Raw genomic sequence first — 57,075 nt, forward strand, 5'->3', positions numbered from 1 at the left:
GGTGGTGGTCGCTGCCATCTGCGATCTTCGCTTCGGGCGCTTCATTCGCCGGCCAGAACACGCCGCTGCCGATGTAACTGAACCCCACCGACGGCAGCACGTAATCCAGGCGCATGGTGCCGGACTTGGGGCCGAAATCGCCGGTGGCGTGGAACGGGGCGCCCTTCCGGACGATGCCCTTTTCGGCGTACGCCAGGCTGGTCTGTTCGGCACCGACGCTGCGCGGGGTGGGGTAACGCAGCACGCGCGGGTTTTCGATCAGTTCGACGATGCCTTCATGGCGACCATCGCCGTCTACGGGATCGTTGTTGAGGTCGCCGAGGATCACGAAGCGGGCGTCCTGGGCGAGGCCGCCGCACTGGCCGCGGTCATCGCAGAGCCACGGCTTGTCGCCGGCGGAGAGGTACTCCTGCCACAGGCGCAGTTCGTCGTGGTTGCGCGCGGCGTTGCGCTTTTCCGGGCCGTCGAACACGGGCGGCGTGGGGTGCGAGACCAGGGCGTGGACGACGCCGTTGGGGGTGTTCACCGGGACGTCCCAATGTGACTTGGAGGACAGGCGCAGCTGCGACCAGACGTGGTCGTTGTAGAACGATTTTCCGGTGCGCGGGTCGATCGGGCGCAGTGCGCCGGGCATCGTGCTCCACTTCAGCAGCTGGAAGCTGCGCACCTTGGCCTCGTCGATCGGGTAACGCGAGAGCACGAGCATGCCGTACTGCCCCGGGTGCAGGCCGTAGCCCCAGGCGTCGTTGCCGCGGGCGCGGCCGTCGCCGCCGATCTGGCCGTTGTTGTCCAGGTCCAGGCCGCTCTGCACGCCAGTGTTGACCGGGGCCAGGTAGCGGTACGCGAAGTGCAGGGGCTCGCCGCCGCCGGGCTGGGCCACTTCCAGGTAGCGCTGCTGGAACAGGTCGGCGGCGCGGTGGGCGTCGTCGAAGTCGAATTCGTTGAGCAGCACCAGATCGGGACGGACCTGCTGCAGCACGGCGGCAATCTTGCGCGCGTGCGCGCTGTCGCCTTCGAGTTCGGCGATCAGGCCGCCGGTCTCGTCGCTGTACAGCGAGGTGTTGTAGGTGGCGATCCGCAGCGGCGCGGGGGAGGCATCCGGCATGGCGGCGGTCTTGGTCGAGGTTTGCGCGCAGGCGCCGCAGAGCAGGGCCAGGGCGATTATCAGGGGATGGGCTTTCATGCGCCTATTCTGCACGGGCGCGCGTTGCAATGGCGGGTCAAATGCCGTCGCGGGCGTCGTCGAACGCGTGCCAGCGGCGGCCGTCGTAGGCCTCCAGCGGACGGAAGCGGCGCTTGTAGTCCATCTTGCGGTGGCCGCGGATCCAGTAGCCCAGGTACAGGTGCGACAGCTGCTCGCGCCGGGCCCAGGCGATCTGCTGCAGGATCGCGAAGGTGCCCAGGCCGCGATGGGCGTGGTCGGGGTCGAAGAAGGTGTAGACCGCCGAGAGGCCGTGCGTGGTGACGTCGGTGACCGCCACCGCCAGCAGGGGGCCGCGGTGGCCGTCCACGGCAGGCCCGCGGACCTCCAGGAAGCGGCCCTGCGACCACCGGCCGATCAGGAACTGGTCGAACTCGTGCGGGCCGTGTTCGTCCATGCCGCCCTGGGCATGGCGATGGGTCAGGTAGCGGTGGTAGAGCGCGAACTGCTCGTCGGTCTGCTCGGCGGCGACGATGCGTACTTCCAGGTCGTCGTTGCGCGCCAGGCAGCGGCGCTGGCTGCGGTCGGGGGCGAAGCGGGCCACCGGCACGCGGACCGAGACGCAGGCGTGGCAGTTGGCGCAGTGCGGGCGGTAGACCAGGTCGCCGGAGCGGCGGAAGCCCCAGCTCAGGGCCATCGGGTACAGGCTGCCCAGGCGCTGGTCGTGCGGATCCAGCACCAGGTCGCGCGCAGCCCGGTCCGGCCAGTAGCCACAGGGATGGTCCCCGGTCTGGAACAGGCGCAGCTCGTCGTCGCGGTCGGTGTGGATCGCCATGCCCACAGCATAGCGCCGGGGCGTCGCAGGCGCCGCGACTGTCTGGCGGATTAACGCGGCCGGGGCGGCTGTCAACGCGGGCGGCGTGCGGGCGTTTTCTCTCCCGTGGGTGCCGAGCACCGCACGACGCTTCCCCCCGAACAACCGGAGTACACCATGCGCAACCGCAAACCCCTCCTGCTGCTGGCCCTGCTGATGACCACCGGCGCTGCCGGCCTGGCGGTGGCGGCCGATACCCCGACCGCGCCAGCTGCGCCGGCCCGCGCGAAGCTGGATACCAACGGCGACGGGTTCGTCGACCGCACCGAAGCCGTCAAGGCACCGCGCCTGGCCGAAAAGTTCGACAGCCTGGACACCAACAAGGACGGCAAGCTCTCGCGCGAGGAAATGCCGCGCTGGCAGGGCAAGCGCCACGGGCGTGGCCCGGGTGGCGGCCATGAGCGGATGGAAAAGTTGGACGCGAACAAGGACGGCCGCATCAGCCGTGAAGAAGCCAAGGCCGACCCGCGCCTGGCCGAACGGTTCGACAAGATGGACGTCAACAAGGACGGCTACCTGGACAAGACCGATCGCGAGCTGGGCATGAAGCAGCACCGTGACGCGTGGTTCGCCGCCGCCGACACCAACAAGGACGGCCAGCTGAGCAAGGCCGAGTTCGACGCCGCGAAGTCGCCCTTCGCCGGCAAGCGCGGCGACAAGTCGCCCCGCTGAGGTAGTGCCGGGCCCTGCCCGGCAACCACGCAACGGTCTCATCATGCGAAAACAAAGCGCCGGTCACTGACCGGCGCTTTTCATGTTTCAGATCAACCGGGCATCCCACGCCATCGCCAGCACGATGCCGACCACCAACAGGTTGGTCACGATCAACGCAGGCCGACCATACATCGACTGATACACCCAGCTCGGCCCTTTGCGCCCGTGCCGCGCCGCATCGCGCGCGATCATCGGCGCCATGATCCGTTGCAGGGGCACCAGGCACTGGTAGTTCACCACGCCGGTGCCCAGCACCATGACGATCAGTGGCCAGTGCAGCGGCGCGTGCAGCGTCGTCAACGCGAGTACGGCCATGCAGACGAGCATGGCGGTGAAGGTGCTGTAATGCACGAAGCGAAAGACGGCAGCGCGCTCGGACGGTGTTTCGGTGTAGCACAGCAGGTAGCGTCCGCCGAGATAGCTGCCGATGATGCCGCCGAGCATGGCGGTGATCGCCACGCCCAAACCCATCCCGGGGCTCATCAGCGGGGTCTGGCTGACCGCTGCGCCCAGCGAGCCCATCGCGGCACCGCCGGTCAGGCTGGCGCCGCCCAGTCCCAACTTGCCGCTGCCCACCCCCACGCCGGTGCCCAGCAGGATCGCGGCACTGGCGGTGCCGGGCGCAGCAATGATCACCATCGACACGACCGTGGTGGCGAACGCAGCCCCGGGCGCGCTGCCACGTGCGAACTCCCCGAATCGACGCAGCATTTCCTCGCGCACGCTGGCACGTGCACGCGACAGGCGCTTGCGCACGGCGGCGTCGCTGAGGCCGAGCAGGTCGGCCACCTGCTGCGAGCGCTGTCCTTCGCGGTAATACAGCAACAGGGTTTCGCGGCTGTCTTCGGGCAGTGCCGAGATGATTTCCTCTGCAGCCAGTTCTTCCTCCACCCGCTGCAGGTAGTCCGGCGCGCTGGGGCTGGGGTCGGCGGCCATGCTGATCGCGATCTCGGCGGCTTCGCCGGACAACGGCCGGCCACGATTCGCGCGCAGCCAGTCGCGGGCGAGATTGCGGGTGATCTGGCGCAGCCAGGGCAGGAAGCTGGCGGTGTTGTGCAGCTGGTTGAGCTGCTGCCAGCCCTTGATGAAGGCTTCCTGCGCGATGTCTTCGCTGGCCTGCACGTCGCGGGTGATCGCCAGCGCGATGGCGGTGACGGTGTTCTGGCAGGCCAGCACGATACGGCCATAGGACTGCTGGCAGCCGCTGGCGGCGGCGGGCAGTTCGCGTTCCAGCGTGTCGGTCAGGGGCAGGGTGGTCATGGCGTCGATCCCGGCGGGTGGTGACATCATGACGGGGTGGGGCGGGGAATGTGACCGGGTTGGGATCCCGTGGGACACGCGTGGCGTGTCGCTACGGTTGTTTGGCCGGTTCGATGCGGACGCGGATTTCTTCCTCTTCCTGCGCCGGAGGGGCTGCCGTCGGCTGCTGCTGTGTCGGCGCGGGCGCTGGCACCGCGATGGGCGCGCTACGGTGGCGCATCATCACCACCATGGCCACGGCGGCGATGACCAGCAGCAGGCCGATGCGGATGCGCCAGGCCCAGTTGCGGCGCGGGCCGGTTTCGGCGACCTGGTCGCGGAAGGCGAATTCGGCGGTGGGGTGGTCGCGCCGGGTGGTTTCCAGCAGGCGTGCGTCGCGCAGGATTTCGCGGGCGCGCGGCTGGTCGTTGGCGTGCACCACCCACAGGGTCGGGTGGGTGCTGGCCTTGCTGGTGTCCAGGTAGCTGAACTGGCTGCCGCGCTTGCTGTGGTACGAACGGCCGTTGGTGATGCGCACCTCGATACCGGCATCGCGCAGCAGCTGGGCCACGCCTTCCACGGTTTCAACGCGCTGGCTGCTGAAGATCTGACGCATGGCGGATTATTCCTTGGCCGGTACGGCGGCGGCCGCGGCACTGTCGTCGACCACGCGGATCAAACCTTCCTGCGCGGTGCTGGCAACCAGGATGCCGTTACGGGTGTAGAACTGGCCACGTGCCAGCCCGCGCGAATCCTGCGCGCTGGGACTGTCCAGCGAGTACAGCAGCCAGTCGTCGGCGCGGAACGGGCGGTGGAACCAGATCGCGTGGTCCAGCGAGGCCATCTGCACGTGCGGCTGGTAGTAGCTGATCCCGTGCGGGAAGGTCGCGGTACCCAGCAGGTGGAAGTCCGAGGCGTACGCCAGCAGCGCCTGGTGCAGCTCCGGCGCATCGCCGACCTTTTCGTTCAGGCGCAGCCACACCTGGTGGTAGGGCGGGCGCTTGGGTGGGTGCAGTTCGTCGCGCGGGTACACGTGGCGGAACTCGAACGGACCGCCGCGCGAGAGCCAGCGCTGCACCTTGATCGGCAGGCGCTCCAGCACTTCCTGCGGCAGCGGGCGGTTCGGTTCGATGTCTTCCGGCTGCGGCACGTCCGGCATCTTGTGCTGGTGCTCGGCGCCGCTCTCGGCCTGCTGGAACGAGGCCGCGCAGAAGAAGATCACCTTGCCGTGCTGGATGGCAGTGACCCGGCGCACCGAGAAGCTGCCACCATCGCGGGTGCGGTCCACGTCGTAGACGATCGGGTGGTCGATGTTGCCGGCGCGCAGGAAGTAGGCGTGCAGCGAATGCACGTGGCGGCCGTTGTCCACGGTCGCCTGCGCGGCCGACAGCGCCTGGCCCAGCACCTGCCCGCCGAACACGTACTTGGTGCCGATATCGCGGCTCTGGCCACGGAACAGGTTGTCTTCCAGGCGCTCGAGCGTGAGCAGGTCGATCAGCTCGGAAACGACGGGTTCTTGCGGCTGGGACAAGGCGGCGGCCATGGGGTGGCAAAGGAATGAGGGATTATACGTGTCCGTTGGCGCGGGCCGCCGGCGTCAGGTATTCCGTACGTACAACGAGCACGTACGCCGTAGTGCCGGCCGCCGGCCGGCTCCAAGCGGTGTCAGGCAGCGTCGGGAGCCGGCCGGCGGCCGGCACTACCCAGGCGCTCTACGAGGGTCTGCAGGGCCTGCTGGGCGTCCGGCGCGTACCAGGCCTCCACGAAGCGGTCCAGCTGGATCAGGTCGGCGTGCAGGGCCTCGTGCAGGTCGGCGCGGGCGACGCTGCGGGTGTGCAGCATCGGCTGCCGGGGCAGCTTCAGCAGGCGACCCAGCCAGGCCACCGCACGCGGCACCACGTCGGCGGGGGCGACCAGTTCGTCCACCAGTCCGATTTCCAGCGCACGCTCGGCCGGCACCATCTCGCCGCCGATCAGCAGCTGCGAGGCCCGGTGGTGGCCGACCACGCGGCGCATCAGCCGCTGGATGCCTTCCGGCGCCACCAGCCCCACCTGCACTTCGTTCAGGCCGATCACGTTCGGCTGCGCCGGGTCGGTGCTGCGCGCCATGATCCGGTAGTCGCAGCACAGCGCCAGCACGCAGCCGCCGGCCGGAGCGTGCCCGGTCAGCGCGGCCACCACCGGGATCCGGCTTTCGGCCAGGGTACGCACCGCGCCGAAGAACGCCTGCCAGCTGTCCAGCAGCTTGTGCCTGTCCTCGCCATGGCTGAGCAGGTGCGGCACGTCCATGCCGGCGCTGAAGATGCGCTCGCTGCCCGACAGCACCAGGCCGTGCACGTCATCGGCCATGGCCTGGTTGATCGCGTGGATCAGGTGACGGCACAGCTCGGTGTCCAGCGCGTTGACCGGCGGGCGGGCCAGCCGCAGCTCACGGATGGGGCCATGGTTGATCACCTCGATAAGCGTCGTCATGCTGCGATCTCGTTGCGGGCAGGGAACTGAGGCGATGATAACCAAACCATTCGTGTGCGTATTGTTGGGCCTGTGTGCGGCCGCAGCATCGGCCGGTGCTGCGGAACCGGCGTGTGTCAGCCTCACTGGAGGCTGGGTGCGGTTGCCGCCGCCGGGGATGACGATGGCGGCTGGCTACGGAACCATCCGGAATGACTGCAAGGCTGCCGTGACCGTAGTCGGCGTGGGCAGCAAGGCTTTCGACGATGTGTCGCTGCACGAGACCACCCTGGCCGATGGCGTCAGCCGGATGCGCGCAGTGGAGACGTTGCCGATCGCGCCGGGGAAGGAGGTCACACTGAAACCGGGCGGGCTGCACCTGATGCTGATGGAGCCGGTGGTGAAAGTGACGGAAGGGGCAGAGCTGCCCGTGCGCCTGAGCCTGCAGGACGGGCGCAAGGTGGATGGAACGTTGAAGGTGCGCCGGTAGGGTCGCACCCCGGTCGACCGCACGTGGGGTGTCCACGTGCGGTAGGGCATGACCTCAAATCGAAAAAGGCTGTTGCAGGGCGTCAGCTCGACGCGCTGCGGATCGCGTCCGGCAGCGGGGCGCTCTTGCCGGTCTGGGTGTCCATCCAGACCACGACCACATTCCCGTCCGAATACAGCGTGCTGTCGTTCTTCTGGTCCACGATGCGGTGGCCGATGGTCACGCTGCTGTTGCCCAGGCGTTCGACGAACAGCTCCACCACGATGTCGTTGGGCCACACGATCGGCAGGCGGTAGTTCACGTTGGTGGCGGCCACCACCGGGGCGATGCGGTCGGTCATCGACACGCCTTCCACGCCCAGCATCCAGCGCACGCGCGCTTCTTCCAGGTAGGAAATGTACTTGGCGTTGTTGACGTGGCCCATGCTGTCCATGTCGCGCCAGCGCACGCTGATCGGTACGCGGGCCAGGATCTTGTGTTCGCTGATCATTACTTCTTCTTCGCCTTCGGGGTCTTGGCAGGGCTGGTCTTGCTGGGCGTGGTGGCGCGCTTGGCCGCGACCGCCTTCTTGGCGACCTTGGCCGGCTTTTCCGGCTTGGCCTTGCGCGGCGGGCGGGCGTCCGGCTTGTTGGCCGTCGCCGCCGGGCGCTCCGGGCGCGCGCTGGTGGAGGGCAGCATCTTGGCCAGGAACTGGCCGGTGTACGACGCCGGGTGCGCCGCCACGTCTTCCGGCGTGCCGGTAACCAGGATGGTGCCGCCACGGTGGCCGCCTTCCGGCCCCAGGTCGACGATCCAGTCCGCGGTCTTGATCACGTCCAGGTTGTGTTCGATCACCACCACCGTGTTGCCCTCGTCGCGCAGCTTGTGCAGCACGCCGAGCAGCGCCTCGATGTCGTGGAAGTGCAGGCCGGTGGTCGGCTCGTCCAGGATGTACAGGGTGCGCCCGGTATCGCGGCGCGACAGCTCCTTGGACAGCTTCACGCGCTGCGCTTCACCGCCGGACAGCGTGGTCGCGCTCTGGCCCAGCTTGATGTAGCTCAGGCCCACGTCGACCAGCGTTTCCAGCTTGCGCGCGATGCTCGGCACCGGCTCGAACAGCTTCAGCGCATCTTCGACGTTCATCTGCAGCACGTCGTTGATGTTGTAGCCCTTGTACAGGATCTCCAGCGTTTCGCGGTTGTAGCGCTTGCCATGGCACACGTCGCAGGGCACGTACACGTCCGGCAGGAAGTGCATCTCCACCTTGATCAGGCCATCGCCCTGGCACGCCTCGCAGCGGCCGCCGCGCACGTTGAAGCTGAAACGCCCCGGCGAATAACCGCGCGCACGCGCTTCCGGCACCTGCGCGTACAGCTCGCGCAGCGGCGTGAACAGGCCGGTGTAGGTGGCCGGGTTGGAACGCGGCGTGCGACCGATCGGCGACTGGTCGATGTCCACCACCTTGTCGAACAGGTCCAGGCCATCGACCGACGTGTACGGTGCGATCGGGTGCGAGGAACCGTTGATCTCGTTGGCGGCCAGCGAGAACAGCGTGTCGTTGATCAGGGTCGACTTGCCCGAACCGGACACGCCGGTGATGCAGGTCAGCAGGCCCGACGGAATGTCCAGGTCCACGCCCTTGAGGTTGTTGCCGCTGGCCCCGCGCAGGTGCAGGGTCATCTTCGGGTTCGGCTTGTGCCGGCGCGCCGGGATCTCGATGGCGCGCTTGCCCGAGAGGTACTGGCCGGTGAGCGAACGCGGCGCCTCCAGGATGTCCTGCAGGGTGCCTTGGCCGACGATCTCGCCGCCATGCACGCCCGCGCCCGGACCGATGTCCAGCACGTAGTCGGCCAGGCGGATCGCGTCTTCGTCATGCTCGACCACGATCACCGTGTTGCCCAGGTCGCGCAGGCGGGTCAGGGTGCCGAGCAGGCGCTCGTTGTCGCGCTGGTGCAGGCCGATGGATGGCTCGTCGAGCACGTACATCACCCCGACCAGGCCGGCGCCGATCTGGCTGGCCAGGCGGATGCGCTGCGCTTCGCCGCCGGACAGCGTGTCCGCCTTGCGCTCCAGCGTGAGGTAATCCAGGCCCACATCGACCAGGAAGCCCAGGCGCTCGCCGATCTCCTTGACGATCTTGCCGGCGATCTCGCCGCGCCAGCCGGGCAGGGTCATGCCGCTGAAGAACTTCAGCGCTTCGTCGATCGGCAGCACCACCAGTTCCGGCAGCGCACGGTCGGCCACGAACACGTTGCGCGCCGCGCGGTTCAGGCGCTGGCCGTTGCATTCCGGGCAGTTGCGTTCGCTGATGTACTTGGCCAGCTCTTCGCGCACCGCGGCCGACTCGGTTTCCTTGTAGCGGCGCTCGAGGTTGGGAATGATGCCCTCGAAGCGGTGCTTGCGCTGGGTGCGGCCGCCGTTTTCGGTGAAGTAGGTGAAGGTGATGGTTTCATCGCCGCTGCCGTACAGCACCGCCTGGCGCACGCTGTCGGACAAGCTCTGCCACGGCGCGTCCACGTCGAACTTGTAGTGCTTGGCCAGCGAGGCGATCAGCTGGAAGTAATAGGCGTTGCGGCGGTCCCAGCCGCGCACGGCACCGGCCGAGAGCGACAGCTCCGGGTGCACCACCACGCGCGAGGGATCGAAGAACTCGGCCATGCCCAGGCCGTCGCAGCCCGGGCAGGCGCCCACCGGCGAGTTGAACGAGAACAGGCGCGGTTCCAGCTCGGGCAGCGAGTAGTCGCAGACCGGGCAACTGTACTTGGACGAGAACAGGTGCGCCGGCGCGTCTTCCACGTCCAGCGACTGCACCGAGACCATGCCGTCGCCCAGCTTCAGCGCGGTTTCAAAGCTTTCGGCCAGGCGCTGCTTGATGTCCTCGCGCGGGCGGAAGCGGTCGATCACCGCCTCGATGGTGTGCTTCTGGCGCAGCGCCAGCGGCGGCACCGCGTCGATCTCATGCAGCGCGCCGTCCACGCGCACGCGCACGAAGCCCTGCGCGCGCAGCTGGTCGAACACCTGCGCATGCTCGCCCTTGCGCTCGCGGATCACCGGCGCCAGCAGCATGTAGCGCTGCTCCGGGTCCAGCGTGAGCACGTGGTCGACCATCTGGCTCACGGTCTGCGCTTCCAGCGGGTAGCCGTGGTCGGGGCAGCGCGGGCTGCCGACGCGGGCGTACAGCAGGCGAAGGTAGTCGTAGATCTCGGTGATCGTGCCGACCGTCGAACGCGGGTTGTGCGAGGTCGACTTCTGCTCGATCGAGATCGCCGGGGACAGGCCTTCGATATGGTCCAGGTCCGGCTTTTCCATCACGCTCAGGAACTGCCGCGCATACGCCGACAGCGACTCCACGTAGCGGCGCTGGCCTTCTGCATAGATGGTGTCGAACGCCAGCGACGACTTGCCCGAACCGGACAGGCCGGTGATCACGATCAGCTTGTCGCGGGGCAGGTCGAGATCGATGTTCTTGAGGTTGTGCGTCCGCGCGCCGCGGATGCGGATGAAATCCATCGCCATGGGGGATCCGTTGTGGGGCTCTGGCCGGCAATCGGTCAGCCTACCGAGCTTGGGATTTGGGGGCAATCGGCGACATTGCCAGCCCGCCGTCTCATCTATTGAGACCCGGCGGGCCTGAACCTGAACGGGGTTCAGGCCCTGGCCGCCCGGGGCAGGGGGTGGGTTGACCCGGACCCGGTGCAGTCATTAAAATCCCGCTTCTGTCCGCCCTCGATGGCGGCAGTCCATAGACCACAATAACTACAGAGGAAGTCTGGTCATGTACGCAGTACTGGTAACCGGCGGTAAGCAATACCGCGTGGCGCAGGGCGAAACGCTCCGCGTTGAAAAGCTCGAAGTCGAAGTCGGCAACGAGATCAAGTTCGACGAAATCCTGATGCTGGGCGACAGCGACGGCATCAAGCTGGGCGACGCGCTGAAGGGCGCCTCGGTCACCGCCAAGGTCGTGTCCCAGGGTCGTGCTGACAAGGTCCGGATCATCAAGTTCCGTCGCCGTAAGCACCACATGAAGCGCCAGGGTCACCGTCAGTACTACACCGAAATCGAGATCACCGGCATCGCCGGTGGCAGCAAGTAATCAGGAGAAGCAGTCATGGCACATAAAAAGGGCGTAGGCTCATCGCGCAACGGTCGCGACTCCAACCCGAAGTACCTCGGCGTCAAGATCTTCGGTGGCCAGGCCATCGATGCCGGCAACATCATCGTGCGTCAGCGCGGCACCCAGTTCCATCCGGGCGCCGGCGTCGGCCTCGGCCGTGACCACACCCTGTTCGCGCTGGTCGACGGCAAGGTGGAGTTCTCGGTGAAGGGCCCGAAGAAGCGTCGTACCGTCAGCGTCGTCGCCGAAGCCTGAGCTTCGCGACACCCGGGCGTCGCCCCCGCCTAGGCGTGGGGCCGCTTGCGAAAGCCCCGCCTCGGCGGGGCTTTTGTTTTTCACGTTAGACTCTGCGGTCGGGCGCGTTCCGTGCCTACCGCCTCCAGGTGGCATCCAGAATCATGAAACTTGTAGACGAAGCAGAAATCCAGGTTACCGCCGGCAATGGCGGCAACGGCTGCGTCGGTTTCCGTCGCGAGAAGTTCATTCCGCTGGGCGGCCCGGACGGCGGCGACGGCGGCAATGGCGGCAGCGTGTACATCCGCGCCGACGAAAACCTCAATACCCTGGTCGACTTCCGCCACGAGCGCATCTTCAAGGCGCAGCGCGGCGAGAACGGCATGGGCCGCCAGGCCTACGGCAAGGGCGGCGAAGATCTCATCATCACCGTGCCGGTCGGCACCGTGATCATCAACGTCGCCACCGACGAAGTCATCGGCGACCTGGTCCAGCATGACGACATCCTGCTGGTGGCCAAGGGCGGCAAGGGCGGCCTGGGCAACATGCACTTCAAGAGCTCCACCAACCGCTCGCCGCGCCAGTCGCTGCCGGGCGAGGAGGGCGAAGAGCGCCTGCTCAAGCTGGAGCTGAAGTTGCTGGCCGACGTGGGCCTGCTGGGCTTCCCCAATGCCGGCAAGAGCACCCTGATCCGCGCCGTGTCCGCTGCCACCCCCAAGGTGGCCGACTACCCGTTCACCACCCTCTACCCCAACCTGGGCGTGGTGCGCGTGGAGAACTACCGCAGCTTCGTGATCGCCGACATTCCCGGCCTGATCGAAGGTGCGGCCGACGGGGCCGGGCTGGGCGCGCAGTTCCTGCGCCACCTGCAGCGTACCCGCCTGCTGCTGCACCTGGTGGACATCTCCCCGATGGAAGGCGGCGTGGAAATCTCGCCGATCGAGCAGGTCCGTGCGATCGAGCGCGAGCTGGCCAAGCACGACCCGGAGCTGCTGGAAAAGCCGCGCTGGCTGGTGCTGAACAAGGCTGACCTGATGTTCGAGGACGAGGCCAAGGCCGCGGCCGAGAAGATCATCGCCGAGCTGGGCTGGACCCAGCCGTGGTACCTGGTCTCGGCGCTGGGCCGTGAAGGCACCTGGCCGATCATGACCAACATCATGGCGTTCTTCGACCGCCAGAAGGAAGACGAAGCGGATGCGCGCAACGCGCTCTGACGCTGCCGTCGCTTTCATGGAAAACCCGGCTTCGGCCGGGTTTTTCTGTGGCGCCCATCGCGTAGAGCCGGGCTCTGCCCGGCTGCGCATGAACCTCAACGCAAAAAACCCGGCCTGGGCCGGGTTCTTTCACCGCACGCCGCGCGTGGCGCGGCGTTGCGCCGGATCAGGCAGCCTTGAGGGCCTTGATGCGGGCGGTCAGGCGGCTCTTATGGCGAGCGGCCTTGTTCTTGTGGATCAGACCACGCGAGCTGAAACGGTCGAGGATCGGCTGGGCGACGGCAAAGGCTGCCTCGGCGCCGGCGGCATCGTTGGCATCCAGAGCCTTGATCACCTTCTTGACAGCGGTGCGCAGCATCGAACGCTGAGCCGTATTGCGCGCGTTGCGCACGACGGTCTGCTTGGCGCGCTTCTTGGCGGACTTGATATTGGCCACAGTGGTGGTTTCCTGAAAAATCGGTGTAATGGGAACAGCAAGCTGGAAAGTATGATGGCTCGAAAAATGTACGTCAAGTCAATTGTCAAGAGGAAACACGGGTGAGTTCACCAAGGATGTTGCGCGGGCTGCTGTCTTTCAGCAGCATGACCATGATTTCACGGGTGCTGGGGCTGGTCCGCGACCAGTTCATCACCACCACGTTCGGCACCAATGCGGTGACCGACGCCTTCTGGGTCGCCTTCCGGGTGCCCAACTTCCTGCGCCGCCTGTTCGCCGAAGGCTCATTCGCGACCGCGTTCGTGCCGGTGTTCACGGAAGTGAAGGAAACCCGCTCGCATGAAGAGCTGCGCGAGTTGATGTCGCGCGTGGCCGGCACCCTGGGTGCGGTGCTGCTGCTGGTGACCGCGCTGGCGCTGATCTTCGCGCCGCAGCTGGCCACCCTGTTCTCAAGCGGGGTAGAGACCGACCCGGCCAAGCACGGCCTGCTGGTCGACCTGTTCCGGCTGACCTTCCCGTTCCTGCTGTTCGTGTCGCTCACCGCGCTGGCGGGCGGGGCGCTGAACAGCTTCCAGCGCTTTGCCATGCCGGCGCTGACCCCGGTGATCCTCAACGTCTGCATGATCGCCGGTGCGCTGTGGCTGGCGCCGCGGCTGGGCGGCACCCCGGAAAAGCAGATCCTCGCGCTGGGCTGGGCGGTACTGGCGGCCGGCATGCTGCAGCTGCTGTTCCAGCTGCCTTCGCTGAAGGGCATCAACCTGCTGACCCTGCCGCGCTGGGGCTGGAACCACCCCGGCGTGCGCAAGGTGCTGACCCTGATGGTGCCGACCCTGTTCGGCTCGTCGGTGGCGCAGATCAACCTGCTGCTGGACACAGTGATCGCGGCCAAGCTGACCGACGGCTCGCAGTCGTGGCTGTCGCTGGCCGACCGCTTCCTGGAACTGCCGCTGGGCGTGTTCGGGGTGGCGCTGGGCACGGTGATCCTGCCGGCGCTGGCCCGCCACCATGTCAGCACCGACAAGGCGGGCTTCTCCAGCGCGCTGGATTGGGGCCTGCGCACCACGCTGCTGATCGCGGTGCCGGCCATGCTCGGCCTGTTGCTGCTGGCCGAGCCGCTGATCGCCACGCTGTTCCAGTACCGCCAGTTCACCGCCTTCGACACCCGCATGACCGCGCTGTCGGTGTACGGCCTGAGCCTGGCGCTGCCGGCCTTCGCCCTGCTCAAGGTGGTGCTGCCGGCGTTCTACGCCCGCCAGGACACCCGCACCCCGGTGCGTGCCGGCCTGGTCGCGCTGGTCGCCAACATGGTCTTCAACTTCATCCTGCTGGCAATCCTGTACCAGGTGATGGTGCCCGAAGCGCTCAAGGCGCAGGGCGTCTGGGTCGCGCTGGGCAAGCAGCCCGGCCTGCACCTCGCGCTGGGCATTGCCAGCGCGTTGTCCAGTTACCTGAACCTGGGCCTGCTCTGGTACTGGCTGGGCAAGACCGACGTCTATCAGCCGAAGGCAGGGTGGGGCGGTTACGTCGCCCGGCTGGTGCTGGCCTGCGGGGCCATGGTCGCGGTGCTGCTGGTGCTGCGCGGGCAGATGCCCGGCTTCACCGGCATGGACAAGTGGCACCGGATCGGCAACCTCACGCTGCTGGTCGGCGGCGGCGGCCTGACCTACCTGGTCGCCCTGGTCGCCATGGGCTTCCGCCCGCGCCACCTGCGCGAGCATTGATCGAAGACCCATTCGCCACCACCTCCGGTAGAGCCACGCCCTGCGTGGCTGCTTCCTCCCAACGCCCGGCTATACTTGAGGGTCATGCATTGCAATACGTTGGCCCGGGTGGGCCGGATCTCGATCAGATGAGCACCTTGTTCCGATCCATCGAAGGCAAGCCCCTGTTCCCGCAAGGGAGCGTAGTCTGCATCGGCGCATTCGACGGCCTGCACCTGGGCCATCGCGCGCTGGTGCGGCATGCGGTGGCGCGTGCCCGCGCGCTCGGCGTGCCCGCCGTGGCCGTGGCCTTCGAACCGTTGCCGCGCGAGTACTTCGCCCAAGGCGAACCGCCGCCGCGGCTGACCCTGGCCCGCGACAAGGTGGCGATCCTGCGCGAGTGCGGCGTGGACGCCATCGGCCTGCTGCGCTTCGACGCGCGCATGGCCGCCATGCCCGCCGAAGCCTTCGTCGAGCAGCTGCTGGCCCAGCGCCTGGGCGCGCGCGAAGTGTGGATCGGCCCGGAGTTCTGCTTCGGCAACCGCCGTCGCGGCGACTTGGCCCTGCTGCAGGCCATGGGCGAGACGCTCGGCTTCAGCGCCGGTGAGATCGAAGCGGTGGACCTGCACGGCGACCGCATTTCCAGCACCCGCATCCGCCAGCTGCTGCGCGAAGGCGATTTCAACCGTGCCGCAGACCTGCTCGGTCGCCCGTATACGATCAGCGGCCGTGTCGTGCGCGGGCGCCAGCTCGGCCGCACCCTGGGCTTCCCGACCGCAAACCTGCGCTTCCCGAAGACGCCCGCGCTGGCCGGCATCTATGCCACCTGGGTGCACGGCGTGTTCGACCAGCCGTGGCCGTCGGTGTCCAGCTTCGGCACCCGTCCCACCGTGGACGGCGTGGAGCCGCTGCTGGAAGCGCACCTGTTCGACTTCCAGGGCGACCTGTACGGCCGCCACATCGAAGTCGAATTCGTCGCCAAGCTGCGCAACGAAGAAAAGTTCCAAGACCTGGCGGCGTTGACCGTCCAGATGCACCGCGACGCCGATCAGGCGCGTCGCATCCTTTCCGAACACAGATTGCGAGCCACTGCGTGAGCCAGGACTACAAAGCCACCCTTCATCTGCCGGCAACCGAATTCCCGATGCGCGGCGACCTGCCCAAGCGCGAGCCGGGCATTCTGTCGCGCTGGGAAGACGAGGGCCTGTACGCCCGCCTGCGCGACAACGCGCAGGGTCGCCCGCTGTTCGTGCTGCACGACGGCCCGCCGTATGCCAATGGCCAGATCCACCTGGGCCATGCGGTCAACAAGATCCTCAAGGACATCATCGTCAAGTCGCGCTACCTGGCCGGCTTCGACGCGCCGTACGTGCCCGGCTGGGACTGCCATGGCCTGCCGATCGAAATCGCGGTCGAAAAGAAGTGGGGCAAGGTCGGCGTCAAGCTCGATGCCGAACAGTTCCGCCAGAAGTGCCGCGAGTATGCTGAAGAGCAGATCGAGCTGCAGCGCCGCGACTTCAAGCGCCTGGGCGTGATCGGCGATTGGGACAACCCGTACAAGACGCTCAGCTTCGACTTCGAAGCCAACGAGATCCGCGCGCTGTCGAAGATCTTCGCCAACGGCCACATCGTGCGCGGCGCCAAGCCGGTGCACTGGTGCTTCGACTGCGGCTCGGCGCTGGCCGAAGCGGAAATCGAATACCAGGACAAGACCTCGCCGGCCATCGACGTGGCCTACGTGGCGCGCGACAGCGCGCAGCTGGCTGCGCGCTTCGGCGTGACCCTGCCGGCCGATGTCGAAGTAGCCGTGCCGATCTGGACCACCACGCCGTGGACCCTGCCGGCCTCGCTGGCGGTGTCGCTCGGTGCGGACATCCAGTACGCGCTGGTCGAAGGCCCGGCACATGCCGGCAAGCGCCGCTGGCTGGTGATCGCCGCCAGCCTCGCCGAGCGCGCGCTGCGCCGCTACGGCGTGGAAGACGTGGTCGCGCACGGTCATGCCGCCGGTGCCGCGCTGGAAAACCTGCTGCTGGCCCATCCGTTCTACCCGCAGCGCGACATCCCGCTGCTCAACGGCGCGCACGTGTCCGATGAAGACGGTACCGGTGCGGTGCACACCGCGCCGGGCCACGGCCAGGAAGACTTCGTGGTCAGCCAGCAGTACGGGCTGATGGACAACTACAACGCCGGCCAGATCAACCCGGTCGACGGTCGCGGCGTGTACCTGCCGTCCACCCCGCCGGCGGGCGAGGTGGTGCTGGCCGGCGTGCACCTGTGGAAGGCGCAGCCGCTGATCGTGGACGTGCTGCGCGACTCCGGCGCGCTGCTCGCCTTCGTCGAGATCGTGCACAGCTACCCGCACTGCTGGCGTCACAAGACCCCGGTGGTGTTCCGCGCCACCCCGCAGTGGTTCATCTCGATGGACAAGGCCAACCTGCGCAGCGACGCGATGGCCGCCATCGACAGCGTGGGCTGGTTCCCGAGCTGGGGCAAGGCGCGTATCGGCAGCATGGTCGACGGCCGCCCGGACTGGTGCATCAGCCGCCAGCGCACGTGGGGCGTGCCGATCGCACTGTTCACCCACCGCGAAACCGGCGAGCCGCATCCACGCACCGTTGAACTGATGCAGCAGGTGGCCGATCGCGTGGAGCAGGGCGGCATCGACGTCTGGTACGCGCTGGACGCCGCCGAACTGCTCGGCGATGAAGCCGCGCATTACGAGAAGGTCACCGACATCCTCGATGTCTGGTTCGACTCCGGCGTCACCCATGAAGGCGTGCTCGCCGCGCGTGGCTTCGGCAAGCCGGCCGACCTGTACCTGGAAGGCTCCGACCAGCACCGCGGCTGGTTCCAGTCCTCGCTGCTCACCGGCGTGGCCATCGACCGCCATGCGCCGTACAAGCAGTGCCTCACCCACGGCTTCACCGTGGATGAGAAGGGCCGCAAGATGTCCAAGTCGCTGGGCAACGGCATCGAGCCGCAGGACATCATGAAGACCCTGGGCGCGGACATCCTGCGCCTGTGGATCGCCTCGGCCGACTACAGCAATGAAATGTCGTTGTCGCAGGAAATCCTCAAGCGCAACGCCGACGCCTACCGGCGCCTGCGCAACACCGCGCGTTTCCTGCTCGGCAACCTGGACGGCTTCGACCCGGCCGCGCACCTGGTGGCCCCGGCCGAGATGGTCGCGCTGGACCGCTGGATCGTGCATCGCGCCTGGGAAGTGCAGGAGAAGATCAAGGCGGCGTACACCGGCTACAACATGGCCGAGATCGTGCAGCTGCTGCTGAACTTCTGCAGCGTCGACCTCGGTTCGCTGTACCTGGACGTGACCAAGGACCGGCTGTACACCATGCCGACCGACTCGCGTGGCCGCCGTTCGGCGCAGACCGCGATGTACCACATCGCCGAAGCGTTCACCCGCTGGGTGGCGCCGATCCTGACGTTCACCGCCGACGAGCTGTGGGGCTACCTGCCGGGCGCGCGCAAGGACAACGTGCTGTTCGCCACCTGGTACGAAGGCCTGGCCCCGTTGCCGGCCGATGCCCCGTTGAACGCGGCCGACTTCGATCAGCTGCTGGCCCTGCGCGAGCAGGTCGCCAAGGTGCTTGAGCCGATGCGCGCCAACGGTGCCATCGGTGCTGCACTGGAAGCGGAGATCACGGTTGCCGCCAGCGAGGAAACCGCCGTGCGCTGGCAGCCGCTGGCCGATGAGCTGCGTTTCCTGTTCATCAGCGGCGACGTCAGCGTGCGTCCGGCGACCACCGACGAGGTGTTCGTCAGCGCCCAGCCGACCACCAAGCAGAAGTGCGTACGCTGCTGGCACTACCGCGCCGACATCGGCTCGGTGGCCGCCCACCCGGAACTGTGCGGCCGTTGCGCAAGCAACGTCGACGGTGCCGGCGAAGACCGGAAGTGGTTCTGATGGCCGCCCCGCGTCCGCGTCCCAGCGCGCTGGTGTGGCTGCTGCTTTCCGCAGCGGTCATCGTCCTGGACCAGTGGAGCAAGGCCTGGGTGCTGTCCAGCCTGCCCGAGTTCCAGCCGGTCACGGTCATCGACGGCTTCTGGAACTGGTACCGCACCTACAACACCGGTGCAGCGTTCAGTTTCCTGAGCGACGCCGGTGGCTGGCAGCTGTGGTTCTTCACCGCCCTGGCGGTGGGCATCAGCGGCCTGATGGCGTTCTGGCTCTCGCGCACCCCGCGCGCCCACTGGCGCAGCGCGGTGCCGTACGCGCTGGTGATCGGCGGCGCCATCGGCAACGTCATCGACCGCCAGGTGCACGGCCATGTGGTCGACTTCATCCAGTGGTACGTGGGCGAGCACTACTGGCCCGCGTTCAACATCGCCGATGCGGCGATCGTGGTCGGCGCGATCGGTATCGCCGTGTTCGGCCTGTTCGACGGCAAGACCGCCAAAAAGGCGGATAATGCCAACCCGTAACCCCTTGCCGGCCGCTGCCGGGAGACCTGTCTGATGGATGTGCTGCTCGCCAACCCGCGTGGATTCTGTGCCGGTGTCGATCGTGCGATCGAGATCGTCAAGCGCGCGATCGAAACACTGGGCGCGCCCATCTACGTGCGCCATGAAGTGGTGCATAACCGCTTCGTGGTCGACGACCTCAAGCAGCGCGGCGCGATCTTCGTCGAAGAGCTCGACGAAGTGCCGGACAACAACACCGTGATCTTCAGCGCGCACGGCGTGTCCCAGGCCGTGCGCCAGGAAGCCGAGCGCCGTGGCCTGAAGGTGTTCGACGCGACCTGCCCGCTGGTGACCAAGGTCCACTTCGAAGTCGCCCGTCACTGCCGTGCCGGCCGCGACGTGGTGCTGATCGGCCACGCCGGTCACCCGGAAGTGGAAGGCACCATGGGCCAGTGGAAGCAGGAAGCCGGCAGCGGCCACATCTACCTGGTCGAAGACGTGGAGCAGGTGGCCACGCTGGAACTGAACCAGCCGGAAAACTTCGCCTACACCACCCAGACCACGCTCTCGGTGGATGACACCCGCGGCATCATCGACGCCCTGCGCACCCGCTTCCCGGCGATGCAGGGGCCGAAGAACGACGACATCTGCTACGCCACCCAGAACCGCCAGGACGCCGTGCGCGACCTTGCCAAGCGCTGCGACCTGGTGCTGGTGGTCGGTTCGCCGAACAGCTCCAATTCCAACCGCCTCAGCGAACTGGCCCGCCGTGATGGCGTGGAGTCGTACCTGATCGACGGCGCGCATGAGATCGACCCGGCCTGGGTCGTAGGCAAGAAGCATATCGGCCTCACCGCCGGCGCCTCCGCGCCGCAGGTGCTGGTGGATGGCGTGATCGAGCGCTTGAAGGAACTGGGCGCCACCGGCGTCGGCGAACTCGACGGCGAGCCGGAATCGATGGTGTTCGCGCTGCCGAAGGAATTGCGGTTGCGGTTGATCAGCTGATCCCCAACCGTGACCTTTGGCCATGGGGCGGCACACCCCCGAGGTCTAGGATCGAACGTTTCGCCCCCGGAACCTTCGCCCGATGAAACTGCGTGCCGCCGTCCTCTCCGTGCTTCTCGCCGCCACCGCCACCGGTGCCCACGCGCAGACGCCACCGCCGCAGGACGTCGCCTTCCCGGGCCTGCTGCGCATCGACGTGGACGCACGCGACATCGGCCGCCGCATCTTCAAGGTCAAGGCCACCGTGCCGGCCCAACCCGGCCCGCTGACCCTGCTGTACCCCCAATGGCTGCCCGGCGCGCACTCGCCCAGCGGCCCGGTCGACAAGGTCGCCGGTCTGGTGGTCACCGCCAACGGCAAACCACTCACCTGGAAGCGCGACCCGTACAACGTGTACGCCTTCACCGTGGACGTACCGCAGGGCGCCAGCGAAGTCGTCGCCGAATTCAAATTCCTCTCCTCGCAGGGCGCAGGGCAGGGCCGGGTGGTGATGACCCCGGAAATGCTCAACCTGCAGTGGATCGCCAACTCGCTCTACCCGGCGGGCGTGAATACCCGCAACATCCAGGCCCAGGCCAGCGTCACCCTGCCGCCCGGCTGGGCTTACGCCACCGCGCTGGACACCGAGCGCCGCGACGGCGACACCGTGGTGTTCAAGCCGATCAGCTACGACCATCTGGTCGACTCCCCGCTGTACGCCGGCCGCCACTACCAGCAGTTCGACCTCGACCCCGGCGCCAAGGTCCCGGTGCACCTCAACGTGTTCGCCGACGACGCCAAATCGCTGGTCGCCAAGCCCGAGCAAGTGCAGGCCCATCGCGCGCTGGTGCAGCAGATCTACAAGCTCTACGGCGCCCGCCACTTCGACCGCTACGAATTCCTGCTGGCCCTGACCGACAAGCTCGGCGGCATCGGCCTCGAACACCAGCGTTCCAGCGAAAACAGCGGCGACACCGGCTACTTCACCGAGTGGGACAAGACCTGGCTCGGCCGCGACCTGCTGCCGCACGAGTTCAACCACTCCTGGAACGGCAAGTACCGCCGTGGCGCCGACCTCACCACCGCCAACTTCAACGTGCCCATGGGCGACAGCCTGCTCTGGCTGTACGAAGGCCAGACCCAGTTCTGGGGCCATGTGCTGTCCGCGCGCTCGGGCCTGTGGACCACCGACCAGACCCGAGACATGCTCGCCAACGTAGCGGCGACCTATGATCGCGGTCGCCCTGGTCTGTCGTGGCGCAACCTGCAGGACACCACCAACGACCCCACCATCGCCCAGCGCCGCGCGCTGGCGTACCGCAACTACCAGATGAGCGAGGACTACTACTCCGGCGGCCAGATGGTGTGGTTGGAGGTGGAAGGCAAGCTGCGCGCGCTCACCGGCAACAAGCGCAGCCTGGACGATTTCGCCAAGGCGTTCTTCGGCATGAAAGACGGCGACTGGAACGTGAACCCGTATACGTTCGAAGAAGTCGTCAGCACCTTGAACGGCATCGCTCCGTACGACTGGGCGAGCTTCCTGCGCGAGCGCCTGGACGGCCACGGCCCGCTCACCGGCGGGCTGGAAGCAGCGGGCTGGAAGCTGGTCTACACCGACACCCCGAACGACGCCTTCAAGGCGCAGGAAACCCGCGCCAAGAACACCAACCTGCTGTACTCGCTGGGCCTGGCCGTGAATGACGCCGGCGCCATCAGCGACGTGCTCTGGGACAGCCCCGCCTTCAACGCCGGCCTCTCCCCGGGCATGACCGTGCTCGCACTCAACGGCCGCGTGTTCAAGGGCGAAGACCTCAAAGACGCCGTGACCGCAGCCAAGACCGACAAGGCACCGCTCACCCTGCTGGTGAAGAACTTCGACCACATCGACACCGTCAAGCTCGACTACCACGGCGGCCTGCAGTATCCGAAGCTCGAGCGCATCGCCGGCAAGCCCGACCGCCTGGCCGAGCTGTGGAAGGCGCGGTGAACCTGCGCCGCGACGTGCCGATTTTGCTGGCGGCGACAGCCGCCATCATCGGCGCGTCGCTCGACGGCGACGGCCGCTGGCTGCATTGGGTAGCCAAGCCGCTCACCACGCTGTTGATAGCCGCAATAGTCTGGCAAACCCTGAAAAACAACGCACCGGAACCCCGTAGTGCCGGCCGCCGGCCGGCAACCTCGCACCCCATCACCGCCCGAACATACAGCCGCGCCATCCTGCTCGGCATGGGCTTCTCCTGCATCGGCGACATCGCTCTGATGCTTCCCTTCGACGCCTTCGTCCCCGGCCTGATCGCCTTCCTGCTCGCGCACATCTGCTACATCGTCGCCTTCCGTGCAGGCTTCACGGCAGGGAAAGGGTTGGTGCTGGCAGGCGCACTCCTCGCCCTGTTCGCCGGCATCAACTTGGCCGGCCTATGGCCGCTGTTGCCCGGCGATCTACGCATTCCGGTCGTCGTCTACGTAGTAGTGCTCGCATTGATGGCCACACTCGCCTTGGCCCGCGCGTGGTCACCCAACTCCACCGATACAGCCGCCGGCACGAACTGGGCCGCCTTCGGCGCCGTGCTCTTCGTGATCAGCGACTGCACCCTAGCCTGGGACCGCTTCGGCGGCGGCCTGCCCCTGGCATCCCTGTGCATACTCGCCACCTACTACGCAGCGCAGTACTGCATAGCGCGCTCGGCAAGCGATTGAGTGATCACTCCCCAACATCCCCCGCACTCTCACACCGCTTCCCCTCCGCACACAACCGATCCAACAACGCCAACGTAACCCCATTACTCCACCCAAACCCATCCTGCAGCGGATACTCCCCGCCACCCCCACCGCCCGCAGACCCGTCCACCACATACTTCTCCACCAACTTCCCCTCGCGGTCATAAACCGTCTGCACCGTCCGCAGGAATCGCACCCCGATCTGCCGCGCCAACGCGTCCTGCCGATACCGCTGCAACCCATCCACCGCCACCCACTGCAACGGCGCCCACCCGTTCGGCGCATCCCACTGCTGCCCCGTGTTCTCCGTGGTGGTCAACAACCCACCCGCGCGCACCAGTTGCGCCTGCACCGCATCCGCCGTACGTCGCGCCTGCGTCGAATCGGCCACCTGCAACCACAACGGAAACAACGCCGCCGCCGTCAACGCAGGCCGGGGCGTACCGCGTTCCATATCCCGATCCGCATACCACCCCTGCCGCTCATCCCACAGCAGCGTATTGATTGCCCGCTTGCGCTGCTCCGCCTGCCGCTGGAAATCACGTGCCTCGGCACGCTCGCCAGAAACGCGACTTGCCCGCGCCAACGTCACCTCCAGATGGAACAGCAGACTGTTCAAATCCACCGGCACGATCTCGGTGGTATGAATGCTCCCCAGCTCCGCCGGATGCATCAGCCAGCGCGAACTGAAATCCCATCCAGACTCCGCCCCGGCACGCAGGTCCCGATACACCTGCGAAGGCGCCCGATCCGGCACCGTCGCCGCCGTGGCCAGGTCATCCGTCCACGACTCCGTACGCGGCACCGCCCGCGCATCCCAATAGCGGTTGAGCAGGCTGCCATCATTCATCCGCACCACGCGCTCACTGGCTGCACCCGGCGTCAAACCCTCCGCCCCACGCATCCAGAACGCATGCTCCGTGCGCAGCTGCGGCAGATAGCGGCGATACGCCTCATCGCCCTCATGCGTCGCCAGCAGGTCCACCATCAGGCTGAAGAACGGCGGCTGCGACCGGCTCAGGTAATAACTGCGGTTGCCGTTCGGAATACGCCCGTACTGGTCCAGCTGCCACGCGAAGTTGTCCACCATGTCGCGCACCTGCTGCCAGCGCCCGCTGGAAGCCAGGCCCAGCAGGGTGAAATAGCTGTCCCAGTAGTACACCTCGCGGAAGCGCCCACCCGGCACTACGTACGGCTTGGGCAACGGCAGCAGCGACCCGCGCGGATCCACCGTCTCCGTGCTCCGGGTCAGCACCGGCCACAACCCCTCGATATGCGCGCGCAGGGTTTCACCGGCAGGCGGCACAAATGGCGTGCCCTCGGCGGGCACCGTGAAATGGTCGGCCACGAAGGCGGGCAGGGCATACCCCGGCTGCACCTGGGCCCGCGTCCACTCCGCCAGCAGCGCATCCGGATCCTGATGCGGCACCGCGTCGGCAAAGGTCTTCTGGTCCTTGAACAGGTGAGTCCGCTGGACCTGCTGGAACAAGGGTTGCCACTGAAGGTCCGGCGGCTGCGGGGCCTGGGCAGGCGCCTGCGCGGCGGCAACCGCGGAATACAGCAGCGACGCCAGCAACAGGCCGGCCAAGCGGGGACGTGAGTTCATGGGCGGTGTCCGAAGGGCATCAGCCCGACTGTAAGGGCGTATGCGTCAACGCACGGTGCGGCGCGCGATCTTCACGCCGTCTGCAGGACCCGCTACCATCCCGATCGGGCACGCCGCTGGGGAGTGGCGTGCCTCCAAGGATGTCGCTCATTTCAGGGTTGTTTGAGCCTGCCGGTCGGTGTGACCGGAATTCAGGGAGAGATCGTATGCGCAGCCTGCTGTTCGTAGTGGCCCTGCTGTTGGCAGTGCCGGGTATCGCCGTGAGTGCCCCCCAGGATCCTGCCAAGCTGGTAGCGACTCACGGGTATGCCTATGCGTCGTTCTCCAAGGGAGGACGCGATGTCGTTGTCGTCAGCCCCGTGGGTAGCAAGCGCGAATTCCGCATCGACATGACAGCTGCCGTTCCGCCAGTTGCGGGCATGCAGGCGTCGGGCGTGTGGTTGCCGGCGGGCAGTTACCGCATTGCCGGTTGGGGCCTTCTGAAGTGGAAGGACGGGCCGACGTTCGAGGTCAAGCCAGGACGGGTCACCGACCTCGGCGATTATGTCGCCGTCAATGTCGGTGGTTACAAAACCATGGTGATGCCCATCACCCAGGCCGAGCATTCGGGCGGCGTGCTCGCCGCAACGCAGTCATTCGCCTCTCTGCTGGTGGACCCCGCACCGCTACGGCCCGCAACGCCCTCCCTGTCGCCCGCCATGGAAGACGGCGCCGCAATTACCGGCCTGGGCCTGGTCGCCGATCTACTGATGATGTACGACCGCAAGGTCAACAAGACATCCACGATCGAGGCGCTTACCGCCGCCAAGGATCCAGAAGAATTTCTCCGCCTGGTGCGCACCGTTACGGCGCCCGTGCAGGATGAGCCGGCCCTGCTCCCCGATGGAACGATGTACTTCCCGGCCGACTTCGGGCAGTTGCGCAGGCGCACGCCAGACGGCCAGTGGAGCAACGTCGGCATGGACACCCTCCGCAAGATCATGTTGGTGGAAGCGCATGACGGCCGCCTGGTCGCCGGAAGCGATGACGGGTACATCCGTGAATCACGCGACGGCGGCGCCACCTGGACCCCGCTCGCATCACTGGGCAGCATGCGTTCGGTGGTGGACATCGACCACGCAGGTTCGCACTGGGTCGTGACCACCGTGGAGAACGTCGATGCATTCGAGGCGACGCGCGTCCTGGCCAGTGTCAAGGTGCAGCGGCAGGCCAAAACGGTGCGCCTGCGGGTGTATGTTGCGCAACACGATGACCTCAGTGACCTGAAGCTTTCCCGCGAGTGGCCGCTGGAGGCCAATGAAAGATGGGGCTGGACGTCCCCGCAGGGGCAGTTGGTAGACGATCGCTACTACCTGTTGGCCGGCAACACCCCGCAGCGGTTGGACCTGTCCACCGGGCAGTGGAGGGCGATTGCGCCACGGGAACGGACGTCCACGCTTCGGGTCAACCCATCCACCGGCGTTGTCGCCGCGCTCTGGAACCAGGGGGCGTTCTCCAAGGTTTACTACTCGACCAATCGCGGAGAGAGCTGGCAGCAGATTGGCCGGCCACCCTATGTGATCCAGGACCTCCAGATGGATACCGCCACCTCGGGCTGGGCAAGTCGCTGGAATGTCGGCACCTGGGGTGGCAAGTGGGAGCTCTACGCCTACTCGGTGCAGAAGGACGACTGGGACATGGCAGGCGAAGCACCATTCAACTGCAAGCCCATGCGCGTGAACGTCGAGACCCCCGTATTGTGCATGGCCGCCGACTCCAGCATCTTTGCGTTGCGCGACGGTGCCTGGAAGGTCGAGTTTTCCGCGCAGTGAATGCGTCCGGCCTGGCTGATCCTACGGCGAGCAGGGCACGGATGGTTCAGGAGACTTGAGCCGCCGAGCGCCTTTTCGGCCAGCCGTTCAGCCGGCCAGGGGCCTATCCGCAGAGGCGGATTGACCCCTCGCGCCCACCCCCTTAGAATTGCCTGCTTGGCCGGAATAGCTCAGTTGGTAGAGCGGCGCATTCGTAATGCGTAGGTCGCAGGTTCGATTCCTGTTTCCGGCACCAGTTTCAGCGGAAAGCCCCGACCTAGGTCGGGGCTTTTTGTTTGTGCGGATCGGCCGTCGCTTCTGCCAGGCACCTGCCGTAACCCTCAGGGCTGCTTTTTCCACCAATCGTTTCGGCCTCTGCCGGTCCGTCGCGCGTGCTCCTTTCGCTGCGCCTCCTGCTGTTCCTCAGGAGATCGGCGGTCAGGTCCGAAGCACATGTGATTGAACATGCCGGCGCGCTCTGCGCGCCCGTGGGTAGTGGTGTCGTGTTGGCTTGTCGTCATCAGCACAGGCTAACGGCGGTCGGTGTCACTCCTTGAGACGACGCGACACCACGTCGATCAGCGGTGGTCTCCGCGATGCACGGCTCGAGACCGCGTTGCCGGAGTGTTGGATCAAGGCGGACAGTTCCCAAGCGGTCGATGGGGCTGTACGGTTGAGGTCTACTTCAAAGGAACTGAACCACACATGGGAAGCTTCTCAATCTGGCATTGGCTGATCGTGCTCGTCATGCTGGCGCTGCCGGTTGCAGCCGTCGTTGCAGTTGTTCTCTTCCTGAATTTCCGCCGCCGCGCAGGCAAGTGATGGAGGAGGAGGGCGTCAACTTTTGACGCGTCCACCTAACCGCCAGTTGATCGTCACCGTTCTCTGCGCCAGCCCGAACAGAAGCTGGCGCAGATAACCGCCCATTGCACCTGCCGCCAGGCCGGCCATTGCACGGCGCGCGGGATCAAGCGCTCGCTGGGAGTGGTCCGCAACCCAGGGCAGGGTGGCCAGCAGTTGGCTGCCCAGTAGCAGGGCCAAAACATCCAGCCCCACCATATCCACGAGCGCAGCCAGCGGCGCCAGCTCGGGATTGCAAGCCAGCAGCAGTACCAGAACCACGGTGGAAACCGCCAGCACCCGGCGACCGGTCGTGCTGGCGGTAATGCTGCGCAGAAAGGAGGGCAGGGGCACGGAGCTTACTCGCGTGGGGTCTGTCTCCGATCATGGGGCCGTCAGCAGCCGGGTTCAACGCCCCCCTGAGGTGGCGTCGGCGATTTTCTGCAACGCGTGGTCCAGGATAAAGGACGCCGCCTTCTGGCGCGGCTGGAACTCCTTGAACGAGTCCAGGAAGGACTGCACCACCCCCATGCCCAAGTGATCTGCGGCACCTGGTCGATGTATCAGTCGTAGCAGGTGTTGGATGTAACGCGCGCAGCGCGACCAGGTTGCCGTCGTCGTCGAAGTGGACCAGACCCGTCGGTACAGCGCATGCCTTCATGCGCAAGCCGGTTGATGTTGGGCATGCGGCTTTTCCGGAGGCGGCCTGAATGGGTTAACGTCTTGGCATGCCTCCGCCAGGACTCGCCATGAAGACTGCAGTTTTCAGTGCTCGCCCCTACGACCGCCATTTTCTGGAGGCCGCCAACCAGCAGGGAGGTACGGCAGATGCCTTCACGTTTGAGTACTTCGATGTGGGCCTGGACCTGGCGACCGCGACGCTTGCGCAGGATTGCCAGGCGGTGTGTGTGTTCGTCAACGACCGCCTGGACGCACCGGTGCTACGCGCCCTGCATGCTTTGGGCGTGCGTGCGGTACTGCTGCGCTGTGCGGGCTTCAACAACGTAGACATCGCAGCAGCGGAGCAGCTGGGCTTGTTCGTCGCGCGCGTGCCGGCGTACTCGCCTGAGGCGGTGGCGGAGCATGCACTGGCGCTGATCATGACGCTCAACCGGCATACACATCGGGCCTACAACCGGGTGCGCGAAGGCAACTTCATGCTGGACGGGCTGCTTGGGCGCACCCTGCATGGCAGGACCGTGGGCATCGTGGGTACCGGCAAAATCGGCCTGGCCACCGCGCGCATCATGAAGGGCATGGGCTGCACTGTGCTGGGGTTTGATCCATACCGATCGCCTGCGTTTGCAGAAATTGGTGAAGCGGTGGCGCTGGACGAGCTGCTGACCCGTTCGGACATCGTGTCGCTGCATTGCCCGCTCACGCCGGACACGCATCACCTCATCAATGAGGAGTCGCTGGGGCGGATGAAGCCGGGCGCGATGTTGGTGAATACCTCGCGCGGTGGACTGGTGAATACCGATGCGGTGGTGCGCGCATTGAAGTCGCGCCACCTCGGCCACCTGGCCATTGATGTGTATGAGCAGGAAAGCGCACTGTTCTTCCAGGACCTCTCTGGGGAGATCATCGACGATGACTTGTTCCAGCGCCTGATGACGTTCCCGAACGTGCTGGTGACCGGTCACCAGGGGTTCTTCACGGTCGAGGCGCTGCAGGAGATCTGCAGCATCACCTTGGGCAATCTGTCCGACTTCGCCAATGGGGTGGAGTGCACCAACACGGTGACGGCTGCGTAGGCAGCTTTGGACTTCCCGTCACTCTTTCGCGTCCTTTTTGCCCGCCAAGGCGACGTCCAGGCGTGCCTCCAGGCCGGCTTTAACCTGGCCCATGTGATGCGCAGCCTCTTTTCTGGACAAGCCCGGACGGGGATCAGCACGTGCTACCTGGATGCCTTGGCGCAGAAATTCGGTGTATGCGGCATGTTCGCGAGCCCGCTTGAGAGCGGCGCTGCAATCGGGTCGAGGGCGACGGTTCATGGGGTCATCCGAGTAGCCAGTGGCATCCACGTGGTAGTAGGGGGCCGACTGGCTAGGCAGCTTTGGCCTCCCGGTCTTCCACGCCGGTGTAGCGGACGACGGGCTTTTCGGGCTCGCCATTCATGAGCCCAAGGGGCTCGCCGTTCCACAGCGGTGTGATGACGATCCGGCCCTGGAAGGCTTCTATCCGCACCTGCGCGCCGACGGTGAAGCCGAAGGTCCGCATCCAGGCGCCGCTCAGGGTGATCAGGGGGAGGGGGCCGAACTTGTCGCGGCAGTGCTCGTCGATCTGCGGCATGGCGCGGATGTTGTGGGCGTAGCGGGGCCGGTAGCGGGGCAGGAGCGGCAACGGCGGGGTGGGCGGTTCCAGGGGCGAAGGGTCCGGAGCGAGCGTCATGTGTTTGCCTCCATCAAGGGAATGGCCCTCGCCGGTTAGGGCGAGGGCGTCGGGAGGTCAAAACCGTGCACAACCAGACGGCGGGCGTATTCCCCCGTGAAGGGTCTTGTATTAGCCGCCCTCCCGACATGGGACATCCACTATTTTTGGTTGTACGGAGTTTTGAGCTCCGGGGCCGACCTTGGGCAGATCTGCCGGATGAGGCAAAGTGATTGTTTCTGTTGATTTTTCGATTTCGATAGGCTGTGCCTACTGATTGACGTGACTGGCCCGTGCAGCGCGTGGAATGGTGCTTTGGGGTGTGACCGTGGGCACAGTTGGGGGCGGCGACAGAGGCGATCGCGTGCGCGCCAGTGGGGGAGGGGGATGTCGGGATGGGCGCGTGGGTGGTCTTGAGTGCGTCGGCGGTTCCAGCCGGGCAGGGCCCGGCTCTACCCGCGGGAGCGACGTGACCCCGTAGCGCCGGGCTCTGCCCGGCCGCCGTTGGCGGAATCTCCGCCCGTGACGCAGTTCATGTCTATACATGTACACGCGACTTTGCCGAATTCGGCAACTGCGCGCGCCGTGCGACAACGTGTCGCAGCCATTTCCGGGCTCTTCCTGCGCCAGATCATTGTCAATGGACTTCTTAAATGGTGCATAACGGCATAAAATCAGGGGGCTGACATGTACGTCCTCCGTGCCGCCCCCTGGGACCGGTACACCTGCCTTTGGCTGGCGGGGCGCGCTTGAGATGGCATTCCCTACGCAATTGGATCGACCGATGATTCCGTTGAAACCCCTTGGGCGCTGGTTGCGCCCGGGCCTGCTGCTGGCGTTGTCCGTGTTCCTGACGGGCTGCAGTTCGGCCATTCTCGACCCGAAGGGCCAGATCGGCCATGACCAGAAGACGCTGCTGATCACGGCTACCGTGCTCATGCTGCTGGTGGTCGTGCCGGTCATCATCATGACCCTCGCCTTCGCCTGGAAGTACCGTGCCTCGAACACCAAGGCCCGTTACGAGCCGAAGTGGTCGCATTCCACCGCCATCGAAGTGGTGGTGTGGTCGATCCCCTGCATGATCGTGCTGGTGCTGGCCGTGCTGACCTGGCGCTCCTCGCACTCGCTCGACCCGTACCGACCGCTCGAGTCGGAGACCAAGCCGGTCGTGATCGAAGCCATTTCGCTGGACTGGAAGTGGTTGTTCATCTATCCGGAAGAGAACATCGCGACGGTCAACGAGATCACCTTCCCGGTCGATACCCCGCTGAACTTCAAGATCACGTCCGATTCGGTGATGAATGCGTTCTTCATCCCGCAGCTGGGCACGATGATCTACTCGATGACCGGCATGGAGACCAAGCTCCATCTGATCGCCAACGAGATCGGTGAGTTCCCGGGCATGTCCTCGCACTACAGCGGCGCGGGCTTCAGCAAGATGCACTTCACGGCGCATTCGGTGACCAACGAGCAGTACCAGCAGTGGCTGGCCAAGGTGCGCGCCGAGTCCAGCACGCTGAACAAGGAAGCGTTCGCCGCCCTGGTGGCCGACCGCAACCACGACTGGCACCCGGTGACCTATTTCGGCAGCAGCGAAGCCGGCCTGTTCGACTGGGTCATCGCCAAGCACATGGGCAACAACCAGCACTACGGCATGAACCACACGGGCATGTCGCACGGCGCTGCGGGCGAAAGCCACGAAGGCCATGAAATGCCGGCCGGTGACCATGAAGGCCACGACGCAGCAATGGCTCCGGCCGGCGCTTCGGCGGCCGACCATGCCGAACACACTGCAGACGAGCACGCCGCCGCCGGTCACGCCGGCCACGCGGGCTCGGGAGAATAAGCATGAATCTGTTGGGTAAACTGACATTCGCTGACATCCCGCACGACCCGATCATCATGACCACGCTGGTAGGCGCGGGCATCGGTGGTCTGCTCCTGCTGGCGGTCATCACCAAGTTCAAGCTGTGGGGCTATCTCTGGAAAGAGTGGTTCACCTCGGTCGACCACAAGAAGATCGGCGTGATGTACCTCATCGTCGCCTTCGTCATGCTGCTGCGCGGCTTTGCCGACGCCATCATGATGCGTGCCCAGCAGGCCATCGCCGCCAATGGCGCCGAAGGCTTCCTGCCGCCGCACCACTACGACCAGATCTTCACCGCCCACGGCGTGATCATGATCTTCTTCGTGGCGATGCCGCTGATCACCGGCCTGATGAACGTCGTGGTGCCGCTGCAGATCGGCGCACGCGACGTGGCCTTCCCGTTCGTCAACTCGCTCAGCTTCTGGCTGTTCGTGGCGGGCGCGGGCCTGGTGATGATCTCGCTGGGTGTTGGCGAGTTCGCGCAGACCGGTTGGCTGGCCTTCCCGCCGTTGTCGGGCAAGGAGTACAGCCCGGGGGTCGGTGTCGACTACTACATCTGGGGCCTGCAGGTTGCAGGCCTGGGTACGACACTGAGCGGTATCAACTTCTTCATCACCATCCTGAAGATGCGTACCCCGGGCATGAAGCTGATGCACATGCCGGTGTTCACCTGGACCGCGCTGGTCACCAACGTGCTGATCATCGCCGCGTTCCCGGTGCTGACCGTCACCCTGGTGCTGCTGACCCTGGACCGTTACCTGGGCACGCACTTCTTCACCAATGACGGTGGCGGCAACGCCATGCTGTACATCAACCTGATCTGGATCTGGGGTCACCCGGAAGTCTACATCCTGGTGCTGCCGGCCTTCGGCGTGTTCTCGGAAGTGATCGCCACCTACTCGCGCAAGGCGCTGTTCGGTTACAAGGGCATGGTGTACGCCACCGCCTGTATCGGCGTGCTGTCCTTCATCGTGTGGCTGCACCACTTCTTCACCATGGGCTCGGGTGCCAACGTCAATGCCTTCTTCGGCATCACGACGATGATCATTTCGATCCCGACCGGTGTGAAGATCTTCAACTGGCTGTTCACCATGTTCCGCGGTCGCGTGCAGTTCACCACCCCGGTGCTGTGGACGATCGGCTTCATGGTCACCTTCACCATCGGCGGCATGACCGGCGTGATGCTGGCCATTCCGGCCATCGACTTCGTGCTGCACAACAGCCTGTTCCTGATCGCGCACTTCCATAACGTGATCATCGGCGGCGTGGTGTTCGGCATGTTCGCGGGCATCACCTACTGGTGGCCGAAGATGTTTGGCTTCCGCCTCAATGAAACCTGGGGCAAGGCGGCGTTCTGGTGCTGGTTCATCGGCTTCTATGTGGCCTTCATGCCGCTGTACGTGCTCGGCTTCATGGGCATGACCCGTCGCATGCAGAGCTACCCGAACCCGGAATACCAGCCGTTCCTGATCGTGGCTGCCTTCGGTGCCGCGATCATCGGCGCTGGCATCCTGTGCCAGATCATCCAGGTGGCCGTGTCGATCCGCGACCGCAAGAAGACCGCCGACCTGACCGGCGACCCGTGGGACGCCCGTACGCTGGAGTGGGAAACCTCTTCGCCGCCGTCGTTCTACAACTTCGGTTCGCTGCCCAAGGTCACCGAACTGGACGACTTCTGGGAGCGCAAGCAGCGTGGTGAGGCGTGGGAACGCCCGGCGAAGTACACCGACATCCACATGCCGCGCAACACCGGCACCGGTGTGGTGATCGGCGCCTTCAGCCTGGTGTTCGGCTTCGCGATGATCTGGCACATCTGGTGGCTGGCCATCGTCGGCCTGGTCGGCATGATCGGCACCTTCATCTGGCGCACCTTCGACAAGGACGTGGATTACTACGTGCCGGCTGCCGAAGTGGAGCGCATCGAAACTGAGCACCGCCGTCACCTGCAGGCGCAGGGTCTGGTGAAATCGGAGTTGCAGGCATGAGCAGCACTATCGCCAACACCGTGAACCACGGGCACGCCGCGCACGCGGCGGCCCATGGCCATGACGACCACGAACACCACGACACCGGCGAGAACACCGTCTTCGGTTTCTGGGTGTACCTGATGAGCGACTGCCTCATCTTCGCCAGCCTGTTCGCGACCTATATCGTGCTGGCCGGCGGCACCAACGGTGGCCCGGGTCCGAAGGACCTGTTCGACCTGACCTTCGTAGCGTGGGAAACCACGCTGCTGCTGGTGTCCTCGCTGACCTTCGGCCTGGGCATGATCGCGCTGCACAAGCACAAGGTCGGCCAGATGTACCTGTGGCTGGGCCTGACCTGGCTGCTGGGCTTCGGCTTTATGGTCATGGAAGTGTGGGAGTTCAACCACCTCATCCATGAGGGCTTCGGTCCGGACCACAGTGCGTTCCTGTCGGCGTTCTTCGCGCTGGTGGGCACCCACGGCCTGCACGTGAGCGCCGGCCTGCTGTGGCTGCTGATCATGTTCATCCAGATCAAGCAGAACGGCCTGACCCCGACCAACAAGACCCGCATGGCGTGCCTGAGCCTGTTCTGGCACTTCCTGGACCTGATCTGGATCGGCGTGTTCTCCGTCGTCTACCTGAAGGGAGCGCTGTAATGGCACATGACAATCACGCACACGACCACGGCCACGGCGCCGCTGGCGAGAGCCACGGCAGCGTCAAGTCGTACCTGGTCGGTTTCCTGTTGGCGGCGGTGCTCACCATCATCCCGTTCTGGGCCGTGATGAAGGGCGGCCTGCCGGTGTTCACCACCGGTGTGATCATCATCGTGGCCGCGATCCTGCAGATCTTCGTGCACCTGGTGTTCTTCCTGCACCTGAACCGCTCGTCGGAACAGCGCTGGAACGTCAGTGCGGCGGCCTTCACCGTCGTGGTGATCGGCATCATCGTCGCCGGCACGCTGTGGGTCATGCACAACATGAACATGCACATGATGCATTGACATCTTCGGATGTCGCGCAAGCAGAAAGGCCGCCCGGAAGGGCGGCCTTTTTGTGTGTCGTGAATCGGTCGGCGGATATCCGCGTTGTGGGATGGCGATCATCGGTAGGGTCGGTTCCCAAACGACCGCCGATGACGGTGCAACGTTCTTTAACGCGTGACCTCCAGGCGAAGGCGCGTTTCCGTCACAGGTCATGCGTTACCGGACGTTGACGGGGTATCGGCGGTCGTTTGGGAACCGACCCTACCGGTCAGCGCATCCCGCCATTTCCATGCATCACGCGGCGTTGCGCAGGAACTCCTCGGCGTCTACCGGCTTGCCCAGGTGATACCCCTGCAGCAGGTCGCAGCCCAGCTCGTTGAGGTACGCGCGTTGCCCGGCGGTCTCCACGCCCTCGGCCACGATCTGCAGCTGCAGCGAGCGGCCCAGTGCGACGATCGAGGAAACGATCGCCGCATCCTCGGCGTTCTCTTCCAGTTCGCGCACGAAGGCGCGGTCGATCTTCAGTTCGGTGGCCGGCATGCGCTTGAGGTAGAGCAGGCTGGAATAGCCGGTGCCGAAGTCGTCGATGGATATCTTCACCCCCATCTCGGTCAGGCCATGCAGGATCTGCAGGCTCGCTTCCACGTCCTGCATCGCCGTGGTCTCGGTCACTTCCAGGGTGAGGAAGTGCGGCGCCAACGCGTGCTTTTCGAGCGTGGTCTTCACCGTTTCGAGCAGATTGGTCGAGGCGAACTGCAGCGGCGAAAGGTTCACCGCCATCGACCAGTCCGGATGCCCGGCGTCGTGCCACTGCCGCAGCTGCGCGCAGGCCTGGTCCAGCACCCAGTCGCCCAGCTGCAGGATCAGGCCGCTGCGCTCGGCGATGGGAATGAAGGTGTCCGGGCCCAGCAAGCCCAGACCCGGATGCTGCCAGCGCACCAAGGCTTCCGCCCCGATCACGCCGCCGCCGTCGGCGCGGAACTTGGGCTGGTAATGCAGCACCATTTCATCGCGCTGCATCGCGCGGCGCAGCTCCTGCAGCAGCTTGAGCTGGCGGTTGGCGCTGACGTGCATGGCTTCGGTGAAGAACGTATGCCCGTTCCGGCCCGAGTCCTTGGTGTGGTACATCGCCGCGTCGGCGTGCGCCATCAGCTCGCGCTCGGTGGTGGCGTCGGTCGGGTACATCGCGATGCCCAGGCTGGCGGTGACCTGCAGCTCCACGCCGTCGATCTCGAACGGCTCGCCCACCGTGGCGATGATGCGCTCGGCGATTTCGGCCGCATCTTCCGGTACGTCCAGCTGGATCACGATGACGAACTCGTCGCCGCCCAGCCGCGCGAAGGTGTCGTGGCCGCGCAGCAGCCCCTTGACCCGTTCGCTGACCTGGATCAGCAGTTTGTCGCCGGTCTGGTGGCCGTAGGCGTCGTTGACCGCCTTGAATCCGTCGAGGTCGCAGAACATCACCGCGAAGCTGAAGTTGCGGCGCTTGGCCTTCTCGATGGTCTGCTCGATACGGTCCTGCAGCAGCATGCGGTTGGGCAGCTGGGTCAGCGGGTCGTGCAGGGCGGCCTGCATGAGCTTCTCGTTGGCCTGGGCCAGTGACTCGGCCAGCATGCCGGTGCGGGTGCGCATCTGGCGGTCGAACAGCGAGGCGATCAGCGCGATGCCCAGCGTGCCCAGGGTAGTGACGATGACCAGCACTGCCAGCCATTTGGTATCCAGGCCGTCGGCGTAGACGGCGCCGCAGATGCTGCCTTCGGGGAAGTGGGCTGCGGCCATGCCGGTGTAGTGCATGCCGACGATGGCCAATCCCATCACCAGCGAGGCCAGCCCGCGCAGCAGCATCGGGCGGCGCGTTTCGGTGCGCAGGCGGAAGGCGATCCACAGGGCCGCGCCGGCCGCAACGATGGCAATCAGGAGCGAAGCGGCGAACCACCACGGGTCATACTCGATGCCCGGTTCCATGCGCATGGCGGCCATGCCGAGGTAGTGCATGCAGGCGATTCCAAGCCCCATCAACACCGCGCCTGCTATGAGCCGTGGCCACGGCAGTGCGGCGTGCGAGACCAGCCAGAGCGCGTAGGCCGAGGCGCCGACCGACGCCGCCAGCGAGTACAGGGTAATGGCCAGGTCGTAGCCGACCGGAATGGGCAGGTGGAAGGCCAGCATGCCCACGAAGTGCATGGACCAGATGCCCAGGCCCATGGCGGCGGCGCCACCGGCCAGCCACCAGCGCGCCACGCGGCCTTCGGTGCTGGCCAGGCGGCCGGCCATGTCCAGCGCCGTGTAGGAGGCGAGGATGGCAACCAGCAGCGAGAAAACGACGAGACTCTGGCTGTAGGTGCCGGTCATGGAGAAGCCTGGGGGGACATGGGGAAGGAAAGGCGCGGGCGCCCGCCACGGTATCGGCCATGGCGGCGGAAGATTGAGTGGGGGCGTTCAGCCGGCGGTTGGGCGCACGTCTCGGTTGCTGCGACGCGGCTCGGCTATCCTGCCCGACAGAGAATGAATTGGAATTGACATGGCCAAGCGGCTTACCGCCTACGTGTGCACCGAGTGCGGCGCGGAATACAGCAAGTGGCAGGGACAGTGCACCGAATGCGGCGCCTGGAACGTGCTGAGCGAAATCACGCTGGAAAGCGCGGTGGCTGCCAAGTCGCCCGCCGCGCGCCGCTCGGGCTGGGCCGGCAAGGTCGATGCGCCGAAGATCATGGCGCTCAAGGACGTGCAGCAGACCGAACACCTGCGCGTGAGCACCGGCATCGGCGAGTTCGACCGCGTGCTCGGCGGCGGCCTGGTCGAAGGCGCGGTGGTGCTGGTCGGTGGCGACCCGGGCATCGGCAAGTCGACGCTGCTGCTGCAGGCGGTGGCGAAGATGGCCGCCGGCTTGCCGGTGCTGTACATCACCGGCGAGGAGTCGCTGTCGCAGGTGGCCGGGCGCGCGGTGCGGCTGGACCTGCCGCTGGACAACGTCCACGCGCTGGCCGAAACCCAGGTGGAGGCCATCCTGCAGCACGCCAGCGCGGCCAAGCCGAAGCTGATCGTGGCGGACTCGGTGCAGACACTCTGGACCGAATCGCTCACTGCTGCGCCGGGCTCGGTGAGCCAGGTCCGCGAGAGTGCGGCGCGGCTGGTGCGGTTTGCCAAGGAAACCGGCACCGCCGTGTTCCTGGTTGGCCACGTGACCAAGGAGGGCGGCATCGCCGGCCCGCGCGTGCTCGAGCACATGGTGGACGCGGTGCTGTACTTCGAAGGCGAGAGCGGCAGCCGCTTCCGCCTGCTGCGCGCCTTCAAGAACCGCTTCGGTGCGGTCAACGAGCTGGGCGTGTTCGCGATGGGCGAGAAGGGCCTGAAGGAAGTCTCCAACCCTTCGGCGATCTTCCTCTCCGGCGGCAGCACCCGTCAGCCGGGCAGCTGCGTGATGGTCACCCGCGAAGGCACCCGGCCGCTGCTGGTTGAAGTGCAGGCACTGGTGGACGCCTCGCCACTGTCCAACCCGCGCCGCGTGGCGGTGGGCCTGGAACAGAACCGGCTGGCGATGCTGCTGGCGGTACTGCACCGCCACGGCGGAGTGCTGGTCGGCGACCAGGACGTGTTCGTGAACGTGGTGGGCGGCATCCGCGTGCAGGAAACCGCCGTGGACCTGCCGGTGCTGCTGGCGGTGCTGTCGTCCCTGCAGGACCGGCCGCTCGCCGAGAAGACGATTGCTTTTGGCGAAGTCGGCCTTTCCGGCGAGATCCGGCCGGTACCCAACGGCGAAGACCGCCTGCGCGAAGCCGCCACGCATGGCTTCAAGCGCGCCATCGTACCCAAGGCGAACGCGCCGAAGACCGGCAGCGTGAAAGGCATGGAAGTAATCGCGGTAGAGCGTCTGTCAGAGGCCATCGACGCGATCTGAATCCGTCGCCCTGCTGTGCTAGTTTTCCGCTACTGGATCCCACGAAAACGACTGCATGCAAGACGACGCCCTGGATGTGACCGGCCCCAGCGAGATCCGCCGCGCCGGGGTCGACCTCAATGGATTGATGACGGTCCTCGGCAAGCACCTGTACTCCACTCCCGTGGTGGCGTTGCGCGAGCTGGTACAGAACGCGCACGATTCGCTGCTGCGGCGGCGCCTGGAGCAGCCTGGCTGGCAGGAAGCCGGCCGGATCGAGGTGCGCGGCGACGCGGCCAACGGCATCGTGCGCATCATCGATACCGGTGCGGGCCTGACCCAGCAGGAGATCCACGATTACCTGGCTACGGTGGGCGTGGGCTATACGCGCGGCCTGCGCCAGGCGGGCGCCGACGACGAAGGGTTGATCGGCATGTTCGGGCTGGGGTTCCTTTCCGCGTTCGTACTGGCGCGTCGGGTGACCGTGCGCACCACGTCCTACCAGCAGCCCGCGCTGGGCCACTGCTATGTCTCCAGCAATGCGGAGCAGTACACGGTGTCGCCGATGCCGGCCCGCGCGGTCGGCACCGAGGTGGTGCTGGAACTGCATCCCGGCTACGCCCATCTCGCGCAGGAGTCCAGGCTGCGCGACATCCTGGCACGCTACTGCGCGTTGCTGGGCGAACCGATCCACATCGGCCAGGACCCGCGCGCGGTCAATCCCGAGCCGCCGCCCTGGCGCCCACGGGCGGGGGTCGCACTGCACCCACTGCAGGCGCAGCGCCGCGCGCTGGAGTTTGCCGCGCAGTTCGAGCGCAGTTTCGAACCCATTGCCTGCATGCCGCTGGGTGCCGGAGTTCAGAGCGACGCGGTGGGGCTCCTATGGGTACAGGATGGCGCAACCTACGGCACCAGCGACAACCGCAACCTGTCGGTGTTCGTGCGCGGGATGCTGCTGGACGACGATGCGCGCGATCTCCTGCCGCCCTGGGCCGGCTTCATCGGCGGCGTCATAGAGTCCGGCCGACTGACGCCCACCGCCAGCCGCGAAGATCTGCAGCGCGATGACATCTACCACGCGGTCCAGCACGCCTTGTCGGAAGCGCTGATCGACGGGCTGGCAGGCATCGCCATGCAGCAGCCCGAGGCCTGGCGCCGGATACTGGCGCGGCACAATGAAGCGCTGCTGGGCGCATCACTCTGCGATGAGCGCCTGTTTTCGCTGCTGCTCGAGCACGTACGCATCCCCAGCTCGCACGGCGATGTCAAGGCCGGTGAGCTGAGGTCGGGGGGCGCGGTCCACGTGATCCTGGACAGCGGCGGCGGTTTCGAGGAAATGCTGTTCCGTGCGATGGGTGTACCGGTGGCGCATGGCAACCGCTATGCGGTGGTGCCTTTCCTGCGCCGCTGGGCCCAGGCCAAGGGCGTTCGCCTGGTAGAGCTGGGCACCGAACAGGGAAACCGGGCGCTGTTCCGTACCGACACCCTGCCAGAGGTGGAGCTCGACTGGTTGCAGACGCACCTGGGCGACGGTGAGCAGCTGCTGCCCGCGCACTTCAGCCCGCTCGAGCTGCCGGTGGTGGTGGTGCCTGATCGCGATGCCGAGCTGAAGCGCCGCCTGGAAGACGACGAAAACAACAAGCGCGTCTCGACGGCCGCGCTGCGCCTGGCGCGCCAGTTCACCGCCCGGATTACCGCGCGGTCACCCACGCGCCTGTACCTCAACCTGGACAATCCGGCCGTGCGCGCGCTGCTGGCCGCAATGCGCGCCGACCACCCGCAGGCGGCTGCGGCTGCGCGCCTGCTGCGCTCGGTGAAGGTCATCCTCGGCGCGCAGGGGCGCGCGCAGGACGACGGCGTGGCCAGTGGTGATCTCAATCGGGCATTCGGCGGCATTGCCGATGCGGTGCAGCAGATGCTGCAGGCGCGCTGAAACTTACATTGCAACGATACGCAACACAGGACGGCAACGCGTGGATATCTGGAACTGGGTGGGGAAGCTTCAGGACGACCTCGACGAGGCAGGACAGGCACAGGGCGCGCAGTTGCTGACGCGCTTGACCGATGAGGTCTGCGAGCTGCGCATGGACCGCGTGGATGCGCTGCTGCCGGAAGCGCGCGCGCTCGGCAAGACGCTGGCCAATCCCTGGGTGGAGGTATTCGTGGGCCATTGGGAACTGCGCAACCGGGTAGGCAATCGCCTCGAGGGCGAGGCGGCCTTGGGCGATACCGTTGCGTTGTTCGAACGTGCCCATCGCCCCGATACCGTGGAGTGTCCCCAGTCGGTGTGTGTCACCCAGGACCTGGCCGCCTGTTACGGCAATATCGACGGACCGGGGTGGGTGTCCGAACGCATCGAGGTGTGCGACGAAACGCTGGCGCGGATCGACCCGGGCTGGGCCTGTTACCAGTGCCTGAGCTGCGAGCGGGCGGACGCGATGATGGACGACGGCAACAGCCAGGGGGCGCTGGATTACCTGGATGCCCAGGCCAGCGCAGTGCTTGCCCACGGCGGCACGGTCGACGACAGCTTTCCGGAGATGCGCGTGAAGATCCTGCTTGGAAGTGGTCGCGCCGCCGAGGCGCTGGCGTTGATCGACCAGCGCCAGGGCGAGGTGGACGCAGGCGACTACGACGAACCGGCCAACTGCAGCGTGCCACGCCGGCAGTCGCGCGCGTGGGCGCTGGCGCAGCTGGGCCGCGACGACGAAGCGTTGCAGGCGATGGTGCCTTGGGCGCAGTTGTCGCCCAACTACCGCCGCATGTGGGCGCACACGGTGGCCCTGCTGGTACGCAGGGCACCCGAGCGCAACAGCTGGGACCTGGGGCGCCGGCTCAGCCTGACCCTGGCGCACTTCGCTCAGGTTGGCGCGCACCGCATGGTGGTGGAAATCGCGGGCCTGTGCGTGGAGATGGCGCTGCAGCGTGGCGCGCCGTGGAGTGCACGACGCCATCTGGCGCTCGCCCGTGAGCACGTGACCCGGTTGCGACAGGACCGAGGTGCTGCGCAGGCGGTGGCGGCGATGGCGGCGGAGATCGACGCCGCTCCGGCTGCGGCCTCCGCGCCGGTGCCCGCCGAGCTGCTTCTGGAGTGGCTGGCAGGGCAGGACGGAAGCGGGCGTGACCCGGAACGCGAGGCGCAGTGGCTTCTGCAGGCTACCCAGGAACGGCCGGAGGATGCCGCGCTTCTGGACATGGCGGCCTCGGCACTGGCTGCCTGTGGTGCCGGGGAGCAAGCGCTCGCACTGCTATGGGCCTTTGTCGAGCGCCATCCGCACCAGGATGTCGCCCCGGCGTATTCCCTGGCGCGCATGCTGGTGGAGCGCGGCGACCAGGTCGGGCTCGACCGGCTGGTGCGGCACTACCAACGGCAGGTGCCAGCGTTCGCGCTGTGGTGTCATGCCCGGATGGCGCACAAGCTGTCTGACTGGACGGCAGTGGAGCAGGCCTGTGCGGCGCTGCTTGCGCTGTCGCCCGACGCGCAGGAGGCGCGCAGCCTGCTGGCCGGGGCGCTGATGTCGATGGGCCGTTTCCAGGACGCCGCCGCCCACTATCGTCTGCTCACAGAAGCGACGGATGCGCCGCGCAGTGCGTACTGGGACCACATGACCGCCGCCAGCGCCGCCCGCGATTGGGACGCCGTACGCGCGTCGGCCGCCGCGCTTGGCATGGCACTGGAGGGCAGCGAAGGTGTGGTCGAGGAGGCCTGGGGCACCGTGATCATCCGCTCCATGGACCCGAACGATCCGATCGAATACTACGCACGCCGCACCGGCCCGGTCACGGCCCGGATCGTGGAAAACGCACCGTCCAACCGCCGCCAGCGGGTCGGCGACTGGGTCGTCTTCGACGCAGCGCTGGTCTACCCGGCGCCGGAAGATGAGGACGAACGCAGGCATTTCATGCCGACCTATCCTGAAATCCACCTGCTGGAAGAGGGCGGCTATGCAACCAGCTGGCTGGTGGACGGCGTGCATCCCGGCGAAGAGGCGTGGAACGCATTCTCCGAGGCCGTTGCGGCCCAGGGCTGGAAGCTGTGGACCCATAACCGGGACGATTACGAGGTGGTCGACACGCAGGCTGGCGACGTTGCGCTGCCGGGCGTTCTGTTCACCGTCGCCCAACCGCGCGGGCAGCTACCGCTGGTGCTGCACCGCTTCCTGCTCGAAGCCACTGTTGGCTGGCCTCACCGCATGTGCTGGCTGCGCTTGGCGGAGTCGTGCGATCAGGACGAACAGCCACACCTGGACGTCATTGAGCGGTACGGTCTGTAGGGCCCAAAGGGCGCAACCGGCTAGCGGGAGCGCCCGAACACCAGCTCGATCGCAAACTGGCTGCCAAAAAACGCCAGCAGCAGCAGCGCCATCGCCGTCAGCGTCCAATGCACGGCCTTGGCGCCGCGCCAGCCGTAACGGCGGCGGCCGATCAGCAGCACGCCGAACACGATCCACGAGAGCACGCTCAGCACGGTCTTGTGCACCAGCTTCTGCGCCAGCAGGTCGTCCACGAACAGTACCCCGGTGACCAGGGTCAGGGTCAGCAGCGCGAAGCCTGCCCCGATCACCCGGAACAGCAGCGACTCCAGGTCCGCCAGCGGCGGCAGCGCACGCAGCCAGGGCCGGAAGTCGCGACGGCGCAGGGCGCGTTCCTGCAGCCACAGCATGATCGCCAGCAGCGCGGCCACGCTCAGCGTGGCGTAGGCCAGCAGCGCCATCCAGGCGTGCGTGGCCAGCTGCCAGCCCAGCGGCTTGCTCGGCGCGTGGCCATAGGCGTGGTACGCGCACAGCAGCACCGCCGCCATCGGGAACACCAGTACGCCCAGCGTCGCCATGCGCCCGCGCGCGGCCACCAGCGAGGTCAGCCAGGCCATGCCCAGCCCGACCAGCGACAGCGCCGCGAAGAAGTGCATGTCCGGCCCGCCGCTGGTGCGGATGGCCACCAGCGCGTGGTAGCTGCCGTGCAGGACCATGGCCGGGATCGCTGGCCACAGCCAGCCCGGGGAGGCGGCGGCGTCATCGCGCACCACCGCGCGCACCAGCAGGCCGGTGGCGGTCAGGTAGAGCAGGGTGGCGATGAGAACGATTGTCATCGTGCCAGTTTCTCATACAACGCGTGGCCCCGGGCCCGGCCCGGCGACCGGCTATACTGTGGGTCTCTTTGTCTTTCGTTCTGAACAGGTTGCCTCCATGTTCGAGTCCCTGACCCAGCGCCTCTCCGGCACCATCGAGCGGCTGCGTGGCCGCGGTCGCCTCACCGAGGAAAACATCCGCGAGGCCACCCGCGAGGTCCGCATCGCGCTGCTGGAAGCCGACGTCGCCCTGCCGGTCGTGCAGGCACTGGTCGAGCGCATCAAGGTGCGCGCGGTCGGCCAGGAAGTGCTCAAGTCGCTGACCCCCGGCCAGGCGCTGATCAAGATCGTCCGCGACGAACTGACCGCGGTGATGGGCTCGTCCGCCTCGGACCTGAACCTCAACGTGCCGGCCCCGGCGATCATCCTGATGGCCGGCCTGCAGGGTGCGGGCAAGACCACCACGGTGGGCAAGCTGGCCAAGCACCTGAAGGACAAGCGCAAGAAGAAGGTGATGGTGGTGTCGGCCGACGTCTACCGTCCGGCCGCGATCGAGCAGCTCAAGACCCTGGCCGACCAGGTCGGCGTGCTGTTCTTCCCGTCCAGCGCCGACCAGAAGCCGGAAGCCATCGTGCGCGCGGCGATTGACGATGCGCGCAAGTCGTTCGTGGACGTGCTGCTGGTCGATACCGCCGGCCGCCTGGCCATCGACGACGCGATGATGGCTGAGATCAAGGCCCTGCACGCAGCGGTCAATCCGGCCGAAACCCTGTTCGTGGTCGATGCCATGACCGGCCAGGACGCGGCCAATACCGCCAAGGCCTTCGGCGAGGCGCTGCCGCTGACCGGCGTGGTGCTGACCAAGACCGACGGTGACGCCCGTGGCGGTGCCGCGCTGAGCGTGCGCTACATCACCGGCAAGCCGATCAAGTTCGTCGGTGTCAGCGAAAAGCCGGACGGCCTGGACGTGTTCCACCCGGACCGTATCGCCAGCCGCATCCTGGACATGGGCGACGTGCTGTCGCTGGTGGAGCAGGTCGAGCAGCAGGTCGACAAGGACAAGGCGCAGAAGCTCGCCGAGAAGGTCGCCAAGGGCAAGAAGTTCGACCTGAACGACATGCGCGACCAGCTCGAGCAGATGCAGAACATGGGCGGCATCGGCGGCCTGATGGACAAGCTGCCGGGCCTGGGCCAGATCCCGGAGCACCTCAAGCAGCAGGTCAGCCAGGGCAAGGAAGTGCCGCGCATGATCGCCATCATCAATTCGATGACCAAGAAGGAACGCCGCAACCCGGGCCTGCTCAACGGCTCGCGCCGCGCCCGCATCGCGCGCGGTTCCGGCCTGACCCCGGCCGACGTCAACAAGCTGATGAAGCAGTATCAGCAGATGGAAAAGATGATGAGCAAGATGGCCGGCGGCGGCATGAAGGGAATGATGCGCAGCATGAAGGGCATGATGGGCGCCATGGGCGGCCGCGGCGGCCTCCCCTTCCGGTGAACCCGCGAATCCTCGAACGCGCCGACAGTTTCTGTCGGCGTTTTTCATTGCAGGCCCCGATCCTGCTGGCCCCGATGGCGGGCGCCTGCCCGGTGGCGCTTTCGGCTGTACTGGCCAATCACGGCAGCATGGGCGCGATGGGCGCAGTGCTCTCGCAGCCCCAGGACATCGTGGCGTGGATGGACGCGTTCCGCGCCCAGTCCAGCGGCCCGGCCCAGGTCAACGTGTGGATTCCCGACGACGCGCCGCTGCGAGACGCCGCTGCGGAAGCGGCCAGCCGCGCGTTTCTCGCGCAGTGGGGGCCGGAGGTACCGGCCGAAGCGGCCGACGGCGGCCCTGCCGATTTTGATGCGCAGTTCGACGCACTGATCGCGGCGCGCCCGGCGGTGGCATCGACCATCATGGGCGTGTTTTCCGAGACCCAGGTGCAGCGCCTGAAGGTCGCCGGCATTGCCTGGTTTGCCTGCGCCACCACCCTGGCCGAAGCGCTGGCCGCCGAAGCGGCCGGTGCCGATGCAGTGGTCGCGCAAGGCTTCGAGGCGGGTGGCCATCGTGGCGCATTCGACCCGGCAGCGGCCGAGCGCCAGCTGGTCGGGTTGTTCGCCCTGGTGCCGCGCCTGGCCGACCGTTTGCAGGTGCCGGTGATCGCTGCCGGCGGCATCGCCGATGGGCGCGGCGTGGCGGCCGCCCTGATGCTGGGCGCCAGCGCGGTTCAGGTGGGTACGGCATTCCTGCGGACGCCCGAATGCGCGATCGATCCGGCCTGGTCGCAGGCACTGGCAGCAGCCGAACCGGAAGACACCTGGCCGACGCGCGCCTTCAGCGGCCGACTCGGTCGTGGCCTGGCCACGGCCTATGTGCGTGCTGCAGCCGATCCCGCCGCGCCGCCACCGCGTCCGTATCCGGTGCAGCGCGGACTGACCGCGCCGATGCGCGCGCAGGCCACTCGTGAGCACCGCATCGATGCGATGCAGGCGTGGGCGGGGCAGTCGGCCTGGATGGCGCCGGAGCGTCCTGCGGCCGACGTGCTGCAGTCACTGTGGGCTGACGTGCGCGAGCTGCTCGGATGAGCGTGTACTGCAACGGGCACCCTGCGACTGCTGCGGACCTCGCGGCTGCACTGGTCAATTACGGCCACTTCACCTCGCTGCAGGTGCGTGGGGCTGCCGTGCAGGGGCTGGACCTGCATCTGCGCCGGCTGCGGCAGGGAACGGAGGAATTGTTCGGCACCGCGCTGGATGGCACCCGGGTGCAGGCGTGGATCGCGGCGGCGCTGCAGGCCGAAGGTGTGTCCGATGCGTCGGTGCGGGTCACCGTGTTCTCGCGCGCGTTCGATTTCCGCCAGCCGCTGAAGGCGGTGCCGGTGGATGTGCTGGTGTCCGTGGCGGCGCCGGCTTCCATGCGGGGTACGCCGAAGCACGTACGCAGCGTGGTGTATCAGCGCGACCTGCCGCACCTCAAACACGTGGGCACGTTCGCGCTGTTCCAGCAGCGTCGGCAGGCGATGCAGGACGGTTTCGATGACGCCTTGTTCGTGGACGCGCAGGGCAGGATCAGCGAAGGCAGCACCTGGAACGTGGCGTTTGCGCGTGGCGGCGAACTGGTATGGCCGCAGGCGCCGGCCCTGCGCGGCACGCACGAGCGGCTGCTGCAGGCGGGGTGGGGTGGGGAACCGCAACTAGCGCCGGTAGGATTGGATCAGCTGGGCGGGTTCGACGCGGCGATAGGCCTCAACGCCACCGACGTCTGGCCGATCGCGGGCATTGACGGGTACCGGTTCCCCGGATCGGAGGCACTGTCGCAGCGCGCGGCCGAAATCCTGGCCGCCCAAACGTGGATACCCCTGTAGAGACACGCCACGCGTGTCCCGCAGGGCCCCATTCAGGTTCGACGATCTTCCCGGGCTTGGAATGCCCAGCCCCCGCCGCTATAATCGCCGGCTTACCGCGCCATCCTGGCGACTGGGCAATAGAGGAAATACCACCATGGTCAAGATTCGACTGACCCGCGGCGGCGCCAAGAAGCGTCCGTTCTACCACATCATCGTGACCGACTCGCGCAGCGCGCGCGACGGCCGCAACATCGAGCGCGTCGGCTACTACAACCCGGTTGCCCAGGGTGCCGAGTCCCGCATCGTGCTGGACCTGCCGAAGGTCGACGCATGGGTCGCCAACGGCGCCCAGATGACCGACAAGGTCCGCAACCTGTACAAGGAAGCGACCAAGGCCCAGGCCGTCGCGGCCTGATCCTGAAGGGCCGCGCCTGGCGCGGCCCGTCGGCATACGCAGATGAAAGATACCGAGCGCCGCATCCTGCTGGGCAGGATTGTCGGCGCTTTTGGTGTGCGAGGCGAGATAAAGCTCGAGTCCTGGACCGAGCCGCGTACCGCCATCTTCAACTATCAGCCCTGGATCCTGCGGACGCCCGCCGGCCAGGAGAGCACCCTCAAGGGCGCGCGTGGACGCCAGTCCGGCAAGCATCTTGTGGCGGTGTTTCCCGATGTCACCGACCGCGACGTGGTCGAGTCGATGTTCGGAACCGAAGTCTATGTAGCACGCAGCGCACTGCCGCCGCCGAAGGCCGACGAGTATTACTGGGTCGACCTGGAAGGCCTGCAGGTGCGTACCGTTGAAGGCGTCGAACTGGGCCGGGTCTCGCACCTGTTCTCGACCGGCTCCAACGACGTGCTGGTGGTGCAGGGCGACCGTGAGCGGATGATTCCGTTCGTGCAGCCGGACTTCGTGGTGTCGGTGGATTTCGAGGCCAACCTCATCGTCGTCGATTGGGACCCGGAGTTCTGATCGATGCGCATCGACGTCATCACCCTGTTCCCGGAATTCATGGCGCAGTCGGCCGCGCTGGGCGTGGTCGGCCGTGCGGCCGAGCGCGGCCTGCTCGACCTGCATGGTTGGAATCCGCGTGACTACGCCGAGGGCAACTATCGCCGGGTGGACGACCGTCCGTTCGGCGGTGGCCCGGGCATGGTGATGCTGATCGAACCGCTGCGCGCCTGCCTGGCGGCCGCCAAGGCGGCCGACCCGGCGCCGGCGCCGGTGATCTACCTCAGCCCGCAGGGCAAGCCGCTGACCCAGGCCAAGGTCCGCGAACTGGCCGCGCTGCCGCGCATGATCCTGCTGTGCGGCCGCTATGAGGGGGTGGACGAACGGTTCCTGGCAGCGGAAGTGACCGAGGAAATCTCGATCGGCGATTACGTGCTGTCCGGCGGTGAGCTGGGCGCGGCGGTGATCGTGGACGCGGTGACCCGGCTGCAGGAAGGCGCCCTGAACGACGCCGAATCGGCCGCCCAGGACAGTTTCGAAGGCCCGCAGGGGCTGCTGGACTGCCCGCACTTCAGCCAGCCGGCACACCATGAATGGGGCGATGTCCCGGACGTGCTGCGCTCCGGCAACCACGCCGCCATCGCCAACTGGCGCCGCCAGCAGTCGCTGCTGCGGACCTGGCTGCGCCGCCCGGACCTGCTGGACGAGTCCGCCCTGTCCAAGGCCGACCGCAAGCTGCTGGACCAGGCCAAGGCCGAGCACGGGTCCCCGTAGCGCGGGGCGCCCAAATACGCTAGAATCGCGGATTCCCATCAGGCCTTACCGGGCCCGATGCCGGAAACCCAACAAAAAACGTGCAGCACAGTCCGGTGACTGCATGAGCCCACGTTGTCAAAACGACACGACCACCCGAACACTATCGGTGCACCCATGAGCAAGCTGAACAAGACCATCCTCTCGGATTTCGAATCCGCCCAGATCACGCGCGAGCTGCCGAAGTTCAGCCAGGGTGACACCGTCGTCGTCAACGTGAAGGTGAAGGAAGGCAACCGCGAACGCGTCCAGGCGTACGAAGGCGTTGTCATCGGCACCAAGAACGCCGGCCTGAACTCCGCGTTCACCGTCCGCAAGATCTCGCACGGCTACGGCGTCGAGCGCGTCTTCCAGACCCACAGCGCCATCATCGACTCGGTCGAAGTGAAGCGTCGTGGTAAGGTCCGCGCCGGCAAGCTGTACTACCTGCGTGGCCTGGAAGGCAAGGCTGCCCGCATCAAGGAAGATCTGGCTGCCGCTGCGCAGGCCAAGGCCGCCCGCCTGGCTGCCAAGAACCAGTAATTCCGACCGGCACCTTCGGGTATCGCGTCAACGAAACGGCCACCGCGAGGTGGCCGTTTTTGTTTCTACCGAGGATCAGGGTCCGCGACAGGCGATGGCGGCGCGGCCGGAATCTCCGCCGGCGCGGCCATTTCTTCCCGGTGCGTCGGCAACATCGTCGCCTTGCGCCAGCCGCCCCAGCGGTAGTACGCCAGCGACATCAGCATCGCGCAGAACGAACTGATCGGGAAGCTCCACCACACTGCATCGGCCCCCCAGCGGTCCTGCAGCAGCTCGGCAAACGGCACGCGGATGCCCCACAACGACGCGGCCAGGATCAGCAGCGGCGGAATCACCGCGCCGGTCGATCGCACCACGCCGGAAATCACGAAGTTCACGCCGAAGAACAGGAACGACCACACCGCGATGTGGTTCAGATGGCGCGCCACGTCCAGCGCCTCGCTGCCGCTGGGCAGGAACAGGGCGAGCGTGTAACGGTCGAGCAGGATCAACGGCAGGATCAGCACGCCGGTCAGCAGGAAGTTGTACATCACCCCACTGCGCGCGGTGCCACGCACGCGTGACCAGTTGCCCGCGCCCACGTTCTGCGCCGCCATCGACGAGCACGCCGCGCCGATCGCCATCGCCGGCATCTGCACGTAGGTCCACAGCTGCAGCGAGGCGCCATAGGCCGCGGCCGTATCGGTGCCGTAGCTGTTGACCATGGTCATCATCATGATCATCGACAGCGAGATCAGCACCATCTGCAGGCCCATCGGCACGCCCTTGACCACCAGCGCGCGCAGGATCTCCGTATCGATCCTGAAAAGCGCCATGTCCTTGCGCCCCAGCCACAGCACGTGGCGCTTGTTACGCATGTACCAGAGCAGGCCGACCAGCGACAGCGTCTGCGCGATCAGCGTGGCCCACGCCGCACCGGCAATGCCCAGCTGCGGGAACGGACCGATGCCGAAGATCAGCAGCGGGTTGAAGACGATGTCCAGCACCACCGACAGCAGCAGGAAGCGGAACGGGGTGCGCGAGTCGCCCACGCCGCGCAGCGCCGAACTGAGGAAGGCGAACGCATACAGCGTGGGCATCGCCAGGAAGATGATGCGCAGGTACGCCTCGGCCAGCGGCAGCGACGCCGCCGGCGTGCCCATCGCCGCCAGCAGCGGGTGCGACAGCCACCAGCCCGCAATCGCGATCACCACCGACAGGCCGATGAAGAACGTGGCGCTGGTGCCCATCACCCGTCGGGCCTGGTCGATGTTGCGCGCCCCCATCGCCTGGCCGATCAGGATGGTGGCGGCCATGCCGATGCCGAACACCGAACCGATCAGGAAGAACATGATGTTGTTGGCGTTGGCGGTCGCGGTCAGCGCCGCCTCGCCAAGGAAGCGGCCCACCCAGACCGCATTCACCGAGCCGTTCAATGACTGGGCGATGTTGCCGGCCAGGATCGGCAGGGCGAACAGGAACAGGTTGCGCCCGATCGGGCCGGTGGTCAGGTCAAGCGGCGCTTTGGCCATGTGCTATGGAGATCAGGTCCGGACAGCGGCACACTAGCACCAAGCCCGTCAGTGGGATATCGCGATGAACACGCCCTCCGCAACACCCCGCGCCGTGGTGCCGGTTGCCGGCCGGTTTCTGCCTGACCGATTCATCCGCACCGCGCTGCCCCTCTTGATCGCCGCGCTGCTGGCCGCATGTTCCAGTACAGACCGCATGCGCGACACCCAGGTCCGGCCTACCGACCGCCCCGAATGCAACGTGGGCAGCCAGCGCCAGGATTTGAATGCCGGGGTGCCCACCCTGATCGGGGGTACCGGCTGCCGCACCGACCCGTCCCAACCGATGCCGCTGAACAAACGAACGGAGTAGCGATTCACCGATGACCGACGTTTTCGTGCCCGAACCGAGTGTCCGCCTGGATGTGTGGCTGTGGGCGGCGCGCTTCTTCAAGACCCGCAGCCTGGCCAAGCAGGCGGTGGAAACCGGCAAGGTCGACGTAGCGGGGCAACGCCCGAAATCCTCGCGCGCGGTGCGCGTGGGCGAGCAGCTGCAGATCAGCCGCGGCGATGAAGTGTATGAAGTGCAGGTACGCGGCCTGAGCGACCTGCGCGGCCCGGCGCCAGTGGCGCAGCAGTTGTACGCAGAAAGCGAAGCCTCGCTGGCACGTCGTGCCGAAGCCAGGGCGCAGCGTGCGGCGGCGCGGAATGGTTACCAGCCGCCGGAGCATCGCCCCGACAAGCGTGCGCGGCGGTTGATCCGTGCGCTGGGGGACCTCGACGCGTTGTAGGCATCGCGAGGGCCGGCCAACGGCCGGCGCTACCGGAGAGGCCCGCACCCTGCGGACCTCTCCTGATCCCTCACCGGTGCAGGTCGTACCGGTCCAGCTCCATTACCCGGGCCCAGGCGGCCACGAAGTCCTGCACGAACTTCTTCTCGCCGTCCGCACTGGCGTACACCTCGGCCACCGCACGCAGCACCGAATTGGAGCCGAACACCAGGTCCGCCCGGCTGCCGGTCCAGCGCTTCGTGCCGCTGCTGCGGGTGCTGCCGACGTATCCATCACCGCTGGCCTTCCACTCGGTGCCCATGTCCAGCAGGTTGACGAAGAAGTCGTTGCTCAACGTGCCCGGGCGTTCGGTCAGCACGCCTTCGGTGCTGCCATCGACGTTCGCCCCCAGCACGCGCAGGCCACCGACCAGCGCGGTCAGCTCCGGCCCGGTCAGGGTCAGCAGCTGCGCGCGGTCGATCAGCAGCGCCTCGGCAGGCACCGCGTAACGACCCTTGGTGTAGTTGCGGAAGCCATCTGCATACGGCTCCAGCACCGCGAACGATTCCACATCAGTCTGTTCCTGGCTCGCATCGGTACGACCCGGCGTGAACGGCACGCTGACCGTATGGCCACCGGCCTTGGCCGCCTGCTCCACACCCACCGCACCGGCCAGCACGATCAGGTCGGCCAGCGACACCTGCGCGCCACCGTCGCCCTTGAAGCCGGCCTGGATCTTCTCCAGCGCGGCCAGCACCTTGGCCAGCTGCTTGGGCTGGTTCACCGCCCAGTCCTTCTGCGGGGCCAGGCGGATGCGCGCCCCGTTGGCGCCACCGCGCTTGTCCGAACCGCGGAAGGTCGACGCCGAGGCCCACGCGGTGGACACCAGCTCCGCCACGCCAAGCCCGGCCGCTGCAATCTGCTGCTTGAGCGCTGCCACGTCGTTCGCGCTGATCTGCGCCTTCGGCGCGTCCGGCACCGGGTCCTGCCAGATGAAGGTTTCGGCCGGCACTTCCGGGCCGAGGTAGCGTGCACGCGGCCCCATGTCGCGGTGGGTCAGCTTGAACCACGCGCGGGCGAACGCGTCGGCGAACGCCTGCGGGTTTTCCAGGAAGTTGCGCGAGATTTTCTCGTAGGCCGGATCCAGGCGCAGCGACAGGTCGGTGGTGAGCATGGTCGGGCGGTGCTTCTTCGACGGGTCGTGCGCGTCGGGAATCACGGCGTCGGCATTCTTGGCCACCCACTGGTGCGCACCGGCCGGGCTCTTGGTCAGTTCCCATTCGTTGCCAAACAGGATCTCGAAGAAATCATGGCTCCACTGCGCCGGGGTGCGCGTCCAGGTGACCTCCAGGCCGCTGGTGATGGTGTCGCCGCCCTTGCCGCTGCGGAATTTGTTGGCCCAGCCCAGGCCCTGGTGTTCCAGGCCGGCCGCTTCCGGTTCCACGTCCACGTTGTCGGCCGGACCGGCGCCGTGGGTCTTGCCGAAACTGTGGCCGCCTGCGATCAGTGCGACGGTTTCCTCGTCGTCCATCGCCATGCGGCCGAAGGTGTCGCGGATGTCGATGGCAGCCTTGATGGGGTCGGGGTTGCCGTCCGGGCCTTCCGGGTTCACGTAGATCAGGCCCATCTGCACGGCGGCGAGCGGGTTTTCCAGCTTGCGCGAGTGGATGTCGCCGTCGGCGTCGTCATCGGAGACCAGCACGCCGTGGTCCTCGACCACGCCTTCGGAGCCATGCGCATAGCGCACGTCGCCACCGAGCCAGGTGGTCTCGCGGCCCCAGTACACGTCCTGGTCTGGTTCCCAGGTATCCGGGCGGCCGCCGGCGAAGCCCAGCGTCTTGAAGCCCATCGATTCCAGCGCGACGTTGCCGGTAAGGATCAGCAGGTCGGACCAGGAAATGGCCTGGCCGTACTTCTGCTTGATCGGCCACAGCAGGCGGCGCGCCTTGTCCAGGCTGACGTTGTCCGGCCAGCTGTTGAGCGGGGCGAAGCGCTGCTGGCCACGGCCGCCGCCGCCGCGCCCGTCACCGATGCGGTAGGTACCGGCGCTGTGCCAGGCCATGCGCACGAACAGGCCGCCGTAGTGGCCGAAGTCGGCCGGCCACCAGTCCTGCGAGTCGGTCATCAGCGCGGTCAGGTCGGCCTTGAGTGCGGCGTAGTCGAGCCCGGCGAAGGCCTTGGGGTAGTCGAAGTCCGCATCCAGCGGGTGCGAACGGGAGGAATGCTGGTTGAGCAGGTCCACGCGCAGCTGGTTGGGCCACCAGTCGCGATTGGTGGTGGCGTCGCCGACGAGGGCGTGGTTGAACGGGCACTTCGCTTCGCTTTTCATGGGTCGTTTTACCTGTGGACTGGCGAATGTGGGAGGGGCCCCGCTGTGCATGCAAGGGCAGCCCATCTACCCTATGCAAGGCGTTGCTATCGGTAAATTTGATTGAAACTAAGGAATCGATAGTCGTGATCTATCAAAAGGGCGCCGGCCAAGGGAACCGGCGACCGGGTCAGCGCTTGAAGAGCATGCCCACTACGTCGCTCGCGCCAAATTTGCCATCGCCATCCTGGTCGAAGGCGTTGAGCAGCCCGCCGATGCCGCCACTGGCGGAAGCAGGCGTTTCGGCACCCAGGGCCTGGCTGAGTTCACCGGCATTGCCCTGCTGGGCGAAGCGCTGGGCCAGGAACGACATCACAATGGGTGCCAGCACGGCCAGCAGTTGGGTGGACCGTCCGCTGTCCAGGCCGGTCTTCTGGCCGAGCAGCTGGGCCGCCTGGGAGGTCTGCCCGCCGAACATGTGACCCAGGATGCCGGCCCCGTTGGTGGCGCCGCTACCGCCGCCGCCGAGCACGGCGCCGAGGATGCCGCCAATGTCCAGGCCGCCTGCGCCACCGCCGCCGCCGAGATGGTCCTTCTGCAGGGCGTTGAGCAGGGACTGGGCGCCCTGTGGCTGGCTGGCATTGGTACCCAGTGCACCCAACAGCAGTGGAACGGCTGCACTGATGGCCGAAGAGGCCTGCTGCGGTTCCAGGCCCAACTGCTGGGAAACCTGCTGCAGGCCTTGGCCTTGCTGCAATTGCGAGAAAAGAGCTTGAGTTAGCGAATTCGCATTCACGACCGACTCCTTTGCCCCGGGATGGGACGGCCGGAGCATAACGCCGCCTGCACGAAGGGCATGCGAAGGCTTCACGTCGGGGGTGGGCATCGCCTTGGTAGCGCCGGCCGTTGGCCGGCCCACGCAGGGTCGGATCCGGCCGAAGCGGCCCGACCTCCGGCTAAACCAGCGCCTTCAACCGGTACAACGCCTCCAGCGCCTGCTTCGGGGTCAGCTCGTCCGGGTCGATCGCCGCCAACGCCTTCTGCGCCTTGCTGGACGGGGCGGTGAACAGCCCGAACTGCTGCGGCGCATCCAGCGCCTGCGGTGTCACGCTGGCGGTCACGGTCTCGCCGCCACGCTGCTCCAGCTCGGCCAGCCGGCGCCGGGCCTGGGCCACGGTGGCCCGGGGCAGGCCGGCAAGGGCCGCCACCTGCAGGCCGAAGCTGCGGTTGGCCGGGCCGTCCTTCACCGCGTGCATGAACACCAGCGCCTCGCCGTGCTCGACCGCGTCCAGGTGGACATTCGCAATGCCGCTGGCGCCGCCCTGGTGCTGCTCGTCCGCGAGCGCGGTCAGCTCGAAGTAGTGGGTCGCGAACAGCGTGTAGCAGCCGTTCTCGAAGGCCAGGTGGCGGGCCACCGCGTCGGCCAGGGCCAGGCCGTCGTAGGTCGAGGTGCCACGGCCGATCTCGTCCATCAGCACCAGCGACTGCGCGGTGGCGTGGTGCAGGATGTAGCTGGTCTCGCTCATTTCGACCATGAAGGTCGACTGCCCGCGCGCCAGGTCGTCGCCGGCGCCGATGCGGGTGAGGATGCGGTCGATCGGGCCGATCACCGCGCGGCTGGCCGGCACGAAGCTGCCGATATGGGCCAGCAGCACGATCAGCGCGTTCTGGCGCATGTAGGTCGATTTACCGCCCATGTTCGGGCCAGTGATCACCAGCATGCGGCGGTCCGGGTGCAGGTCCAGGTCGTTGGGCTCGAACAGCTGCTCACGCACCGCTTCCACCACCGGGTGGCGGCCGCGCTCGATGCGCAGGCACGGCGCGCTGTCCAGCTCGGGGCGGGCCCAGTCCAGCGCCTGCGCGCGCTCGGCGAAACCGGCCAGCACGTCCAGTTCGCTTAGCGCCGACGCGCACTGCTTCAGCGGTTCCAGCTCGCTGCCGAGCGTGTCCAGCAGCTGTTCGTACAGCAGCTTCTCGCGTGACAGCGAACGTTCGCGCGCGGACAGCACCTTGTCTTCGAAGGACTTCAGCTCTTCGGTGATGTAGCGCTCGGCATTGGTCAGGGTCTGGCGGCGGGTGTAGTGCACCGGCGCCTTGTCGCTCTGGCCCTTGCTGATTTCGATGTAGTAACCGTGCACGCGGTTGTAGCCGACCTTCAGCGTGGCGATGCCGCTGCTGGCGCGCTCGCGCTGTTCCAGGTCGACCAGGAACTGGTCGGCGTGGGTCGAGAGCCGGCGCAGTTCGTCCAGCTCTGCATCAAAGCCTTCGGCAATCACGCCGCCGTCGCTGAGTTTCATCGGCGGGGTAGGGGCGATGGCCGAGGCGAGCAGGTGCGCGCATGAGTCATGCGAACCCAGCGACTCGCGCAGCGCCACCAGGCGCGGCGAATCCAGCGGCGCCAGCACCGCACGCACCTCCGGCAGCAGCCCGAGGCCGTCGCGAAGCGTGGAGAAATCGCGCGGGCGCGCCGAGCGCAGCGCCACGCGGGTCAGGATGCGTTCCAGGTCGCCGAGCGCACGGAAGGCATCGCGCACATCGCCGTCGGCACCGCGGTCGATCAAGGTCGCCACCGCATCGTGGCGCTGCTGCAGTACCTCGCGCAGGCGCAGCGGACGGTGCAGCCAGCGCCGCAGCAGGCGCCCGCCCATCGGCGTCACCGTGGTGTCGAGCACGCCGAGCAGGGTGTTGCGGGTGTCGCCGTCAACGCGCGTGTCCAGCTCCAGATGGCGGCGCGTGGCCGCGTTCATCGCGATGGCTTCGCTGGCCGACTCGGTGGCGATGGCGGTCAGGTGCGGCAGCCGCTGCTTCTGGGTTTCTTCCACGTAACCCAGCAGCGCGCCGGCGGCAGCGGTGGCGCGCGGCTTGTCGTCGATGCCGAAGCCGGTGAGGTCGTGCAGTTTGAAGAAGGCCAGCAGCTGGCGGCGGCCGCTGTCGGCGTCGAACAGCCACGGCGCCCGACGGCGGATGCCGCTGCGCTGCTTCAGGAAGTCCGGCCAGTTCTCTTCGTCCGGCACCAGCAGCTCGGCCGGTTCCAGCCGGGCCAGCTCGGCCTCCAGCGCGTCTTCGGAATCGACCTCGTTGACCAGGAAGCGACCGCCGGCCAGGTCGGCCCAGGCCAGACCATAGCCATTCTTGCCACGCGACAGTGCCATCAGAAGCGTGTCGCGGCGCTCGTCCAGCAGCGCCTCATCGGTGACGGTGCCGGGGGTGACGATGCGCACCACCTTGCGCTCGACCAGCCCCTTGGCCAGCGCCGGGTCCCCGATCTGCTCGCAGATCGCCACCGACTCGCCCAGCGCCACCAGTCGCGCCAGGTAACCCTCATAGGCATGCACCGGCACGCCGGCCATCGGAATGGGCGCGCCGCCGGAGCTGCCGCGCTGGGTCAGGGTGATATCCAGCAGCCGCGCCGCCTTGCGCGCGTCGTCGTAGAACAGCTCGTAGAAGTCGCCCATCCGGAAGAACAGCAGCAGGTCCGGGTAATCGGACTTGGCGGCAAAGAACTGCTTCATCAGCGGGGTGTGTTCGGCGGGCTTCTGGGTCACGCGGGGTCCATCGGGGCAGGCGGGTCCCCCTATTGTAGAGCCACGCCCTGCGTGGCTGGGCCCTGCGCTGATCCACTTGGTGCCACGTCCTGCGCTTTCATGGGAAGCAAAAAAAAACCCGGGGCCCGTCACTCACGTAAAGCGTGTGAGGAGGGGAGCTGATCCGGGTGTGTGGATCCATTGTATTCCCGGGTCAGCCAGTCAACACCTTGATGCGGGGATGGGCCGCAAGGATGTCCATGACAATCTGGTAGAAAGTGAGCCCTTTT

50 protein-coding genes and 1 tRNA gene (2 of these 51 cut by a window edge) are annotated in these 57,075 nt (G+C 66.7%); 31 read left to right on the top strand and 20 right to left on the bottom strand.

Annotated features, from left to right (window positions below; genetic code table 11):
- Together PDM28_RS05775 and PDM28_RS05780 are read right to left on the bottom strand one after the other, a co-directional pair.
- Positions 1–1,183, bottom strand: partial view of an endonuclease/exonuclease/phosphatase family protein gene (locus PDM28_RS05775; protein WP_311184127.1) — the 5' portion only. It extends 23 nt beyond the left edge of the window; the window shows 1,183 of its 1,206 coding nt (coding positions 1–1,183); it begins with the start codon at positions 1,181–1,183; its stop codon lies off the left edge, out of view.
- 37 nt (positions 1,184–1,220) lie between these two features.
- A complete protein-coding gene (locus PDM28_RS05780) occupies positions 1,221–1,976 on the bottom strand; it encodes an arginyltransferase (protein ID WP_311184129.1) in 756 nt (251 codons plus the stop codon).
- A 156-nt stretch (positions 1,977–2,132) separates the two neighbouring features.
- Between PDM28_RS05780 and PDM28_RS05785 the strand changes: the two genes are divergently transcribed.
- Positions 2,133–2,687 carry an EF-hand domain-containing protein gene (locus tag PDM28_RS05785; RefSeq protein WP_311184130.1) on the top strand — a complete coding sequence of 185 codons (555 nt, stop codon included), beginning with the start codon at positions 2,133–2,135 and terminating at the stop codon, positions 2,685–2,687.
- 87 nt (positions 2,688–2,774) lie between these two features.
- Here PDM28_RS05785 and PDM28_RS05790 read toward each other — a convergent pair whose 3' ends face one another.
- The 4 genes from PDM28_RS05790 to PDM28_RS05805 all read right to left on the bottom strand — a co-directional run bounded on the left by PDM28_RS05790 (position 2,775) and on the right by PDM28_RS05805 (position 6,440).
- A complete protein-coding gene (locus PDM28_RS05790) occupies positions 2,775–3,989 on the bottom strand; it encodes an RNA polymerase sigma factor (protein WP_311184131.1) in 1,215 nt (404 codons plus the stop codon).
- 91 nt (positions 3,990–4,080) lie between these two features.
- The gene (locus PDM28_RS05795; protein WP_311184132.1) at positions 4,081–4,584 is read right to left on the bottom strand and encodes a putative signal transducing protein; all 504 of its coding nucleotides are present in this window, start codon (positions 4,582–4,584) and stop codon (positions 4,081–4,083) included.
- Between the two features lie 6 nt (positions 4,585–4,590).
- Positions 4,591–5,511: an acyl-CoA thioesterase II gene (gene tesB, locus PDM28_RS05800; protein WP_102944037.1), complete on the bottom strand. Its 921-nt coding sequence runs from the start codon at positions 5,509–5,511 to the stop codon at positions 4,591–4,593.
- A 122-nt stretch (positions 5,512–5,633) separates the two neighbouring features.
- Positions 5,634–6,440 carry an enoyl-CoA hydratase/isomerase family protein gene (locus PDM28_RS05805; protein ID WP_311184133.1) on the bottom strand — a complete coding sequence of 269 codons (807 nt, stop codon included), beginning with the start codon at positions 6,438–6,440 and terminating at the stop codon, positions 5,634–5,636.
- 34 nt (positions 6,441–6,474) lie between these two features.
- Between PDM28_RS05805 and PDM28_RS05810 the strand changes: the two genes are divergently transcribed.
- Complete coding sequence (locus PDM28_RS05810) at positions 6,475–6,909, top strand: copper chaperone PCu(A)C (protein WP_311184649.1); 435 nt, start codon at positions 6,475–6,477, stop codon at positions 6,907–6,909.
- 82 nt (positions 6,910–6,991) lie between these two features.
- Here PDM28_RS05810 and PDM28_RS05815 read toward each other — a convergent pair whose 3' ends face one another.
- Together PDM28_RS05815 and uvrA are read right to left on the bottom strand one after the other, a co-directional pair.
- The gene (locus tag PDM28_RS05815) at positions 6,992–7,396 is read right to left on the bottom strand and encodes an acyl-CoA thioesterase (protein WP_311184650.1); all 405 of its coding nucleotides are present in this window, start codon (positions 7,394–7,396) and stop codon (positions 6,992–6,994) included.
- Between the two features lie 2 nt (positions 7,397–7,398).
- Positions 7,399–10,404 carry an excinuclease ABC subunit UvrA gene (gene uvrA / locus PDM28_RS05820; protein ID WP_311184134.1) on the bottom strand — a complete coding sequence of 1,002 codons (3,006 nt, stop codon included), beginning with the start codon at positions 10,402–10,404 and terminating at the stop codon, positions 7,399–7,401.
- A gap of 259 nt (positions 10,405–10,663) precedes the next feature.
- On the opposite strand from uvrA, the gene rplU reads away from it, so the two are divergent.
- The 3 genes from rplU to cgtA all read left to right on the top strand — a co-directional run bounded on the left by rplU (position 10,664) and on the right by cgtA (position 12,450).
- A complete protein-coding gene (gene rplU / locus PDM28_RS05825; protein WP_102944033.1) occupies positions 10,664–10,981 on the top strand; it encodes a 50S ribosomal protein L21 in 318 nt (105 codons plus the stop codon).
- A 15-nt stretch (positions 10,982–10,996) separates the two neighbouring features.
- On the top strand, positions 10,997–11,257 hold the full coding sequence (rpmA, locus tag PDM28_RS05830; RefSeq protein ID WP_070209175.1) for a 50S ribosomal protein L27: 261 nt from the start codon (positions 10,997–10,999) through the stop codon (positions 11,255–11,257).
- 143 nt (positions 11,258–11,400) lie between these two features.
- Positions 11,401–12,450 (top strand): Obg family GTPase CgtA, encoded by a 1,050-nt coding sequence (gene cgtA, locus PDM28_RS05835; RefSeq protein ID WP_102944032.1) that lies wholly within the window; start codon positions 11,401–11,403, stop codon positions 12,448–12,450.
- 166 nt (positions 12,451–12,616) lie between these two features.
- Here cgtA and rpsT read toward each other — a convergent pair whose 3' ends face one another.
- Positions 12,617–12,886, bottom strand: coding sequence for a 30S ribosomal protein S20 (gene rpsT, locus PDM28_RS05840; RefSeq protein ID WP_017354922.1), 270 nt, complete (start codon positions 12,884–12,886; stop codon positions 12,617–12,619).
- A 116-nt stretch (positions 12,887–13,002) separates the two neighbouring features.
- On the opposite strand from rpsT, the gene murJ reads away from it, so the two are divergent.
- The 7 genes from murJ (at position 13,003) to PDM28_RS05875 (ending at position 22,689) form a co-directional block, all read left to right on the top strand.
- Positions 13,003–14,607: a murein biosynthesis integral membrane protein MurJ gene (gene murJ, locus PDM28_RS05845; protein ID WP_311184651.1), complete on the top strand. Its 1,605-nt coding sequence runs from the start codon at positions 13,003–13,005 to the stop codon at positions 14,605–14,607.
- Positions 14,608–14,735: 128 nt separating this feature from the next.
- Complete coding sequence (locus tag PDM28_RS05850; protein WP_311184137.1) at positions 14,736–15,683, top strand: bifunctional riboflavin kinase/FAD synthetase; 948 nt, start codon at positions 14,736–14,738, stop codon at positions 15,681–15,683.
- Positions 15,680–18,511, top strand: a complete 2,832-nt coding sequence (gene ileS, locus PDM28_RS05855; RefSeq protein WP_311184138.1) for an isoleucine--tRNA ligase — start codon at positions 15,680–15,682, stop codon at positions 18,509–18,511. The genes PDM28_RS05850 and ileS overlap by 4 nt, the downstream gene beginning before the upstream one ends.
- Positions 18,511–19,029 (top strand): signal peptidase II, encoded by a 519-nt coding sequence (gene lspA / locus PDM28_RS05860; protein WP_102944028.1) that lies wholly within the window; start codon positions 18,511–18,513, stop codon positions 19,027–19,029. The genes ileS and lspA overlap by 1 nt, the downstream gene beginning before the upstream one ends.
- A gap of 33 nt (positions 19,030–19,062) precedes the next feature.
- Entirely contained in the window at positions 19,063–20,013 is a 951-nt protein-coding gene (gene ispH, locus PDM28_RS05865) for a 4-hydroxy-3-methylbut-2-enyl diphosphate reductase (RefSeq protein WP_102944027.1), read from the top strand.
- Between the two features lie 82 nt (positions 20,014–20,095).
- Entirely contained in the window at positions 20,096–21,979 is a 1,884-nt protein-coding gene (locus PDM28_RS05870; RefSeq protein WP_311184139.1) for a M61 family metallopeptidase, read from the top strand.
- Positions 21,976–22,689, top strand: coding sequence for a lysoplasmalogenase (locus PDM28_RS05875; RefSeq protein WP_311184140.1), 714 nt, complete (start codon positions 21,976–21,978; stop codon positions 22,687–22,689). The genes PDM28_RS05870 and PDM28_RS05875 overlap by 4 nt, the downstream gene beginning before the upstream one ends.
- A gap of 4 nt (positions 22,690–22,693) precedes the next feature.
- Here the strand turns inward: PDM28_RS05875 and treA are convergent, their stop codons facing one another.
- On the bottom strand, positions 22,694–24,316 hold the full coding sequence (gene treA, locus PDM28_RS05880; RefSeq protein ID WP_311184141.1) for an alpha,alpha-trehalase TreA: 1,623 nt from the start codon (positions 24,314–24,316) through the stop codon (positions 22,694–22,696).
- Positions 24,317–24,522: 206 nt separating this feature from the next.
- Here treA and PDM28_RS05885 point away from each other — a divergent pair, with 206 nt between their 5' ends.
- On the top strand, positions 24,523–26,127 hold the full coding sequence (locus PDM28_RS05885; protein ID WP_311184142.1) for a beta propeller repeat protein: 1,605 nt from the start codon (positions 24,523–24,525) through the stop codon (positions 26,125–26,127).
- 159 nt (positions 26,128–26,286) lie between these two features.
- Positions 26,287–26,362, top strand: a tRNA-Thr gene (locus tag PDM28_RS05890).
- 581 nt (positions 26,363–26,943) lie between these two features.
- Here PDM28_RS05890 and PDM28_RS05895 read toward each other — a convergent pair.
- A complete protein-coding gene (locus PDM28_RS05895; protein WP_311184143.1) occupies positions 26,944–27,300 on the bottom strand; it encodes a hypothetical protein in 357 nt (118 codons plus the stop codon).
- A 395-nt stretch (positions 27,301–27,695) separates the two neighbouring features.
- Between PDM28_RS05895 and PDM28_RS05900 the strand changes: the two genes are divergently transcribed.
- On the top strand, positions 27,696–28,700 hold the full coding sequence (locus PDM28_RS05900) for a 2-hydroxyacid dehydrogenase (RefSeq protein WP_311184144.1): 1,005 nt from the start codon (positions 27,696–27,698) through the stop codon (positions 28,698–28,700).
- Between the two features lie 18 nt (positions 28,701–28,718).
- Here PDM28_RS05900 and PDM28_RS05905 read toward each other — a convergent pair whose 3' ends face one another.
- Positions 28,719–28,940, bottom strand: coding sequence for a hypothetical protein (locus tag PDM28_RS05905; RefSeq protein ID WP_311184145.1), 222 nt, complete (start codon positions 28,938–28,940; stop codon positions 28,719–28,721).
- A 52-nt stretch (positions 28,941–28,992) separates the two neighbouring features.
- Entirely contained in the window at positions 28,993–29,337 is a 345-nt protein-coding gene (locus tag PDM28_RS05910; RefSeq protein WP_311184146.1) for a SymE family type I addiction module toxin, read from the bottom strand.
- Positions 29,338–30,100: 763 nt separating this feature from the next.
- Between PDM28_RS05910 and cyoA the strand changes: the two genes are divergently transcribed.
- Genes cyoA through cyoD form a run of 4 tightly spaced genes read left to right on the top strand, consistent with a single transcriptional unit; the run spans position 30,101 to position 34,153 of the window.
- Entirely contained in the window at positions 30,101–31,162 is a 1,062-nt protein-coding gene (gene cyoA, locus PDM28_RS05915) for a ubiquinol oxidase subunit II (RefSeq protein WP_311184147.1), read from the top strand.
- An 8-nt stretch (positions 31,163–31,170) separates the two neighbouring features.
- Positions 31,171–33,168 (top strand): cytochrome o ubiquinol oxidase subunit I, encoded by a 1,998-nt coding sequence (gene cyoB / locus PDM28_RS05920; RefSeq protein ID WP_102946791.1) that lies wholly within the window; start codon positions 31,171–31,173, stop codon positions 33,166–33,168.
- Positions 33,165–33,806 (top strand): cytochrome o ubiquinol oxidase subunit III, encoded by a 642-nt coding sequence (gene cyoC, locus PDM28_RS05925; protein ID WP_070208362.1) that lies wholly within the window; start codon positions 33,165–33,167, stop codon positions 33,804–33,806. Before cyoB ends, cyoC begins: the two co-directional genes overlap by 4 nt.
- A complete protein-coding gene (gene cyoD / locus PDM28_RS05930) occupies positions 33,806–34,153 on the top strand; it encodes a cytochrome o ubiquinol oxidase subunit IV (RefSeq protein ID WP_311184148.1) in 348 nt (115 codons plus the stop codon). The genes cyoC and cyoD overlap by 1 nt, the downstream gene beginning before the upstream one ends.
- A 276-nt stretch (positions 34,154–34,429) precedes the next feature.
- Here the strand turns inward: cyoD and PDM28_RS05935 are convergent, their stop codons facing one another.
- Entirely contained in the window at positions 34,430–36,487 is a 2,058-nt protein-coding gene (locus tag PDM28_RS05935) for a putative bifunctional diguanylate cyclase/phosphodiesterase (RefSeq protein WP_311184150.1), read from the bottom strand.
- 169 nt (positions 36,488–36,656) lie between these two features.
- Between PDM28_RS05935 and radA the strand changes: the two genes are divergently transcribed.
- From radA to PDM28_RS05950, 3 genes are read left to right on the top strand one after another with little or no spacing between them, the layout of a single operon-like run.
- Complete coding sequence (gene radA / locus PDM28_RS05940) at positions 36,657–38,033, top strand: DNA repair protein RadA (protein WP_311184151.1); 1,377 nt, start codon at positions 36,657–36,659, stop codon at positions 38,031–38,033.
- 55 nt (positions 38,034–38,088) lie between these two features.
- On the top strand, positions 38,089–39,945 hold the full coding sequence (locus tag PDM28_RS05945) for an ATP-binding protein (protein WP_311184153.1): 1,857 nt from the start codon (positions 38,089–38,091) through the stop codon (positions 39,943–39,945).
- Between the two features lie 40 nt (positions 39,946–39,985).
- Complete coding sequence (locus tag PDM28_RS05950; protein WP_311184154.1) at positions 39,986–42,286, top strand: tetratricopeptide repeat protein; 2,301 nt, start codon at positions 39,986–39,988, stop codon at positions 42,284–42,286.
- A gap of 20 nt (positions 42,287–42,306) precedes the next feature.
- Here the strand turns inward: PDM28_RS05950 and PDM28_RS05955 are convergent, their stop codons facing one another.
- Positions 42,307–43,101, bottom strand: a complete 795-nt coding sequence (locus tag PDM28_RS05955; RefSeq protein ID WP_102946759.1) for a cytochrome C assembly family protein — start codon at positions 43,099–43,101, stop codon at positions 42,307–42,309.
- A 97-nt stretch (positions 43,102–43,198) separates the two neighbouring features.
- Here PDM28_RS05955 and ffh point away from each other — a divergent pair, with 97 nt between their 5' ends.
- The 7 genes from ffh (at position 43,199) to rplS (ending at position 48,693) form a co-directional block, all read left to right on the top strand.
- Positions 43,199–44,578 carry a signal recognition particle protein gene (ffh, locus tag PDM28_RS05960; RefSeq protein ID WP_311184155.1) on the top strand — a complete coding sequence of 460 codons (1,380 nt, stop codon included), beginning with the start codon at positions 43,199–43,201 and terminating at the stop codon, positions 44,576–44,578.
- A 74-nt stretch (positions 44,579–44,652) separates the two neighbouring features.
- A complete protein-coding gene (locus PDM28_RS05965) occupies positions 44,653–45,648 on the top strand; it encodes an NAD(P)H-dependent flavin oxidoreductase (protein ID WP_311184652.1) in 996 nt (331 codons plus the stop codon).
- On the top strand, positions 45,645–46,427 hold the full coding sequence (locus tag PDM28_RS05970) for an aminotransferase class IV family protein (RefSeq protein ID WP_311184156.1): 783 nt from the start codon (positions 45,645–45,647) through the stop codon (positions 46,425–46,427). The genes PDM28_RS05965 and PDM28_RS05970 overlap by 4 nt, the downstream gene beginning before the upstream one ends.
- Before the next feature lie 136 nt (positions 46,428–46,563).
- On the top strand, positions 46,564–46,824 hold the full coding sequence (gene rpsP / locus PDM28_RS05975; RefSeq protein WP_070208354.1) for a 30S ribosomal protein S16: 261 nt from the start codon (positions 46,564–46,566) through the stop codon (positions 46,822–46,824).
- 42 nt (positions 46,825–46,866) lie between these two features.
- Positions 46,867–47,379: a ribosome maturation factor RimM gene (gene rimM, locus PDM28_RS05980; protein ID WP_311184157.1), complete on the top strand. Its 513-nt coding sequence runs from the start codon at positions 46,867–46,869 to the stop codon at positions 47,377–47,379.
- Positions 47,380–47,382: 3 nt separating this feature from the next.
- Positions 47,383–48,132, top strand: a complete 750-nt coding sequence (gene trmD / locus PDM28_RS05985) for a tRNA (guanosine(37)-N1)-methyltransferase TrmD (protein WP_311184158.1) — start codon at positions 47,383–47,385, stop codon at positions 48,130–48,132.
- Positions 48,133–48,288: 156 nt separating this feature from the next.
- Entirely contained in the window at positions 48,289–48,693 is a 405-nt protein-coding gene (gene rplS / locus PDM28_RS05990; protein ID WP_070209559.1) for a 50S ribosomal protein L19, read from the top strand.
- Positions 48,694–48,758: 65 nt separating this feature from the next.
- Here rplS and PDM28_RS05995 read toward each other — a convergent pair whose 3' ends face one another.
- Positions 48,759–50,204 (bottom strand): MATE family efflux transporter, encoded by a 1,446-nt coding sequence (locus tag PDM28_RS05995; protein ID WP_311184159.1) that lies wholly within the window; start codon positions 50,202–50,204, stop codon positions 48,759–48,761.
- A gap of 64 nt (positions 50,205–50,268) precedes the next feature.
- Between PDM28_RS05995 and PDM28_RS06000 the strand changes: the two genes are divergently transcribed.
- Together PDM28_RS06000 and PDM28_RS06005 are read left to right on the top strand one after the other, a co-directional pair.
- Positions 50,269–50,556 (top strand): hypothetical protein, encoded by a 288-nt coding sequence (locus tag PDM28_RS06000; RefSeq protein ID WP_311184160.1) that lies wholly within the window; start codon positions 50,269–50,271, stop codon positions 50,554–50,556.
- Between the two features lie 10 nt (positions 50,557–50,566).
- Positions 50,567–50,974 carry an RNA-binding S4 domain-containing protein gene (locus PDM28_RS06005; protein ID WP_070209561.1) on the top strand — a complete coding sequence of 136 codons (408 nt, stop codon included), beginning with the start codon at positions 50,567–50,569 and terminating at the stop codon, positions 50,972–50,974.
- 70 nt (positions 50,975–51,044) lie between these two features.
- Here PDM28_RS06005 and katG read toward each other — a convergent pair whose 3' ends face one another.
- From katG to PDM28_RS06025, 4 genes are all read right to left on the bottom strand, one after another.
- A complete protein-coding gene (gene katG / locus PDM28_RS06010) occupies positions 51,045–53,282 on the bottom strand; it encodes a catalase/peroxidase HPI (protein ID WP_311184161.1) in 2,238 nt (745 codons plus the stop codon).
- A gap of 169 nt (positions 53,283–53,451) precedes the next feature.
- Positions 53,452–54,057, bottom strand: coding sequence for a DUF937 domain-containing protein (locus PDM28_RS06015; protein ID WP_425507636.1), 606 nt, complete (start codon positions 54,055–54,057; stop codon positions 53,452–53,454).
- Positions 54,058–54,217: 160 nt separating this feature from the next.
- Positions 54,218–56,773, bottom strand: coding sequence for a DNA mismatch repair protein MutS (gene mutS, locus PDM28_RS06020; protein WP_311184653.1), 2,556 nt, complete (start codon positions 56,771–56,773; stop codon positions 54,218–54,220).
- 226 nt (positions 56,774–56,999) lie between these two features.
- Positions 57,000–57,075, bottom strand: partial view of a barstar family protein gene (locus PDM28_RS06025; protein WP_311184162.1) — the end only. 329 nt of this gene lie beyond the right edge of the window; the window shows 76 of its 405 coding nt (coding positions 330–405); its start codon lies off the right edge, out of view; it ends in the stop codon at positions 57,000–57,002.

This window comes from Stenotrophomonas aracearum (assembly GCF_031834615.1).
GTDB classification, from domain to species: Bacteria; Pseudomonadota; Gammaproteobacteria; order Xanthomonadales; family Xanthomonadaceae; genus Stenotrophomonas; species Stenotrophomonas aracearum.

Excerpts from the sequence above, each read along its gene's own strand:
- PDM28_RS05780 (WP_311184129.1), bottom strand. The coding sequence starts at position 1,976 with ATGGCGATCCACACCGACCGCGACGACGAGCTGCGCCTGTTCCAGACC.
- PDM28_RS05785 (WP_311184130.1), top strand. The coding sequence starts at position 2,133 with ATGCGCAACCGCAAACCCCTCCTGCTGCTGGCCCTGCTGATGACCACC.
- PDM28_RS05790 (WP_311184131.1), bottom strand. The coding sequence starts at position 3,989 with ATGACCACCCTGCCCCTGACCGACACGCTGGAACGCGAACTGCCCGCC.
- PDM28_RS05795 (WP_311184132.1), bottom strand. The coding sequence starts at position 4,584 with ATGCGTCAGATCTTCAGCAGCCAGCGCGTTGAAACCGTGGAAGGCGTG.
- tesB (WP_102944037.1), bottom strand. The coding sequence starts at position 5,511 with ATGGCCGCCGCCTTGTCCCAGCCGCAAGAACCCGTCGTTTCCGAGCTG.
- PDM28_RS05805 (WP_311184133.1), bottom strand. The coding sequence starts at position 6,440 with ATGACGACGCTTATCGAGGTGATCAACCATGGCCCCATCCGTGAGCTG.
- PDM28_RS05810 (WP_311184649.1), top strand. The coding sequence starts at position 6,475 with ATGATAACCAAACCATTCGTGTGCGTATTGTTGGGCCTGTGTGCGGCC.
- uvrA (WP_311184134.1), bottom strand. The coding sequence starts at position 10,404 with ATGGCGATGGATTTCATCCGCATCCGCGGCGCGCGGACGCACAACCTC.
- rplU (WP_102944033.1), top strand. The coding sequence starts at position 10,664 with ATGTACGCAGTACTGGTAACCGGCGGTAAGCAATACCGCGTGGCGCAG.
- rpmA (WP_070209175.1), top strand. The coding sequence starts at position 10,997 with ATGGCACATAAAAAGGGCGTAGGCTCATCGCGCAACGGTCGCGACTCC.
- cgtA (WP_102944032.1), top strand. The coding sequence starts at position 11,401 with ATGAAACTTGTAGACGAAGCAGAAATCCAGGTTACCGCCGGCAATGGC.
- murJ (WP_311184651.1), top strand. The coding sequence starts at position 13,003 with ATGTTGCGCGGGCTGCTGTCTTTCAGCAGCATGACCATGATTTCACGG.
- PDM28_RS05850 (WP_311184137.1), top strand. The coding sequence starts at position 14,736 with ATGAGCACCTTGTTCCGATCCATCGAAGGCAAGCCCCTGTTCCCGCAA.
- lspA (WP_102944028.1), top strand. The coding sequence starts at position 18,511 with ATGGCCGCCCCGCGTCCGCGTCCCAGCGCGCTGGTGTGGCTGCTGCTT.
- ispH (WP_102944027.1), top strand. The coding sequence starts at position 19,063 with ATGGATGTGCTGCTCGCCAACCCGCGTGGATTCTGTGCCGGTGTCGAT.
- PDM28_RS05870 (WP_311184139.1), top strand. The coding sequence starts at position 20,096 with ATGAAACTGCGTGCCGCCGTCCTCTCCGTGCTTCTCGCCGCCACCGCC.
- treA (WP_311184141.1), bottom strand. The coding sequence starts at position 24,316 with ATGAACTCACGTCCCCGCTTGGCCGGCCTGTTGCTGGCGTCGCTGCTG.
- PDM28_RS05885 (WP_311184142.1), top strand. The coding sequence starts at position 24,523 with ATGCGCAGCCTGCTGTTCGTAGTGGCCCTGCTGTTGGCAGTGCCGGGT.
- PDM28_RS05900 (WP_311184144.1), top strand. The coding sequence starts at position 27,696 with ATGAAGACTGCAGTTTTCAGTGCTCGCCCCTACGACCGCCATTTTCTG.
- PDM28_RS05905 (WP_311184145.1), bottom strand. The coding sequence starts at position 28,940 with ATGAACCGTCGCCCTCGACCCGATTGCAGCGCCGCTCTCAAGCGGGCT.
- PDM28_RS05910 (WP_311184146.1), bottom strand. The coding sequence starts at position 29,337 with ATGACGCTCGCTCCGGACCCTTCGCCCCTGGAACCGCCCACCCCGCCG.
- cyoA (WP_311184147.1), top strand. The coding sequence starts at position 30,101 with ATGATTCCGTTGAAACCCCTTGGGCGCTGGTTGCGCCCGGGCCTGCTG.
- cyoC (WP_070208362.1), top strand. The coding sequence starts at position 33,165 with ATGAGCAGCACTATCGCCAACACCGTGAACCACGGGCACGCCGCGCAC.
- cyoD (WP_311184148.1), top strand. The coding sequence starts at position 33,806 with ATGGCACATGACAATCACGCACACGACCACGGCCACGGCGCCGCTGGC.
- PDM28_RS05935 (WP_311184150.1), bottom strand. The coding sequence starts at position 36,487 with ATGACCGGCACCTACAGCCAGAGTCTCGTCGTTTTCTCGCTGCTGGTT.
- radA (WP_311184151.1), top strand. The coding sequence starts at position 36,657 with ATGGCCAAGCGGCTTACCGCCTACGTGTGCACCGAGTGCGGCGCGGAA.
- PDM28_RS05945 (WP_311184153.1), top strand. The coding sequence starts at position 38,089 with ATGCAAGACGACGCCCTGGATGTGACCGGCCCCAGCGAGATCCGCCGC.
- PDM28_RS05955 (WP_102946759.1), bottom strand. The coding sequence starts at position 43,101 with ATGACAATCGTTCTCATCGCCACCCTGCTCTACCTGACCGCCACCGGC.
- ffh (WP_311184155.1), top strand. The coding sequence starts at position 43,199 with ATGTTCGAGTCCCTGACCCAGCGCCTCTCCGGCACCATCGAGCGGCTG.
- PDM28_RS05965 (WP_311184652.1), top strand. The coding sequence starts at position 44,653 with ATGGCGGGCGCCTGCCCGGTGGCGCTTTCGGCTGTACTGGCCAATCAC.
- PDM28_RS05970 (WP_311184156.1), top strand. The coding sequence starts at position 45,645 with ATGAGCGTGTACTGCAACGGGCACCCTGCGACTGCTGCGGACCTCGCG.
- rpsP (WP_070208354.1), top strand. The coding sequence starts at position 46,564 with ATGGTCAAGATTCGACTGACCCGCGGCGGCGCCAAGAAGCGTCCGTTC.
- rimM (WP_311184157.1), top strand. The coding sequence starts at position 46,867 with ATGAAAGATACCGAGCGCCGCATCCTGCTGGGCAGGATTGTCGGCGCT.
- trmD (WP_311184158.1), top strand. The coding sequence starts at position 47,383 with ATGCGCATCGACGTCATCACCCTGTTCCCGGAATTCATGGCGCAGTCG.
- rplS (WP_070209559.1), top strand. The coding sequence starts at position 48,289 with ATGAGCAAGCTGAACAAGACCATCCTCTCGGATTTCGAATCCGCCCAG.
- PDM28_RS05995 (WP_311184159.1), bottom strand. The coding sequence starts at position 50,204 with ATGGCCAAAGCGCCGCTTGACCTGACCACCGGCCCGATCGGGCGCAAC.
- PDM28_RS06000 (WP_311184160.1), top strand. The coding sequence starts at position 50,269 with ATGAACACGCCCTCCGCAACACCCCGCGCCGTGGTGCCGGTTGCCGGC.
- PDM28_RS06005 (WP_070209561.1), top strand. The coding sequence starts at position 50,567 with ATGACCGACGTTTTCGTGCCCGAACCGAGTGTCCGCCTGGATGTGTGG.
- katG (WP_311184161.1), bottom strand. The coding sequence starts at position 53,282 with ATGAAAAGCGAAGCGAAGTGCCCGTTCAACCACGCCCTCGTCGGCGAC.
- mutS (WP_311184653.1), bottom strand. The coding sequence starts at position 56,773 with ATGAAGCAGTTCTTTGCCGCCAAGTCCGATTACCCGGACCTGCTGCTG.